General features: G+C 61.8%; 44 protein-coding genes and 1 pseudogene (2 of these 45 running past the window's edge). 26 read left to right on the top strand and 19 right to left on the bottom strand.

Features of this window, described 5'->3' with window-relative positions; genetic code table 11:
• Positions 1–1,619: the 5' portion of a long-chain-fatty-acid--CoA ligase gene (locus tag M8997_RS07775; RefSeq protein WP_256473213.1), read on the bottom strand. Its footprint begins 454 nt before the window's first position; the window shows 1,619 of its 2,073 coding nt (coding positions 1–1,619); its start codon is at positions 1,617–1,619; the stop codon falls past the left edge of the window.
• Positions 1,620–1,816: 197 nt separating this feature from the next.
• Between M8997_RS07775 and M8997_RS07765 the strand changes: the two genes are divergently transcribed.
• A complete protein-coding gene (locus M8997_RS07765; protein WP_250019433.1) occupies positions 1,817–3,451 on the top strand; it encodes a Na+/H+ antiporter in 1,635 nt (544 codons plus the stop codon).
• A gap of 14 nt (positions 3,452–3,465) precedes the next feature.
• Here M8997_RS07765 and M8997_RS07760 read toward each other — a convergent pair whose 3' ends face one another.
• Positions 3,466–5,079: a GMC family oxidoreductase gene (locus M8997_RS07760; RefSeq protein WP_250019432.1), complete on the bottom strand. Its 1,614-nt coding sequence runs from the start codon at positions 5,077–5,079 to the stop codon at positions 3,466–3,468.
• Between the two features lie 87 nt (positions 5,080–5,166).
• Positions 5,167–5,637: a CoxG family protein gene (locus tag M8997_RS07755; protein WP_250019431.1), complete on the bottom strand. Its 471-nt coding sequence runs from the start codon at positions 5,635–5,637 to the stop codon at positions 5,167–5,169.
• A gap of 138 nt (positions 5,638–5,775) precedes the next feature.
• Here M8997_RS07755 and pgi point away from each other — a divergent pair, with 138 nt between their 5' ends.
• From pgi to M8997_RS07730, 5 genes are all read left to right on the top strand, one after another.
• On the top strand, positions 5,776–7,428 hold the full coding sequence (pgi, locus tag M8997_RS07750; protein ID WP_256473212.1) for a glucose-6-phosphate isomerase: 1,653 nt from the start codon (positions 5,776–5,778) through the stop codon (positions 7,426–7,428).
• A gap of 39 nt (positions 7,429–7,467) precedes the next feature.
• Entirely contained in the window at positions 7,468–8,523 is a 1,056-nt protein-coding gene (locus M8997_RS07745) for a succinylglutamate desuccinylase/aspartoacylase family protein (RefSeq protein ID WP_250019483.1), read from the top strand.
• Positions 8,523–9,254: an HAD family hydrolase gene (locus M8997_RS07740; RefSeq protein ID WP_250019430.1), complete on the top strand. Its 732-nt coding sequence runs from the start codon at positions 8,523–8,525 to the stop codon at positions 9,252–9,254. Before M8997_RS07745 ends, M8997_RS07740 begins: the two co-directional genes overlap by 1 nt.
• A gap of 89 nt (positions 9,255–9,343) precedes the next feature.
• Positions 9,344–10,327, top strand: coding sequence for a threonine/serine dehydratase (locus M8997_RS07735; RefSeq protein ID WP_250019429.1), 984 nt, complete (start codon positions 9,344–9,346; stop codon positions 10,325–10,327).
• A 157-nt stretch (positions 10,328–10,484) separates the two neighbouring features.
• On the top strand, positions 10,485–12,467 hold the full coding sequence (locus M8997_RS07730; protein WP_250019428.1) for a PhoX family phosphatase: 1,983 nt from the start codon (positions 10,485–10,487) through the stop codon (positions 12,465–12,467).
• A gap of 86 nt (positions 12,468–12,553) precedes the next feature.
• On the opposite strand, the gene M8997_RS07725 is transcribed toward M8997_RS07730, so the two are convergent.
• Entirely contained in the window at positions 12,554–14,893 is a 2,340-nt protein-coding gene (locus tag M8997_RS07725) for a hypothetical protein (protein WP_250019427.1), read from the bottom strand.
• Positions 14,894–15,075: 182 nt separating this feature from the next.
• A complete protein-coding gene (locus tag M8997_RS07720; protein ID WP_250019426.1) occupies positions 15,076–15,624 on the bottom strand; it encodes a DUF2239 family protein in 549 nt (182 codons plus the stop codon).
• A gap of 142 nt (positions 15,625–15,766) precedes the next feature.
• On the opposite strand from M8997_RS07720, the gene lepA reads away from it, so the two are divergent.
• The 13 genes and pseudogenes from lepA to M8997_RS07655 all read left to right on the top strand — a co-directional run bounded on the left by lepA (position 15,767) and on the right by M8997_RS07655 (position 27,991).
• Positions 15,767–17,575 carry a translation elongation factor 4 gene (lepA, locus tag M8997_RS07715; RefSeq protein WP_250019425.1) on the top strand — a complete coding sequence of 603 codons (1,809 nt, stop codon included), beginning with the start codon at positions 15,767–15,769 and terminating at the stop codon, positions 17,573–17,575.
• Between the two features lie 49 nt (positions 17,576–17,624).
• Entirely contained in the window at positions 17,625–17,828 is a 204-nt protein-coding gene (locus M8997_RS07710; protein ID WP_250019424.1) for a hypothetical protein, read from the top strand.
• 157 nt (positions 17,829–17,985) lie between these two features.
• Positions 17,986–18,150: a hypothetical protein gene (locus M8997_RS07705; protein WP_250019423.1), complete on the top strand. Its 165-nt coding sequence runs from the start codon at positions 17,986–17,988 to the stop codon at positions 18,148–18,150.
• A 277-nt stretch (positions 18,151–18,427) separates the two neighbouring features.
• Positions 18,428–18,778 (top strand): SelT/SelW/SelH family protein, encoded by a 351-nt coding sequence (locus M8997_RS07700; protein WP_250019422.1) that lies wholly within the window; start codon positions 18,428–18,430, stop codon positions 18,776–18,778.
• Positions 18,771–19,724, top strand: a complete 954-nt coding sequence (locus tag M8997_RS07695; RefSeq protein ID WP_250019421.1) for a sugar-binding transcriptional regulator — start codon at positions 18,771–18,773, stop codon at positions 19,722–19,724. Before M8997_RS07700 ends, M8997_RS07695 begins: the two co-directional genes overlap by 8 nt.
• Before the next feature lie 112 nt (positions 19,725–19,836).
• Positions 19,837–21,147, top strand: a complete 1,311-nt coding sequence (locus M8997_RS07690; RefSeq protein ID WP_250019420.1) for a sugar ABC transporter substrate-binding protein — start codon at positions 19,837–19,839, stop codon at positions 21,145–21,147.
• A gap of 104 nt (positions 21,148–21,251) precedes the next feature.
• A complete protein-coding gene (locus M8997_RS07685) occupies positions 21,252–22,124 on the top strand; it encodes a carbohydrate ABC transporter permease (protein WP_250019419.1) in 873 nt (290 codons plus the stop codon).
• 1 nt (position 22,125) lies between these two features.
• Positions 22,126–22,956, top strand: a complete 831-nt coding sequence (locus tag M8997_RS07680; RefSeq protein WP_250019418.1) for a carbohydrate ABC transporter permease — start codon at positions 22,126–22,128, stop codon at positions 22,954–22,956.
• A 41-nt stretch (positions 22,957–22,997) separates the two neighbouring features.
• On the top strand, positions 22,998–24,005 hold the full coding sequence (locus tag M8997_RS07675) for an ABC transporter ATP-binding protein (protein WP_250019417.1): 1,008 nt from the start codon (positions 22,998–23,000) through the stop codon (positions 24,003–24,005).
• 36 nt (positions 24,006–24,041) lie between these two features.
• Positions 24,042–24,134: pseudogene (locus M8997_RS07670) on the top strand (L-iditol 2-dehydrogenase); the annotation flags it as partial.
• Between the two features lie 56 nt (positions 24,135–24,190).
• Positions 24,191–25,669, top strand: a complete 1,479-nt coding sequence (locus M8997_RS07665; protein WP_250019416.1) for a mannitol dehydrogenase family protein — start codon at positions 24,191–24,193, stop codon at positions 25,667–25,669.
• 55 nt (positions 25,670–25,724) lie between these two features.
• A complete protein-coding gene (locus M8997_RS07660; protein ID WP_250019415.1) occupies positions 25,725–26,411 on the top strand; it encodes an HAD family phosphatase in 687 nt (228 codons plus the stop codon).
• Positions 26,411–27,991 (top strand): FGGY-family carbohydrate kinase, encoded by a 1,581-nt coding sequence (locus tag M8997_RS07655; protein ID WP_250019414.1) that lies wholly within the window; start codon positions 26,411–26,413, stop codon positions 27,989–27,991. The genes M8997_RS07660 and M8997_RS07655 overlap by 1 nt, the downstream gene beginning before the upstream one ends.
• Positions 27,992–28,037: 46 nt before the next feature.
• On the opposite strand, the gene polA is transcribed toward M8997_RS07655, so the two are convergent.
• Positions 28,038–30,968: a DNA polymerase I gene (gene polA, locus M8997_RS07650; RefSeq protein ID WP_250019413.1), complete on the bottom strand. Its 2,931-nt coding sequence runs from the start codon at positions 30,966–30,968 to the stop codon at positions 28,038–28,040.
• A gap of 433 nt (positions 30,969–31,401) precedes the next feature.
• On the opposite strand from polA, the gene M8997_RS07645 reads away from it, so the two are divergent.
• The gene (locus M8997_RS07645; RefSeq protein ID WP_250019412.1) at positions 31,402–32,790 is read left to right on the top strand and encodes a dipeptidase; all 1,389 of its coding nucleotides are present in this window, start codon (positions 31,402–31,404) and stop codon (positions 32,788–32,790) included.
• Between the two features lie 12 nt (positions 32,791–32,802).
• Complete coding sequence (locus M8997_RS07640) at positions 32,803–33,420, top strand: ribonuclease D (protein ID WP_250019411.1); 618 nt, start codon at positions 32,803–32,805, stop codon at positions 33,418–33,420.
• A gap of 18 nt (positions 33,421–33,438) precedes the next feature.
• Here the strand turns inward: M8997_RS07640 and M8997_RS07635 are convergent, their stop codons facing one another.
• Together M8997_RS07635 and M8997_RS07630 are read right to left on the bottom strand one after the other, a co-directional pair.
• Entirely contained in the window at positions 33,439–34,575 is a 1,137-nt protein-coding gene (locus M8997_RS07635; protein ID WP_250019410.1) for an acyltransferase family protein, read from the bottom strand.
• A gap of 255 nt (positions 34,576–34,830) precedes the next feature.
• A complete protein-coding gene (locus M8997_RS07630; RefSeq protein WP_250019409.1) occupies positions 34,831–35,016 on the bottom strand; it encodes a hypothetical protein in 186 nt (61 codons plus the stop codon).
• A gap of 224 nt (positions 35,017–35,240) precedes the next feature.
• Between M8997_RS07630 and M8997_RS07625 the strand changes: the two genes are divergently transcribed.
• Positions 35,241–37,421 carry a transglycosylase domain-containing protein gene (locus M8997_RS07625; protein WP_250019408.1) on the top strand — a complete coding sequence of 727 codons (2,181 nt, stop codon included), beginning with the start codon at positions 35,241–35,243 and terminating at the stop codon, positions 37,419–37,421.
• A 24-nt stretch (positions 37,422–37,445) separates the two neighbouring features.
• On the opposite strand, the gene glpK is transcribed toward M8997_RS07625, so the two are convergent.
• The gene (gene glpK, locus M8997_RS07620) at positions 37,446–38,936 is read right to left on the bottom strand and encodes a glycerol kinase GlpK (RefSeq protein ID WP_250019407.1); all 1,491 of its coding nucleotides are present in this window, start codon (positions 38,934–38,936) and stop codon (positions 37,446–37,448) included.
• 124 nt (positions 38,937–39,060) lie between these two features.
• Here glpK and M8997_RS07615 point away from each other — a divergent pair, with 124 nt between their 5' ends.
• Positions 39,061–39,810 (top strand): SDR family NAD(P)-dependent oxidoreductase, encoded by a 750-nt coding sequence (locus M8997_RS07615; protein ID WP_250019406.1) that lies wholly within the window; start codon positions 39,061–39,063, stop codon positions 39,808–39,810.
• Positions 39,811–39,942: 132 nt separating this feature from the next.
• Here the strand turns inward: M8997_RS07615 and xylA are convergent, their stop codons facing one another.
• Genes xylA through M8997_RS07600 form a run of 3 tightly spaced genes read right to left on the bottom strand, consistent with a single transcriptional unit; the run spans position 39,943 to position 43,961 of the window.
• Positions 39,943–41,253 (bottom strand): xylose isomerase, encoded by a 1,311-nt coding sequence (gene xylA / locus M8997_RS07610; RefSeq protein WP_250019405.1) that lies wholly within the window; start codon positions 41,251–41,253, stop codon positions 39,943–39,945.
• Entirely contained in the window at positions 41,250–42,704 is a 1,455-nt protein-coding gene (gene xylB, locus M8997_RS07605; RefSeq protein ID WP_250019404.1) for a xylulokinase, read from the bottom strand. The genes xylA and xylB overlap by 4 nt, the downstream gene beginning before the upstream one ends.
• 15 nt (positions 42,705–42,719) lie before the next feature.
• Positions 42,720–43,961 (bottom strand): ROK family transcriptional regulator, encoded by a 1,242-nt coding sequence (locus M8997_RS07600; protein ID WP_250019403.1) that lies wholly within the window; start codon positions 43,959–43,961, stop codon positions 42,720–42,722.
• A 209-nt stretch (positions 43,962–44,170) separates the two neighbouring features.
• Between M8997_RS07600 and xylF the strand changes: the two genes are divergently transcribed.
• From xylF to M8997_RS07585, 3 genes are all read left to right on the top strand, one after another.
• Positions 44,171–45,214: a D-xylose ABC transporter substrate-binding protein gene (xylF, locus tag M8997_RS07595; protein WP_250019402.1), complete on the top strand. Its 1,044-nt coding sequence runs from the start codon at positions 44,171–44,173 to the stop codon at positions 45,212–45,214.
• Positions 45,215–45,293: 79 nt separating this feature from the next.
• Positions 45,294–46,601 carry a sugar ABC transporter permease gene (locus M8997_RS07590; protein WP_250019401.1) on the top strand — a complete coding sequence of 436 codons (1,308 nt, stop codon included), beginning with the start codon at positions 45,294–45,296 and terminating at the stop codon, positions 46,599–46,601.
• Between the two features lie 13 nt (positions 46,602–46,614).
• Positions 46,615–47,394 (top strand): ATP-binding cassette domain-containing protein, encoded by a 780-nt coding sequence (locus M8997_RS07585; RefSeq protein ID WP_250019400.1) that lies wholly within the window; start codon positions 46,615–46,617, stop codon positions 47,392–47,394.
• Positions 47,395–47,444: 50 nt separating this feature from the next.
• On the opposite strand, the gene M8997_RS07580 is transcribed toward M8997_RS07585, so the two are convergent.
• The 7 genes from M8997_RS07580 to M8997_RS07550 form a co-directional block, all read right to left on the bottom strand.
• Entirely contained in the window at positions 47,445–48,023 is a 579-nt protein-coding gene (locus tag M8997_RS07580; RefSeq protein WP_250019399.1) for a NifU family protein, read from the bottom strand.
• 90 nt (positions 48,024–48,113) lie between these two features.
• Positions 48,114–48,602: a universal stress protein gene (locus tag M8997_RS07575; protein ID WP_250019398.1), complete on the bottom strand. Its 489-nt coding sequence runs from the start codon at positions 48,600–48,602 to the stop codon at positions 48,114–48,116.
• A 32-nt stretch (positions 48,603–48,634) separates the two neighbouring features.
• Positions 48,635–49,714: a tryptophan--tRNA ligase gene (gene trpS / locus M8997_RS07570; RefSeq protein ID WP_250019397.1), complete on the bottom strand. Its 1,080-nt coding sequence runs from the start codon at positions 49,712–49,714 to the stop codon at positions 48,635–48,637.
• 171 nt (positions 49,715–49,885) lie between these two features.
• Positions 49,886–51,478, bottom strand: coding sequence for a murein biosynthesis integral membrane protein MurJ (murJ, locus tag M8997_RS07565; protein ID WP_250019396.1), 1,593 nt, complete (start codon positions 51,476–51,478; stop codon positions 49,886–49,888).
• 1 nt (position 51,479) lies between these two features.
• The gene (locus tag M8997_RS07560) at positions 51,480–54,293 is read right to left on the bottom strand and encodes a [protein-PII] uridylyltransferase (RefSeq protein ID WP_250019395.1); all 2,814 of its coding nucleotides are present in this window, start codon (positions 54,291–54,293) and stop codon (positions 51,480–51,482) included.
• Positions 54,294–54,405: 112 nt separating this feature from the next.
• Positions 54,406–57,066, bottom strand: a complete 2,661-nt coding sequence (mutS, locus tag M8997_RS07555; RefSeq protein ID WP_250019482.1) for a DNA mismatch repair protein MutS — start codon at positions 57,064–57,066, stop codon at positions 54,406–54,408.
• Between the two features lie 198 nt (positions 57,067–57,264).
• Positions 57,265–57,671, bottom strand: the 3' portion of a protein-coding gene (locus M8997_RS07550) for a GNAT family N-acetyltransferase (RefSeq protein WP_256473246.1). Its footprint extends 433 nt past the window's final position; 407 of the gene's 840 nt are visible here — the last part of the coding sequence; its start codon lies off the right edge, out of view; it ends in the stop codon at positions 57,265–57,267.

Raw genomic sequence — 57,671 nt, 5'->3', positions numbered from 1 at the left:
AGCGGCAATTCCCTGCCATCATCGTCGCGGATGGAAATATCGGTCGAGGGGAGCGGCAGGCCGATCGTGCCGGAGAACTCCTTGGCGTCGAGACGATTGGCCGAAGCCACCGGCGACGTTTCCGAAAGACCATAGCCCTCGGTGATGAGGCAGCCCGTGACGTCCTTCCAACGGTCGGCGACGGGCTTCTGCACCGCCATGCCGCCGCCAAGCGAAAGAATGAGGCCGGTGAAATCCAGCCTGCGGAAATCCTCATTGTTGAGCAGGCCGTTGAACAGCGTGTTGAGGCCCGGGAAGATATGGAACCTCTGCTTCTGCAAAACCTTGACGAAGCCGGGTATGTCGCGCGGATTGGGAATGAGGACGTTGTGCGCGCCGAGGTTCATGCCCATCATGGCATTCACGGTCAGCGCGAAGATATGATAGAGCGGCAGCGCGCAGATGAATGTCAGGTCGCTCGGCCGGCCCTTGAGACGGAAACCAACGTCACACCATAGGCGCATCTGCTCGACATTGGCGATGATATTGCCATGGGTGAGGATCGCGCCCTTCGATATGCCGGTCGTTCCGCCGGTATATTGCAGGAAGGCAATATCGGAGAGCCCGGTTTCGACCGGGCGCAGGCTCAGCGCCGCTCCCTTCGCCAGCACGGTCTTGAACGAGGTATGGCCGGGCAGCGACCAGGCCGGGACCATCTTCTTGACGCGGCGGACGACGAGATTGACCAGATGGCCCTTCACTCCCAGCATGTCGCCCATGGCGGTGACGATCACATGCTGCACCGGGGTCCTGGTGATTACCTTTTCCAGGGTGGAGGCAAAGTTTTCGAGGATGATGATAGCCTTGGCGCCACTGTCCTTGAGCTGGTGCTCGAGCTCGCGCGGCGTATAGAGCGGATTTATATTGACGACGGTCAGGCCGGCCTTGAGGATCGCGCCGATCGTGATCGGGTATTGCAGCACATTGGGCATCATCACCGCGACGCGGTCGCCCTTCACCAGACCACGGGACTGGAACCACGCGGCCATGTCGTTGATCCGGCGACCGAGCTCGCGGTAACTCATCTTCTTCGACATGCAGCTGAAGGCGGTCGCATCGCCATGTTCGACGGCACGGTCAAACAGTTGCCCGAGCGACTGGAGCCTGGGCTCTTCGATGGTGACCGGCACATCGTCCGGGTAGGATTTGAGCCATATCCTGGCATCGGCTCTGGCGGCTGTGCTCTTTTTTGCCGCCGTGGCAGCCTTGGAAGTTTGGGTCTTCGCAGGCGGAGCCTTTGCAGCGGGAGCCTTGGCGGGCTTCTTCGTGACTGGTTTCGCGGCCTTTGCCGGCGCTTCTGGCGATGCGGAAACGGTCTCGGCTTTCACGGGCTTCGCCGCGGCCTTTGCAGTGGTGCTCGCCTTTTTCGCCGGGGCCCTGGCGGGTTTCTTCGTGGCTGGTTTCGCCGCCTTTGCCGGCGCCTCTGACAAGGCTGGCGCGGCCTCCGCTTTTACCGGCTTCCTCTCCGTTGCAGCTGTTGCCTTGCGTGCTGGTGCCTTTGCCCGAGCTGTTTCTTTCGCCACGTTTACCTCCCAGTTAAGCCTATTATGGGCAACAGCCTCTCCAAACTGCCGCTCCATGCTACCCAACAATATGTACTATTGCGAGAGGCCGTGACCTTGCAAGCATTTACATTAACGTAAGCGTAAAAATTACTTTCGCCGTGGGGCGTTTATTTCACGCATTCGGCATCATCCGGGCGCAAAGTTGCCAAGGTTCGCCTCGACAAAGCGGGTCGATTCCCTTCATCCTGCCGTCCGGCTCAAACGGGTTCACCATGGAAACTATCACCGTTGTCCTGCTGATGTTGCTGGCCGTCGTCGTCAGCGACTCGATCGTGCGCATGCTGCCGCTGCCGGTGCCGCTGCCGCTGGTGCAGATCGGTCTCGGCGCGGCTATCGCGTCCGTGACCAGCGTTCGCGTGGAGCTTGATCCGGATATCTTCTTCCTGCTTTTCCTGCCGCCATTGCTGTTCCTGGACGGCTGGCGCATCCCCAAGGAGGGCCTGTTCCGCGACAAGGGCATCATCCTGGAAATGGCGCTCGGCCTGGTGATATTCACCGTTGTCGGCGTCGGCTTCCTGGTTCACTGGATGATCCCTTCGGTGCCGCTGCCGGTTGCCTTCGCGCTTGCCGCCATCGTTTCACCGACCGATCCGATCGCCGTGTCGGCCATCGCCGCCCGCGTGCCGATCCCCTCGCGCATGATGCACATACTGGAAGGCGAATCGCTGCTCAACGATGCGTCCGGCCTCGTCTGCATGCGCTTCGCCGTCGCGGCGATGCTCACCGGGACTTTTTCATTTTCCGCCGCTTTCCTGACCTTCCTGTGGCTGGCATTCGCGGGCGTCGCCATTGGCATCGGCGTCACTCTCGGCATCATGAGGGCCAAGACGTTCCTCAACCGCAGGCTTGGCGAAGAGAGCGGCTCGCAGATACTGACCAGCCTGTTGATCCCTTTTGGCGCCTATCTGCTGGCCGAGCATGTGCATGCCTCCGGCATCCTGGCCGCCGTCGCAGCCGGTATCACCATGAGCTATGCGGAGAACTCGGCGGTTTCGCTGGCGCTCACCCGCGTACGGCGCACGGCGGTATGGGATACGGCGCAATTTGCCGCCAATGGCGCGATCTTCGTGCTTCTCGGCGAACAATTGCCGGGCATCTTCTCCGGCGCGGTGGCCAATGTTCGGGTCGAAGGCGGCGCCGGCGAGTGGTGGCTCCCGGTCTATGTCGTCATCATCTATGCGGCTCTCGTCGGCCTGCGCTTCCTCTGGGTATGGGCGTCCTGGCGCATCGCGCTGGCAAGGCCGTCAAGCCGCCGGCAGGCGAGCGTGCGCCCGAGTTGGCAGCTCATAGCCACCATGTCCTTCGCCGGCGTGCGCGGCGCGATCACGCTGGCCGGTATTCTCACGCTGCCGCTGTTCCTCGCCGATGGCAGCCTGTTTCCGGCGCGTGACCTTGTCATATTCCTGGCGGCGGGGATCATCATCCTGTCGCTGGTCATGGCCAGTATCTGCCTGCCGCGCCTGTTGCGCAATATCGACGTGCCGGTCGAGGATACGTACCAGCGGGAGGAGGATTACGCCCGTATAGCCGCCGCGGAGGCAGCGATCATGGCCGTCGAGAAGGCGCAGCACGATCTGGCGGCGGGCAGGGCGGACGCGGACGTCTTTTCCGATGTGGCGACCCGTATCATGGAGCTCTACCGCAAGCGCATCGACGGCCGCATGCAGCTCGGTGAAGAGCGCGAACAGGTGAAGCTCAGCGAGGAGATCGAGCGACGCTTGCGCATTACCGCGCTCAATGCCGAGCGGCAGGAGATTCTCCGGCTGGTCCGGGCAAGACGGCTGGAAAGCACGGTGGCGAGCCGCATGGTCCGCGACATCGACCTGCTGGAGGCCCGCTACAGCTGATTGCGGGATCAGGATCAGTTGTGGTCCGCGAGGATCAGCTCCGCCGCCTTGGCACCGACCATCATCGCGGCGGCATTGGTATTGCCTGAAATCATGTTCGGGAAGATGGAGCAATCCGCTACGCGCAGGCCGCCGATCCCGTGGACGCGCAGGCGCGGATCAACCACCGATTGCAGCGGATCGGGGCCCATGCGGCAGGTTGAGACGGGGTGATAGACCGTTCCGCTCCGCTTGCGGAAATCCGCGATCAATTCCTGGTCGCTGCGGCAGGCGGCGCCCGGCAGCAGCTCCTCGACGATCAGCTTGCTCATGGTCGGTGTCGCCGCGATCCTGCGCAGGAACTTGACCGCATCCAGCATCTCCGCCACGTCATGATCGGTGGAAAAGGCATTCGGCACGATGCGGGGCTGCTCCGATGGTTCGGAGGAGCGGATGTGGATGCTGCCGGTGCTGGTCGGGCGGCAATTGGAGAGCCCGATCGAGAAGCCGGGCCAGGGATCGGGCGTGAGAATGGGCCGCTCGCCATTCTTCGGCACGAGTGTCGAGAATGCCTGGAAGTACAGCTGCATGTTCGGCCGGTTGCGCGATGGGTCCGTGCGAAAGAACCCGCCGCCCTGGTTCATGCTGATCGAGAGCGGGCCCGAGCGCAGCAGGAGATAATGCAGGCCTGCCCGCATCTTGCCCCACCACGGCCTCAGAAGCTCGTTGAGCGAGGGAGTGTTCGCCCGGTAGGTATAATTGATGCCGAGATGGTCCTGCAGGTGCTCGCCGACATTGTTGTTGGCGTGAACAACCGGAACGCCGCAGCGCCCGAGGACCGCCGGATCGCCAATGCCCGAGAGCTCCAGGAGTTGCGGCGTGTTGACCGAGCCGCCGCAAAGGATGATCTCCTTGGCAGCGCGCACCTGCTGCCGGCTGCCGCGGCGGGTAAACTCGACGGCGCTGGCTCTTTTTCCGTCGAATACGATGCGCGTCACCAGAGCATTGGCGAGCACCGTCACATTCGGCCGCTTCATCGCGGGACGCAGGAAGGCCCGCGCCGCGGACATGCGGCGACCATTGCCGGTCGTCAATTGAAACGGTCCGACACCCTCCTGCGACGCACCGTTGAAATCGCCATTATAGGCGAGCCCCGCCTCCTGCGCCGCCTCGATCATGCGGTTGGCAAGCGGATGGAACAGCCGTGAACTGTCGGTAATGGTCAGCGGGCCGCCGCGCCCGAGGCTGGTCGCCGGCCCTTCGTGATTCTCGATGGAGCGGAAGACCGGCTCGACATCAGCATAGCCCCAGCCGGGATTGCCCCGGTCGCGCCATTCGTCGAAATCCTGCGCCGCGCCCCGGACATAGACCATGGCATTGATGGAACTCGAGCCGCCGAGGACCTTGCCGCGTGGCCAGTAGTCGGCATTGCCGGCCAGCCCGGGGTCCGGTTCCGCCCGGTACATCCAGTTGATCGACCGGTCATAGAACGTCTTGCCGTAGCCGAGCGGCATCGTCACGTAGAAGCGGCGGTCGCTGCCCCCGGCTTCGAGGACGAGCACGCTGTGACGGCCATTGGCGGAAAGCCGGTCGGCCATGACCGATCCGGCGGACCCGGCCCCTATGATGATGAAATCGAAATCCTGCATTGCCCGACCTGGCCGCCTGTCTGTGTGCGCCCAGCATATCCGCTATGCCTGCCGGTTTCCCAAACGGCTTTCCGCCACCGCCTGTGACTATTGCGACAAGCCTTCCGTGCCGGGGGTCGCGGCGGATACGGTCTCGTTGAACCGTTCGAAGAAGCGGGTCGAGATGCGTCGTGCGGTCGAGGATATCAGTGAACTGCCATATTTGGCGATCTTGCCGCCGACATCCGCATGCACCTCGTAGACGAGCCGTGTCCGCGCGCCTTCGTCCAGCAGCGTCACATCGGCGCCGCCGCGGGCAATGCCGGCGATGCTGCCCTTGCCCTCGCAGCTGATCGTATAGGAGAATGGCGGGTTCAGATTGCTGAGATATATCGCGCCGCTGAACCGGGGCTTGATAAGTCCGAGCTTAACCGCCAGTGTCGCTTCGAGTTCCGTATCGCTGACCCAATCGAGCTGCTCGCAGCCGGGAATGCAGGCTTTCAGCACATCGGCATCGTTGAGCGCATCCCATACCTCGTGGCGCGGCGCGGCTATCCATTCTTCTCCGGTCAGATTCATGTTCAGCCTTCCTGCCTTCGCTCCAGCATCGTCTATCGCGGAATTTCAATATATTCTACCTTTGTCAGATTGAACTGAAACGGTTCTGGTGGCAGGTTCCCCCATATTCGGACATCCCCCATCCTCAGGAGATTAATCATGGCGTCGGAGCAAGCGAGCGATATCAAGCGTGCGGTCCAGGCATTGAAAGCCCACCGGAAGAGCGGTGCACCGAAAAACATGCGCGAAGTCTTTGCCTCGGACAAGAAGCGGTTCTCGCGCTATTCACTCGCGCTCGACGATCTTCTGCTCGACTGGTCGAAATGCCTGGTCAACGACGAGACGCTGGCGCTGCTGCTGCAACTGGCAAAGGCTGCTGGTGTGGAGAAGCGGCGCGACGCCATGTTCGCCGGCGAGGCCATCAATATGACCGAGGGCCGCGCCGTGCTGCACATCGCTCTTCGCAATCGTTCGGGCCGCGCTATCAAGGTCGACGGCAAGGATGTGATGCCGGACGTCGGCGATGTCCTGTCGCGCATGGCAGCTTTTGCCGATGGGCTGCGCTCCGGCGAAACGAAGGGAGCGAAAGGCAAGCCGATCACCGATGTCGTCAATATCGGCATTGGCGGCTCGGATCTTGGCCCCGCCATGGCCACCAAGGCCCTGTCGCCCTATCATGACGGGCCGAAGCTTCATTTCGTGTCAAATATCGACGGCGCCGATATCGCCGATACGATAGCCGGCCTCAACCCGGCGACGACGCTCTTCATCATCGCATCCAAGACCTTCACGACCATCGAGACGATCACCAATGCCAAGGCGGCGCGCAAATGGATCGCCGACGCACTTGGCGAGAAGGCCGTCGCAATACACTTCGCCGCGGTCTCCACTGCGCTCGACAAGGTCGATGCCTTTGGTATTCCCTCCGATCGCATCTTCGGGTTCTGGGACTGGGTCGGCGGCCGCTATTCGGTCTGGTCGGCCATCGGCCTGCCGGTGATGATCGCCATCGGTCCAGAGAATTTCGGCCGCTTCCTCGACGGCGCCCACGCCATGGACGAACATTTCCGCAAGGCTGCGCCGGCCGAGAATCTTCCGTTCATGCTCGGCCTGGTCGGCTATTGGCACCGCGCCATTTCCGGCTATACCAGCCGCGCCGTCATTCCCTATGACCAGCGCCTTGGGCGCTTGCCTGCCTATCTGCAGCAGCTCGACATGGAATCGAACGGCAAGAGCGTCACCCTTGCCGGCAAGCCGGCTTCCGGCCCCACCGGTCCCGTCGTCTGGGGAGAACCCGGCACCAACGGCCAGCATGCCTTTTTCCAGCTGCTCCACCAGGGGACGGATGTCATACCGGTAGAGTTCATCGTAGCCGCCAACGGGCACGAACCGGATCTCGACAATCAGCATCAGATGCTGCTCGCCAATTGCCTCGCCCAGTCGGAAGCCCTGATGAAGGGCCGTACGCTCGAAGAGGCAAAGGCCCAGCTGGCGGCGAAGGACATGCCGCGCGCCGAGGTCAACCGCATTGCGCCGCACCGCGTCTTCTCCGGCAACCGGCCGTCGATAACCATCGTCCATGACAAGCTCGACCCGTTTGCGCTGGGCCGCCTGATCGCGCTCTATGAGCACCGTGTTTTTATCGAGGCCCAGCTTTACGGCATCAACGCCTTCGATCAATGGGGAGTCGAACTCGGCAAGGAACTGGCGACGGAATTGTTGCCGGTCGTCGCCGGCGATGCGAGTGCCGGGGACAAGGACGCTTCCACGCAAGGACTTGTCGCGCATCTTCGCAAGCGGCGCGGCATTTAAGCCTATTTAGGGCCTGGCAGGAATTATGGAAAGAGCATGATGAAAACCGAGATGATCAAGCTGGCGGGCGATGTGCCCGGCAATGAGATAGAGCTGCGCGTTCTGCGCTTCGAAGGCAAGGCGGGGAGCGCGGCGCCATCGGCCTACCTCCAGTCGTCCCTGCACGGCGCGGAACTGCCTGGCCAGGCGGCGCTGCATTTCCTCCTGCCCATGCTCCAGCAGGCCGAAGCGGATGGCCGGGTGGAGGGCAGCATCACCATTGTACCGCAAGCCAATCCGATCGGCTCGGCGCAATGGCTGGCGCATCAGCATCTCGGCCGCTTCGAATTCTTCTCAAGCACGAATTTCAACCGCTCGTTCCCGCTTCTCGACAGTCTCGACACGTCCTCGCTCATCGCGCCCGACGCGCCGAAGCCGCTTGCGGAGCGGTTGAAGGCGCAATTGCTTCGCCTTGCCCTGCCACACGAGATCGTGCTCGATCTCCACTGTGACGATGAAAGCGAGAACTATCTCTATATCCACCAGGCCTTCCTTCCGGAAATGTATGATCTTGCCTCCGCGCTCGGCTCCACGGCGATACTTTCGTGGGACAGCACGGCTGATGCCGCCTTCGAGGAGGCCTGTGCCCATCCCGTGCTGCACCTGCCCGACGAGGAACGCAGGAAGCGCGCGGTGACGACGGTTGAGTTCCGCGGCCTCGCCGACGTCGATATCGATACGGGAAAGGCGGATGCTGCCGGCCTTTACAAATATCTCGTGCATCGCGGTGTCGTGCGCGACGACAATACCAGGCTCGAAAGGAATTTTGCCGGCCCGGTCGTCCCGCTTGAAAATGTCGAGATGATCCGCGCGCCCCGCGGCGGCATGATCCTCTTCCATGTCGATATCGGCGCCGAGGTACAGGAGGGCGACAAGCTCGTCACCGTGGTCACCATCCCCGGCGATCCATCCGGGGACATCACCCTTGCGGCGCCGCAGGCAGGGCGCATCCTGACGCGGCGCAGCAGTCGCTATATCCGGCGCGGCGACGACCTGATGAAGCTTCTCGGCAGCCGCCGGTCCGACGGTGCCCGTCCGGGTTCGCTGGAATCCTGATGGGCAAGGTCGAACCACGCGAGATAGGCGGCATTCTCTTCGACAAGGATGGCACGCTCATCGATTTCAACCGCACCTGGTTCGGCATCACCATGGAACTGGCGGGCCTTGCCGCCGGTGGCGACGATGCGCGCGCCCGCCAGCTTATCGAAGCCGGCGGCTATGATTGGGAGATGAAGAAGTTTCGCGGCGGATCGGTGGTGGCGGCAGGCACGATCAACGATATCGTCGATCTTTGGCACCCGGAGCTTTCGCTTGAGGAAAAGCGCCGGCTGATCCGCGAATATGATGATTATACGGTCAAGGAAGGATCGTCGCGCGCTGTGGGCATCGACGGGCTTCAGGCGACGCTGGAGGCTCTCGCCGCGCAGGGCTATGTGCTCGGCATCGCCACCAATGATTCCGAGGCCGGAGCCCGCGCCACTGCGACGGCGCTCGGCCTGTCGCATCTGTTTTCCGTGATCATCGGCTATGACTCGGTGCTGCGGGCGAAGCCCTATGCGGACCAGCTGCATCTTTTCGCCGAAAAGACCGGACTGCCGCCGCGGAAGATCGCCATGGTCGGCGACAATGCGCATGATCTTGAAATGGCCCATGCCGCCGGTGCGGGCCTCGCGATCGGCGTCCTGTCCGGCAATAGCACGCTGGACGATCTGGCGCATCTGAGCGACGTCATCCTCGGCTCCATCGCCGAACTCCCGGCCTTCTTCGCAAAACGCTCCGACGGCTGATTGCCGGCAATTGCCATGATGACAAGGTTTGGCGTGTCTCCCTCGCGCCGCGGTGCTATCAAGCTTGCGACGCGACAGGAGACAACAGCATGGATGCTCAAGCGACGACGGTCGACATGGCGGATATCGAGGCGGCAGCCGAAAGGCTCCACGGCCAGATCAGGCGGACTTCCTTCATCGAATCGCCCGTTCTGAACCAGCAATTCGGTGGTCGCATCCTGTTCAAGCCCGAATGCCTGCAGCGTACCGGCTCCTTCAAGTTCCGCGGCGCCTATAATCGCATCAGCCAGTTCACCGCCGAAGAACGACAGCGCGGCATCGTCGCCTTTTCTTCTGGCAACCATGCCCAGGGCGTGGCGAGTTCAGCCGCCCTGTTCGGGATAAAGGCGGTGATCGTCATGCCCAAGGATGCGCCGGAGGCGAAGATCGCCAGCACACGCGCCTATGGCGCCGAGGTGGTCTTCTTCGATCGCTATACCGAGAAGCGCGAGACGGTAGCCGCGCCTTTCGTGGAACGCGGCATGGTTCTTGTCCCGCCCTTCGACGATCCGCATATCATCGCCGGCCAGGGAACGATCGGCCTCGAGATCGTCCGCGAAGCGGCGGCGGAAGGCCTCGTCATCGACGATCTCTTCGCACCCGCTGGCGGTGGCGGGCTGATCAGCGGCGTCTCCGTCGCGGTCAAGGCGCATTCGCCGGCGACGCGGATCTGGGGCGCCGAGCCGGAGCATTTCGACGATCTGCGCCGTTCGCTGATCGCGGGCCGCATCGTCGCCAATGATGCGGGTCGTCGCTCGATCTGCGATGCGATCCTCACGCCGCAGCCGGGAAACCTGACATTCCCCATCAATGCGCGCAATCTTTCCGGGGCGATCGCAGTATCGGACGACGCCGTGCGCGAGGCGATGCGTCTTGCCGCGAGACATCTGAAGCTTGTCGTGGAGCCGGGCGGTTCGGTCGGCCTTGCGGCGCTGGCTTCCGGCGAGGTGGACATCAAGGGGCGCACCGCCGTCGTCGTCCTGTCCGGTGGCAATGTCGATCTTGCCGAATATGGCGCGCTGCTCGCCGCCTGACGGACAACTCGGCAAGGACTCTGGTTCGGTTCCATCGTGCCGGCATTCACTTTTGCCGGATTTCGCCTGATTGTCATATGCCCGTCATGCACAGCTTTTAGCGATCATCTGGAATGGTTCTAATCCATAGCCCAGCCACATAGCCAGAGGTCGCACCATGAACGAGCACAGCCAGATTTTCCGTACGAGCCTCCTTGAGGAGAATGACGGCCCGGGCCAGAACCCGACCGAGAATCCGACGATGGGCGAGTTGATCGCCACGCGTTTCTCGCGCCGCGGCTTCCTGAAGGGCTCGCTCGCAGTGTCGGCGATCGCCGCCACGGTCAGCCCGATGGCGCTGATGATGGCCGATGAAGCCCGCGCCGAAGGCAAGTCTGCCTTCAACTTCGAAGAGGTCGAGGCGGGCATCGATACCGGTCACCATGTGGCCGCCGGTTATGATGCGGACGTGCTCCTGCGTTGGGGCGACGCGCTATTCGCCGATTCGCCGGAATTCGATCCCGCCAACCAGACGCCCGAGGCGCAGGCCAGGCAGTTCGGCTACAATAACGACTATGTCGGCTTTATTCCGCTCGAAGGCTCGTCCGAGCACGGCCTGCTCGTCGTCAATCACGAATATACGAATGAACATCTGATGTTCCCCGGCATCGTCAAGGTCGTCGAAGGCAAGATCGAAGTCGCGCCGGCCGACAAGAAGCGCGTGGACATCGAAATGGCGGCGCATGGCGGCACCGTGGTTGAAATCCGCAAGGAAGGCGGCAAGTGGCAGGTCGTGCGCGACGGAAAGCTCAATCGCCGGATCACCGCGAATACGGAAATGCAGCTTTCGGGCCCGGTCGCCGGCCATGATCGGGTCAAGACCAATGCCGACCCATCGGGCCGAAAGGTCTTTGGCACGATCAACAATTGCGCTGGCGGCGTCACGCCATGGGGCACCTATGTCATGGCCGAGGAAAACATCCACGGCTACTTCATGGGCACGCTGCCCGAGGGCAGCAAGGAGGCCGCCAATTACAAGCGTCTCGGTGTTCCGGAAGGCGTCTATGAATGGGGCAAGTTCCACGACCGTTTCGATCTTTCCAAAGATCCGAATGAAGCCAACCGCTTCGGCTGGGTGGTCGAGGTGGATGTGAACGATCCGAACTCCATACCGAAGAAGCGCACGGCGCTTGGCCGTTTCAAGCATGAGGGCGCGGCCTCCATCGTGGCCAAGGACGGGCGCGTCGTCTTCTACCTCGGCGATGACGAGCGCTTCGACTATGTCTATAAGTTCGTCACCAGCGGCAAGTTCAATCCGGATGATCGCAGCGCCAATCTCGATCTGCTCGATGACGGCACGCTTTATGTGGCCAGGTTCGCCGCCGATGGCACGATCGAATGGCTGCCGCTCGTTCATGGCAACGGCCCGCTCACCGGCGAAAATGGCTTTGAATCGCAGGCCGACGTGCTGATCGAGACGCGCCGCGCCGGAGATCTGCTCGGCGCGACCAAGATGGACCGGCCCGAGGACATCGAGCCGAACGCCGTCAATGGCAAGGTCTATGTGATGCTGACCAACAATACCAAGCGCAAGGACGACCAGGTCGACGCTGCCAATCCGCGCGCCAAGAATGCCTTTGGCCACATCATCGAGATCGCCGAGGCCGATGGCGATTTTTCCGCTACCTCGGGCAAATGGGAAGTCCTGCTGAAATGCGGTGATCCGGCCGTCGCCGAAGTCGGCGCATCCTTTTCCACCGAAACCAGCAAGAATGGCTGGTTCGGCATGCCGGACAATTGCTCCGTCGATGCCGATGGCCGCCTGTGGGTTTCGACCGACGGCAACTCGCCGAAGGATACGGGCCGTACCGATGGCCTTTGGGCAGTGGATACGGAGGGCGAAGCCCGCGCAACGTCGAAGCTGTTCTTCCGCGTGCCGATCGGCGCTGAAATGTGCGGACCGCTGATGCTGCCGGATATGGCGACGATGATGGTTGCCGTGCAGCACCCGGGCGATGGCGGCGAAGACTGGGAAGGCTTCGGCCGTCCCTCCTACTACGAGGACCTTTCCACCCGCTGGCCCGATTTCAAGGACGACATGCCGGTGCGCCCCTCGGTGATTGCGATCACCAAGCAGGGCGGCGGCAAGATCGGCGTTTGAGAAGGATAAACTGCATCAATCAGTAAACCCGGCCCTGAAATGTTCAGGACCGGGTTTTTGCCAGGTGGTTTTACGCTTTGCTGTTCTTAATTTTTGACAGCAACCAATCGAGGCCCGAACTGATCCCGCCCAAACGTCTGAAACTGAATATCCGCGAGGGCAACTTTGCCGCTCTCCTTAGGGAAGGTCAGTTTGAGTTCTTTCAGATTGTTCAAGTCAATTCCAGTGAACGCTTTCAGCGGTATCGCCACCATGTTGAGCAGGATTTTAACCTGACCACCCGAGTAAGGTTCGTCGATTGGGTCGTCGATCATCGGGCGGCCTTCGGCCTTGGTTCTTGGCGCGTTGTAGAGCGCGTCACTAAAATCACTCGCTTCGATGGTTGCCGATTTCCCGGCACCATCAGTCAGCGTTACCAACACCTCCTGGCCCATGGGCCGAACTACCGCGATGCGGAAGCTTAAAGTATCGTGTGGGGCAGCAGAGATGCCGAGCAGATCATTTGTAAGCGTTGCGCCAGCTTTGGTCCACGAAAGTTCGACATGCTCCGCGATTGAGCGCAGACCGGAAACCCCCCACTCCTCAAATTCAAAACCAGAAAGCCGTTTGGGTGAACATTCGCCCGCATTGCTCGATCCGCTTGGCATGTCGCATCGGGCATTATCGTCAAAGCCGGTATAGGCGACAGCACCGCCGAGAGAATTGATCTTGTCGCTATCTGCGGAGGCGAAATGTTGTATCAGTTTGCTTTGGTCTTGATTCTTCTGGATGGTCAATGCAACGCGTTCGTCGCACGGGCCTCTTCCAAACGGGCAGGCTGCGTCCGGCAATTTTGCTATGCCGTTCCACCAGCTTGCAAACTTCTCTTCTCCACCAACATGGTAGCGCATGAATGAGTTGATCATGAACATGCCGCCACGGCGTTGATCAACAGCGCTCACCCTGATCGAATCCGCACTGTCTGCTAAACAGTGATTCGGACCGAGACTATCAGCGGGTTTCTTAGCGCGCACGAAGTCATCCTGCGTCCAGATTGTATTATAGTAATTGTGATTGGCACTATGAACTAGTATCTGATAACGCGGGGCTTTGTCGCCTTTCTGGCCGAACCGGTTATGGTCGAATGAAACGGCTCCCTGCAGGTTAGCCATGTCCCCGTCACACGTGGGCAGCAATACGCCAAGTGGAACGTTATTTAACTCTTCGTTGCCGCCGAAGTCTGTAGGTGCCAGAAGAAAGGCAGCCTTAAAATCATAAGTTGAAGCTGTAGTATCGCTCTGGGCGTAGAAAATATTGTACTTGTTAATGGCGGCTGCGAATTTTGCTTCACTAAGGCTGATTCCTGCCATGTTACTTGCCGGCGTAAAGCTGGCGATCAGATCAGGATACTGAGTCTTGAAGCGCTTTGACTCATATATCAAAGCTGCAACTAAGCCGGCGTGACTTGCACCACGTCGATTTTTGTTGAACTTGATTGTATTGGCGATCCCCTGCCCACCGCGTGAGTGGCCCATAATGCCGATGTGACCAAAATCGATTTTGCCGCGAAGCGGGTTCAAGGCACCCGGATTGCCGTTCTTGTCGATTTGCCCATGTTCGTTAATTTGCCTCAAGCGATCCAGCGTTCCCAGGACCAACTGCGCGCGGGACTCACTTGATTGATCCCCGCCACCGTTCAAGCCGTCTTCGCTTGTTACTTTCTCGCTGTTTACTGCGTTTGCATCAATCGAAACGACAATATAACCGTGTGACGAAAGATTCTCAGCGAGGTAGTCATATCCGTGGAAATTGGCGACGTCCCAATCATGCTGTCCGTGTAAGAATACAACAAGCGGATACTGGCTGGGGGGAGTCGGAGAGGTTGATTGAAGGGGATAACGTATCCAACCTCTAATGGGCGTAATGATAACGTTACTCTTGGCAAAACTGCTGGAATTAAGGCCGACACTGGCGATTAGATTGCCGAGATCGTACTCATAAACGGGCGAGGACCAGGATGTCGGGTTCTCCATGGTATCAGGCGAAGTTGTGACAAAGCGCGTAACCTTTTCAGGTTCTTTCACGGCTACAGCCGTTGCTTCCGGTTGTTTTGTGGCCGACAAGCCGCCATCAATTATGAGGAGGGGATCAGCGGCAGCAGTGTTCTCTGCGGGCGGAGCAATTGATTCCGGAGCAGCTCCGCCGACAGGAGGGCCGGCGGCAGGCTCTGTCGGCGGCACCGGTATGGCTGTTACCGTTCCAATCACGGGCTCTTCTGCACTGCCGGTTGATATGGGCGGAGTGACGGCGTTCTGTGCCATGACAGTTGGGAATGTTGAGACAGCTTCGCTCGTTATATCCTTATGGTCATTGCAGCCCGCCAAAGAAATAGTCAGAATTGCTATCATGCACAAATTTCGCGCAGTTGGTTTCATCCATTTCGTCATTCAAATACTCCTGGCGAGGCAAATGAGCGCCGACAAGGGCGGGTTTGCCTTGAAAACACATATATTTTCCATGCTCCCCGCAAGGCATCCCTTTAAAAAATCGAGGGCTCTCACGGAGTAACAAAACAAGCAAAGCAATGTCCGTGCCAGAATGCCGAATACTAGACGAAGGTATGAGCCGCCTAACGATCCGGCCAGTCAAATGCCGGCTCGGCAAGCTTGCGCACATGGTCGCGCACATCGCCGGGCCAGGCCTCGCTCAATTCGGTGAAGCGGGCATAATCGCCGGCATAGAGCGCGCGCGATGCTTCCTCGTAGTTCGGCGCATCGCCGGCAAGCACCCGCATCACATTGTCGGCAGCCTCCTGCGCACGGCACCGGGCCTCGCGGGCACCATTGGCATTGCGCGCCGCATCCACGAGCTTGCGCAGCGTCACCGAGGCGCCGCCCGGCTGCGCATTCAGCCATTCCCATTGGCGCGGCAGCAGCGTGACCTCGCGCGAGACGACGCCGAGCTTCGGCCGCCCGGCCTTGCGCGGTGGTTCCGGGGCCTCGCCGCCCTCGCGCAGTTCGAGTTCGACCTGCCGCCCCGTCCAATCGTCAAAAACGAGGATCGTGCCCGCTCCATGCCGGGTTTCGGCCTCGCGCACCACCGGCGCCACTTCGGCGCGACCGCCTTGCGCCAGCCGGACCACCCCGTGAAAGGCCGTCACTGTCAGTTCCTGTTGCATGTTCTGCTCCTTCGTCTATGCGCTCTTTTTACCCGGGTACAATATGGATGTAAATATACCCGGGTAAAATAATTTGAAGCCTGAAGCGCAAGCCTTTTCCGGCGCCCTTCCAAAACGGCCGGAAATGCTCTATGTGGCGCGCATGAGCACGCCATTAGATCACATCCGCAATTTCTCCATCGTCGCCCATATCGACCATGGCAAATCCACCCTGGCCGACCGCCTGATCCAGCTGACGGGCGGGCTGGAGCAACGCGACATGAAGGAGCAGGTTCTCGACTCGATGGATATCGAGCGTGAGCGCGGCATCACCATCAAGGCGCAGACCGTCCGGCTGAACTACCGGGCCAAGAATGGCGAGGACTATGTCCTCAATCTCATCGATACGCCCGGCCATGTGGATTTCGCCTATGAGGTCTCGCGTTCGCTGTCCGCCTGCGAAGGCTCGCTCCTCGTCGTCGATGCCAGCCAGGGCGTCGAGGCGCAGACGCTCGCCAATGTCTACCAGGCGATCGACAACAATCACGAGATCGTCGTGGTGCTGAACAAGGTCGATCTCCCCGCCGCCGAGCCGGAGCGCATCCGCGAGCAGGTCGAAGAGGTGATCGGCATCGATGCCAGCCAGGCGGTGCTGATCTCCGCCAAGACCGGCCTCGGCATTCCCGATGTATTGGAAGCCATCGTCAACCAGTTGCCGCCGCCAAAGATAGGCGACCGTTCGAAGCCGCTGAAGGCGATGCTGGTCGATAGCTGGTATGATGCCTATCTCGGCGTCATCGTGCTGGTCCGCATCATCGATGGCGTTCTGAAAAAGGGCCAGACCATCCGCATGATGGGCACGGGTGCCAAATATCCGGTGGAACGCACCGGCGTGTTCACGCCCAAGATGGTTGCCGTCGAAGAGCTCGGCCCGGGTGAATTCGGCTTCATCACCGCTTCGATCAAGGAAGTGGCCGATACGCGCGTCGGCGATACGATCACCGAGGACAGGCGCCAGACGGACAAGGCGCTGCCGGGCTTCAAGCCGGCGCAACCGGTGGTGTTCTGCGGCCTATTCCCCGTCGATGCGGCGGATTTCGAGGATTTGCGGGCAGCCATGGGCAAGCTCCGGCTCAACGATGCCTCGTTCTCCTTCGAAATGGAAACGTCCGCCGCGCTCGGCTTCGGCTTCCGCTGCGGCTTCCTCGGCCTGCTTCATCTCGAGATCATCCAGGAACGGCTGGAACGCGAGTTCAATCTCGATCTCATCGCCACCGCGCCGAGCGTCGTTTACCGGATGGTCATGACCGATGGCGAGGTGAAGGAGCTGCATAATCCCGCCGACATGCCGGATGTGGTCAAGATCACCCATATCGAGGAACCGTGGATCCGCGCGACGATCCTTACCCCCGACGAATATCTCGGTGGCATCCTGAAACTCTGCCAGGACCGGCGTGGCATCCAGGCCGATCTTTCCTATGTCGGCAAGCGCGCCATGCTGGTCTATGACCTGCCGCTCAACGAGGTGGTGTTCGACTTCTACGATCGGCTGAAATCGATCTCCAAGGGCTATGCGTCCTTCGACTATCACATCACCGATTACCGCGAGGGCGACCTCGTGAAGATGTCGATCCTCGTCAATGACGAGCCGGTGGATGCGCTCTCGATGCTGGTGCACCGCACCGCCGCCGAAAAGCGCGGTCGGGTGATGTGCGAAAAGCTGAAGGAGCTCATCCCGCAGCACATGTTCAAGATCCCGATCCAGGCGGCGATCGGCGGGCGCATTGTCGCGCGCGAAACGATCTCGGCGCTGCGCAAGGACGTGACGGCCAAGTGCTATGGCGGCGACGTGACGCGCAAGCGCAAGCTTCTGGAAAAGCAGAAGGAAGGCAAGAAGCGCATGCGCCAGTTCGGCAAGGTCGAGATCCCGCAGGAAGCCTTCATCCAGGCGCTGAAAATGGGCGATAGCTGAGGGAGCCGTCCTGTTGCTCTTCCATAGCACCGGGCAAGGCCGGGGATCGATGCCGTCTCTCAGCACCATTCTCGCAGGCTGCAAGCCTGTCGTGGCACTTCTGCTTTGCGGGCTGCTGGTCCTGCCTGCGGCCTGCACCACGACACGCCCGGGCGCCGACCCGGCCGCAAGCGAGATTGAGCGTCCCGAACCTCTCGACCCCAGGATCAAGCCCCTGACGGTCGAGCAGGAAGAGGCCGTGGCCGGGCTCTAGCCCACCACAAGTCGGATAGAGGTCGGATGCGTTCTACTGGCGCTCGTCGGCAGTAGCGGCGTGCCGCCGCATAGCTCCCATTCCGCAATTGCACTGCATGTTTGGCAGGTCCGGCCGTATAATCCAACCAACAAAACGTGGTGCCGGAGACGTGTAAATGAGCTTTATTTTCGATTTCGCGACGCGCGGGCGTCGCCGCAAGGACCAGGAATTTCGCAATGCCATGGCTCTGCTGAATGCGATGAGTCCGGCCGACCGTGCCGATATCGGCATAAAACAGGCCGATTTCAGCCGTATTGCCCGCGAGATGACCCGCCGCTGATAAACCTGTCCTGTCCCTCTTGGCATGCTGCATTTTGCACTCCGTCCTTTCCACGGGAGCTGCTTCCGGAGCCGTTCGAAAGTGGGGAAGGGCGGCAGGAGTAAAAGCGTCAACGGGCGGTTTTCGAACCAATACACGACAGACGACAAAAGGGCGTTTCGACGACTGCCCGTCCCCACCGCAATGACCAGACGCGACAGCGGATGTAGCAGCGGATAATGCTGCCGTTGGCCGCTGAACCTGCTTACATCGCGGGCGGGAAATGATAGAACGGGTCATGACGACAAAACCGAACATCACCATCACCTATTGCACGCAATGCAGCTGGCTCCTGCGCTCGGCCTGGATGGCCCAGGAACTGCTTTCCACCTTTGGCGCCGATCTTGGCAGCGTTACGCTGGTGCCTGGCACCGGCGGCATCTTCCAGATCGAGGTCGATGGCGCGCTTGTCTGGGAGCGCAAGCGCGACGGTGGCTTTCCCGAAGCCAAGGTGCTGAAACAGAAAGTACGCGACATCGTCTGGCCCGAGCGAGACCTCGGCCACTCGGATGGCCACAAGGCCAACGCCGCAGGCGACCATGGGACCAAAGCAGCAGGCGACCATAAGGATACAGCCGAGCATGGCTAAGCCGGACGTCACCTCGACCCGGCTCGATGATGCGGCGCGGGCTGGCTGGCTCTATTATGTCGCTGGCAATACCCAGGACGAGATCGCCGTGAAGCTCGGCATATCGCGGCAATCGGCGCAGCGTATGGTTTCGCTCGCCGTATCGGAGGGCCTGGTCAAGGTGCGGCTCGATCACCCGATCGCCCATTGCCTCGATCTTGCCGAACAGCTCAAGCAGCGCTTCGACCTGAAGATGGCGGAAGTGGTGCCGACTGATCCCGCCTCCACCTCGACGACGCTGGGCGTGGCCGATGCGGCGGCGGCGGAAATGACGCGCTGGCTGAAATCTGAAGCGCCGATCGTGCTCGGTATCGGCACAGGGCGGACGTTGAAGGCTGCGATCGAGCAGCTTTCGCCGATCGAATGTCCGCAGCACAAGGTCGTGTCGCTGACAGGCAATATCTCGCCCGACGGGTCTGCCGCCTATTACAACGTCATCTTCAACATTGCCGACAAGATCAAGGCGCGCAGCTTTCCCATGCCGCTGCCGGTCATCGCGTCTTCGCCGGAGGAGCGCGAACTGCTGCACAGCCAGGCGATGATCCGCTCCGTGCTGGAACTCGCGGCGCAGGCCAATGTCGCCTTCGTCGGCATCGGCGACCTCGACGACGATGCGCCGCTGTACATTGACGGTTTCATCTCGCGCGATGAATTGCTGGCGCTGCGCCGCGCCGGTGCGGTGTGCGAGATCACCGGCCGTGCCTATGATCGCGACGGTGTGCCCATTGCCGGGCTGACCAATGACCGCGTCGCCAGCGCCCCGATGCCGTTTCACGAGTCGGCATTCGTCATTGCCATCGCCAAGGGGGAGCGCAAGATGCCGGGCATCGCGGCCGCCATCAAGGGCAGGCTGATCAATGGCTTGATTACCGACGAGCAAACGGCAGAACGCCTGCTGGCACCCTGACATCCCGATTTATGCTGCGCTGCAACAACGAATCCCCCTTGACTCATTGTGGCCATATGTGAGTATTTGCCCATAACACTAGCAATTGCTCATAACATTCGGGAGGAATGAAATGTCATTTAGAACGCTGCTGCTCGGCGCCGTTTCGACGCTCGCCTTGGCAGGTCTTGCCCATGCGGAAACGCTGACCATCGCCACGGTCAACAATGGCGACATGGTGCGTATGCAGAAATTGGCCGAAGATTTCACCAAGAAGAATCCCGACATTCAGCTCGAATGGGTGACCTTGGAAGAAAATGTGCTGCGCCAGCGCGTAACGACCGATATCGCCACCAAGGGCGGCCAGTATGACGTGATGACGATCGGCACCTATGAAGTGCCGATCTGGGCCAAGCAGGGCTGGCTGCTGCCGCTCGACGGGCTCGCTTCGGATTATGACGCCGACGATTTGCTGCCCGCCATCAAGGATGCCGTGTCCTATGAGGGCAAGCTCTACGCCTCGCCATTCTACGGCGAAAGCGCCATGGTGATGTATCGCAAGGACCTCGCTGAAAAGGCCGGCGTGACAATCCCCGAAAAGCCGACCTGGGACCAGATCGCCGAAGCGGCGAAGAAGATGACCGACAAGTCCACCGAGACCTATGGCATCTGCCTGCGCGGCAAGGCCGGCTGGGGCGAGAACATGGCGCTGCTAACCGCCATGGCCAATTCGTTTGGCGCGCGCTGGTTCGACGAGAAATGGACGCCGCAGTTCGACCAGCCGGAATGGAAGAAGGCGCTGACCTTCTATACCGACCTGATGAAGGAAGCGGGCCCGGCCGGCGCTTCGTCCAACGGCTTCAACGAAAACCTCGCTCTGTTCCAGACCGGCAAATGCGGTATCTGGATCGATGCCACGGTGGCCGCATCCTTCGTGACCAACCCGAAGGAATCGAAGGTCGCCGACCAGGTAGGCTTTGCGCTGTTCCCGACGGGCGGCGTCGAGAACCATGGCAACTGGCTCTGGGCGTGGAACCTCGGCATCCCGGCCGGCACGCAAAAGGCTGAGGCAGCGCAGAAATTCGTGTCCTGGGCAACCGACAAGGCCTATACGGAACTTGTCGCCAGCAAGGAAGGCTGGGCGAATGTCCCGCCCGGAACGCGCAAGTCGCTCTACGCCAATCCGGAATATGAGAAGGCCGCGCCTTTCGCCAAGATCACGCTCCAGGCGATGAATGCGGCCGACACCAGCAAGCCGACGGTCAAGCCGGTCCCCTATACGGGCGGCCAGTTCGTCGCCGTGCCGGAGTTCCAGGGCATCGGCACCGCGGTCGGCCAGCAGTTCTCGGCGGCACTGGCCGGGTCGATCAAGGTGGATCAGGCCCTGCAAAGCGCGCAGCAGCTGACCACCCGCGAAATGACCAAGGGCGGCTACATCAAGTGAGATCCTCCTGGCCCGGGCGGTGCTCCGACGCGAATGTCGGCGCCGCCCGGTCCTCCCCGAGGTGACACCCGGCTTCAAACGATCGCAACTTCGGAAACCCGACCATGGCAACGCTTCAGACACGCGCAACCGCCCGGCTCATGATGTCGCCAGCCGTCATCCTGCTGTTCCTGTGGATGATCGTGCCGCTCGCCATGACGCTGTATTTCTCGTTCCTGCGCTACAATCTGCTGATGCCGGGGACGGAAGAATATATCGGCGTCGTCAACTACCAGTATTTTCTCACCGATCCCGCCTTCTTCACCGCCTTGGGCAACACGCTGATGCTGGTCGGCGGCACATTGCTGATCACCGTCATCGGTGGCATATTGCTGGCGCTGGTGCTCGACCAGCCGTTCTTCGGCCAGGGCATCGTGCGACTGCTGGTCATCGCCCCATTCTTCGTCATGCCGACCGTTTCGGCGCTGGTGTGGAAGAACATGCTGATGCATCCGGTGAACGGGCTATTCGCCTGGATCGCGCGGACGTTCGGCTTCCAGCCGATCGACTGGTTCGCGCAATTGCCGCTGTTTTCCATCATTCTCATCGTCGCCTGGCAGTGGCTGCCCTTCGCCACGCTCATCCTGCTCACCGCATTGCAGTCGCTTGACGGCGAGCAGATCGAGGCAGCCGAAATGGACGGCGCCGGGGTGTTTTCGCGCTTCTATTACCTGGTTCTGCCGCATCTTTCCCGCGCCATCACCGTGGTGATCCTGATCCAGACGATCTTCCTGCTCAGCGTCTTCGCCGAAATACTGGTGACGACCAATGGTGGTCCGGGCATCCAGACGACCAACATCACCTACCTCATCTACATGCAGGCATTGCTGCAATTCGACGTCGGCGGCGCCTCGGCCGGCGGTATCGTCGCGGTCGTCCTTGCCAATATCGTCGCCTTTTTCCTCATCCGCCTCATCGGCAAGAACCTGGAGCGCTGATATGGCCCGGGCAGTCAAGACGCGTACGAAACTCACCTTCACCATCATCGGCTGGACGATCGGCTTCCTGATCTTCTTTCCGATCCTCTGGACCTTCCTGACCAGCTTCAAGAGCGAGGGCACGGCGATAGCGACGCCGCCGCAATTCCTCTTCTTCGACTGGACGCTCGAAAATTATCACGAGGTGCAGAGCCGGTCCGACTATGGCAAGCATGTGATGAACTCCATCGTCATTTCAGTCGGCTCCACGTTGCTCGGTCTGCTGCTGGCCATCCCTGCTGCCTGGGCCATGGCCTTTTCGCCGACGAAACGCACCAAGGACATATTGATGTGGATGCTGTCGACGAAGATGATGCCCGCCGTCGGCGTTCTCGTGCCGCTCTACCTGATCTTCCGCGACTGGGGCCTGCTCGACACCCGTATCGGCCTCGTCGCCGTGCTGACCATGATCAACCTGCCGATCATCGTCTGGATGCTCTACACATATTTCAAGGAGATACCCGGCGAGATCCTTGAGGCGGCCCGCATGGATGGCGCATCGCTTGCCAAGGAGATCGTCTATGTGCTGACGCCGATGGCCGTGCCGGGAATAGCCTCCACCATGTTGCTCAACATCATCCTGGCCTGGAACGAAGCCTTCTGGACGCTCAATCTGACGGCTGCCAATGCGGCGCCGCTGACTGCCTTCATCGCCTCCTATTCGAGCCCCGAGGGCCTGTTCTGGGCCAAGCTTTCGGCCGCATCGACGATGGCGATCGCGCCGATCCTGGTCATGGGCTGGTTTTCGCAAAAGCAGCTTGTCCGCGGCCTGACCTTCGGCGCCGTCAAATAAACAGGCCCCGTGGCGCGGCCAATGAAGATGGGAAACGTATCATGGGTAGCATAACGCTAGAAAAAGTGTCCAAGTCGTTCGGTACGACGACGGTCATTCCCGAAATCGACCTCGAGATCGACAATGGCGAGTTCGTCGTCTTCGTCGGGCCTTCCGGCTGCGGAAAATCGACGCTCCTGCGCATGATCGCCGGCCTCGAAGACCTGTCGGCGGGGCGCATCGTCATCGACGGCAAGGATATGTCGAACGAAGCGCCGGCGCATCGCGGCCTTTCCATGGTATTCCAGTCCTATGCGCTCTATCCGCATATGAGCGTCTACCAGAATATCGCCTTTCCGCTGAAAATGGACGGCCAGGACAAGGCCACCATCGACAAGAAGGTGCGGGACGCCGCGAATATCCTCAATCTTGCAAATTATCTCGACCGCCGCCCCGGCCAGCTCTCCGGCGGCCAGCGCCAGCGCGTTGCCATCGGTCGCGCGATCGTCCGCCAGCCGAAGGCCTTCCTCTTCGACGAGCCGCTGTCGAACCTCGATGCGGCCCTGCGCGGCAATATGCGGCTGGAAATCAGCGACCTGCACCATCAACTGCAAACCACCATGATCTACGTCACCCACGATCAGGTCGAGGCCATGACGATGGCCGACAAGATCGTCGTGCTCAATGCCGGAAGGATAGAGCAGGTGGGCTCGCCGCTCGATCTCTATCGCAGCCCGCGCAATGTCTTCGTCGCCGGTTTCATCGGCTCCCCGCGCATGAACCTGATCGAGGGGCCGGAAGCCGCCCGCCACGACGCGGCGACGCTCGGCGTGCGGCCGGAGCATGTGAAGATATCCACCACCGAAGGGGCGTGGAAAGGCACCGTCGGCGTCAGCGAGCATCTCGGCTCCGATACGTTCATCCACGTCCAGACGGAAAGCGCCGGCAAGATCACCGTGCGGACCGATGGCGACTTCACCGCCGAACACGGGCAGCCGGTCTATCTGACGCCCGACGCCCCGCGCATGCACAGGTTCGGCGCCGATGGCCAGGCCATCCAGAGGACGTAAGGCAATATGGACAGACTGGCAGGAAAGACGGCCCTCATCACCGGATCGGCGGTCTTTCTCGCCAGCAGCGAGAGCGATTACGTCGTGGCGCAGACATACAATGTCGACGGCGGCAACTGGATGAGCTGACCGCCCGCCCGAAAGGCGGACGGATAAGCGGTATGAAGCATGAGAGGTCGAATCCGATGACTGTCAAACTTTCCCAGGCTGGGCTGGACCGGCTCCCGGCAAATGTCGGCGTTCCCGCCTATGGCAGGTCCGACCTTTCCGCCGGCATCGTCCATTTCGGCATCGGCAATTTCCACCGGGCCCACCAGGCGGTCTATCTCGACGCCCTGTTCAATGCGGGCGTCGACCGCGACTGGGGGATCATCGGGGCCGGCGTCCTGCCCTCCGACGAGACCATGCGCCAGAAGCTCAAGGAACAGGACTGGCTGACCACGGTGGTGGAGCAGGATAGCGGGCACAGGGTGGCGCATGTCACGGGCGCGATGATCGACTATCTCGAACCCGGCAATGAAGAGAACACCATTGCCCGCCTCGCCGATCCCGCCATCCGCATCGTGTCGATGACGATTACCGAAGGCGGCTACTTCATCGATCCGGCATCCGGCCACTTCAATCCGCAGCACCCGGCCATCGTGGCTGATGCGCAGGCGATCGACCGCCCGAAGACAGTGTTCGGCCTGATCCTCGCCGGCCTCATCCGCCGGCGCAACGACAACACGCCGCCTTTCACGGTGATGTCCTGCGACAATATCCCCGGCAATGGCCATGTGACCTGCGACGCGGTCAGCGGGCTCGCCGAGCTCATCGACGGCAATCTGGCGGAATGGGTTCGGGAACATGTCGCTTTCCCGAACAGCATGGTCGATCGCATCACGCCTGCGACCTCCGACCGCGAGCGCCAGTTGCTGCAGAGCGAATTCGGCATCGAGGATAATTGGCCGGTATTCTGCGAACCCTTCAAGCAATGGGTGCTGGAGGATCATTTCCCCATCGGGCGCCCCTCGCTCGACCGGGTGGGCGTGACCTTCGTCAAGGATGTCGCTCCGTACGAACTGATGAAGATCCGCATTCTCAATGGCGGCCATGCGGCGATCGCCTATCCGGCGGCGCTGATGGACATCCATTTCGTGCATGAGGCGATGGAAGAGCCACTGATCCGCGATTTCCTCACCAAGCTCGAGACCGAAGAGATCATCCCGGTCCTGCCGCCCGTGCCGGATATGCCTTTCGACGAATATTTCGATCTCATAGTGCGTCGATTCTCCAACCCCAAGATCGGCGACACGATCCAGAGACTGTGCCAGGACGGATCGAACCGTCAACCGAAGTTCATATTGCCGACGACGGCGGATCGGCTGAAGGCCGGAAGCAGCATAACCGGCCTGTCGCTGGTTTCGGCCCTGTGGTGCCGCTTCTGCGCCGGCACGACCGATAGCGGCCAGCCCACGAATTATCTTGACGCCAGCGCCGAGCGCCTCAAGGTGGAAGCACTCAAGGCCAAGGACGACCCCAAGGCATTCCTTGCCATGACCGATATTTTCGGCGAAGTAGGAACGACGCCGGTTTTTGTCGAATCGTTCTCGCGCATACTCCGCACGCTGTGGCAGGAAGGCGCGCGGGAAACGCTGAAGCTCTATCTGGACGATAGGCTCTGACCGGCAGGTCAGGGGGCGTTGCAGGACAATGAACGGCAATTCGGACAGTGCAAAAATGACAATACCCTCCCTGGTCATCTTCGATTGTGACGGTGTGCTCGTCGACAGCGAGCCGATCTCCATCGCCGTCCTGCTCGAAATGATCGGCAAGAGCGGTGTCAGCATGACCGAGGACGAGGCCTATGACCGCTTCCTTGGGCGCAGCATGGCCACGATCAGCAAGGTTCTGCACGAGGATTACGGCTTTGCCGCCAGCGAGGCGGACCTCGAGGAAATGCGCAAGAACCTCTATGGCCGGTTCGAGCTGGACCTGAAGCCTATCCCCGGCATTGCCGACGCGCTGCGCCGCATCGATGTGCCGCGCTGCGTGGCGTCGTCGAGCCAGCCCGAGCGCATCAGGCTGTCGCTCACCTTGACCGGCCTCATCGATCTGCTCGATCCGCATATCTTCAGCGCCACGATGGTCAAGAACGGCAAGCCCGCGCCGGACCTCTTCCTTTTCGCGGCCAAGACGATGAATGTCGATCCGCGCGAATGCGTCGTCATCGAGGATAGCCCGGCAGGAATCGCTGCCGCCAAGAGCGCCGGAATGCGGGTATTCGCATTCACCGGAGGCACCCATTCCCGTGGCGGACGGCTGGAGGAGACGCTTGCGTCTCTCGGACCAGACTGTATATTCGCCGACATGTTGGAATTGCCTGATTTGCTCACGCAGCAGAAGGCCAAGCTGAAAGTTCCTTGATGCCTGAATATGTCTGCGCCGTCGATGTCGGTACAGGAAGCGCCCGCGCGGGCATAGTTCATAAGAGCGGCAGGCTGGCCGGCAGGGTCGAACATCCGATCGTGATGAACAAGCCTGCCACCGATCACGCCGAGCAGGACTCCGAAGACATATGGAAAGCCGTGTGCATCGCGGTCCGTGGCGCGCTCAAGGCCGCCGGCATCGCCGCCTCGGAAGTGGCCGGCATCAGCTTCGATGCCACCTGTTCGCTGGTCGTCAGGGATCGGCAGGGTGATCCTCTCACGGTCTCAACCACGGGCGACAATCGCTGGGACACGGTCGTCTGGCTCGATCATCGCGCGCTCGAGGAGGCTGATGAATGTTCGGCCACGGGGCACAAGGTGCTTGAATATCTCGGCGGCGCCATGTCGCCCGAGATGCAGACACCGAAGCTTATGTGGCTGAAGCGGCATCTGCCCGAGACGTGGGACAAGGCTGGCTATTTCTTCGATCTGGCGGATTATCTCAGCTGGCGTGCATCCGGCTCGCTTGAGCGCTCGCAATGCACGCTGACGTGCAAATGGACTTATCTCGCCCATGAGGAACGTGGCTGGCAGCCGGATTATCTGCAGGAAATCGGGCTCGACGACATGGTGGCAAAGGGCAATCTGCCGGAAAAGGCGAGCCCCGTCGGTACCGATGTCGGACGGCTCACTCCCGACGCGGCTGCCGCGCTCGGCCTCACCACCGATTGCCATGTCGGCGCCGGCCTGATCGATGCCTATGCGGGAGCGCTCGGCGTCCTCGGCGGGTTTGCCTGCGACCTCTCGCAGATCGACCGGCACCTGGCGCTGATCGCCGGCACGTCGAGCTGCCTGATGGCGCTTTCGCCCGATCCCATTCTTATCAGTGGCGGCTGGGGGCCCTATTACGGCGTGGCCCTGCCGGATATCTGGCTCAGCGAAGGCGGTCAGTCGGTGACGGGCGCGCTTCTCGATCATATCATCCGCCTGCATGGTTCGGTCGGCGAGCCGGATGGCGAGTTGCATGGCAAGATCGCCCAGCGCATCAATGAATTGCGCAGCCAGGAGCCCGATCTTGCCAACCGGCTGCATGTCCTGCCCGACTTCCACGGCAACCGTTCGCCGTTGGCCGATCCCCACGCCGTCGGTGTCATAAGCGGGCTCAATCTCGATGCGTCCTTCGACAGCCTGTGCCGCCTCTACTGGCGCACTTCAGTGGCCATTGCGCTCGGCGTGCGTCACGTTCTCGATGCCTTCAATGAGAAGGGCTATGCGATCGACACGATGCATGTGACCGGCGGCCATACCAAGAGCCCATTGCTGATGGAGCTCTATGCCGATGCCACCGGCTGCACCGTCATCACCTCCGCCGCCGAGGATGCGGTCCTCCTCGGAACGGCCATGGTTGCGGCGACGGCGGCGGGCTTCTATCCCGATCTGCCATCGGCCTGCGTTGCGATGAAGCAGGGCGGGCGCGAAAGGCTGCCCAATCCCGACGCCCGCAAGCGGCTCGACCGGGATTATCGCATTTTCCTTGAGATGCACGCCCAGCGGCGGCGGCTCGACGCGATCCAATAGACCGGGCCAAATGCCCTTTGGCCAATGGCCCTGAAGACCGCTGCCGTCAGTGCGCCTCGTCCCAATTATGGGCGGCGCGGGCATCGACTTGCAACGGCACCGACAGGGAGACGGCCGGCATCGCGGCATTCTCCATCACCTGCCGGATGATCGGCAGCGTCGCCTCGACCTCGTCTTCCGCCGTCTCGAACACCAGTTCGTCATGGACCTGCAGCAGCATGCGGGCTGAAAGCCGCGCATCCGCCAGTGCCGCATCCATCCGCACCATGGCGCGGCGGATGATATCGGCGGCCGACCCCTGTATCGGCGCATTGATGGCAGCTCGCTCGTTGAAAGCGCGCAATTGCGGGTTCGAGGAGCGGATCTCCGGATAATGCGCCCGCCGACCGAAGATGGTTTCCACATAGTCGTGCTGGCGGGCGAAAGCCTTCGTCGCCTCCATGTAGTCGCGGATGCCGGGGAAGCGCTCGAAATAGGTGCGGATATAGAGGCTGGCCTCTTCGCGCCCGATCGACAGCTGATTGGCGAGGCCGAAAGCCGAAATGCCGTAGATGATGCCGAAATTGATCGCCTTGGCCCGCCGCCGCACTTCCGACGGCATGCCTTCCACCGGCACTCCGAACATTTCCGAGGCGGTCATGGCGTGAATGTCGATGCCATCGGCAAAGGCCTGCGTCAGCTGCGGGATTTCCGCCACATGCGCCAGCACGCGAAGCTCGATCTGGCTGTAATCGGCCGAAATCAGCTTGTTGCCGGGACTGGCGATGAACGCAGTCCGGATCTTGCGACCCTCGCTGGTGCGGATGGGAATATTCTGCAAGTTCGGTTCCGAGGAGGAGAGCCGCCCGGTCGAAGTGGCGGCCATGGCATAGGAAGTGTGGACGCGCTGCGTGCGTGGGTTGATATAGCCGGGCAGGGCATCCGTATAGGTTGATTTGAGCTTGGTCAGCTGGCGCCAGTCGACGATCTTGCGCGGCAGTTCATGCCCCTCTGCGGCGAGATCCTCGAGCAGTTGCGCCGAAGTCGACCACTGGCCGGTCTTGGTCTTGCTGCCGCCCGGCAATCCCATCTTACCGAAGAGTATGTCGCCCATCTGCTTCGGCGAGCCGATATTGATCCGCTCGCCGGCCAGCTTGTAGATATCCTCTTCGATGGCGGCGGCCGATTGGGCGAGATCGCCCGAAAGCCGCGACAGAATCTGCCGATCGACCGAAATTCCCCGCTCTTCCATACGCGCCAGAACGGGAATGAGCGGCCGCTCCAGCCTCTCATAGACAGAGACGAGCCCATCGGCGACGAGTCGCGGCTTCAGTAGGCGCCACAGCCGCAGCGTGACGTCGGCATCTTCCGCCGCATATTCGGCAGCACGCTCGATCTCGACCTTGTCGAAGGTGAGCGTCGACTTGCCGGAACCGACGATCTCCTTGAAGGATAGCGGCTTGTGGCCAAGCCAGCGATCGCACAGGCTGTCCATGCTGTGACTGCCTTCGCCCGCATCGAGCACATAGGAAATCAGCATCGTGTCGTCGACCGGATGAAGATCGATGCCGTGGCGATGCATGATCAGCCATTCGAATTTCATGCCATGGGCGACCTTGAGCACCGACGGGTCTTCCAGCAGCGGCTTCAACCGGCTGAAGACGTCCTTCTCCGGTATCTGGTGCTCGAGCAGGCCGCCGCCGAGGAGATCGCCGTCGCGGCTCTTGTGCCCGATGGGGATATAGGCGGCGCGTCCCGGCCGCGTTGCCAGCGATATGCCGACGACATCCGCCTGCATGGGGTCCGAGGAACTCGTTTCGGTGTCGAAGGCCAGCAGCCCGGAAGCCATCGCCTCGTCGATCCAGATTTCAAGGCTCGCGACATCGCGGATGGTCGTATAGGTGCTGCGGTCGATCCGCGCGCCTAGCGACTCGTCCGTGCGCGCCTTGACGAGTTCGGCCGGAGTAAAGACCGCGTTGAGGTTGGACGGCTTCGCCGCCTCTTCGGCGCCGGTGCTCTCGGCTGCCTCGATCGCATCGAGGTCCGGCCCGCGTGCTTCGGCAACGGCGACGACCTTGACGTCGGCCGGATCGACGGCGCCGGCATCGACGCCCGTGGCTTCTGCTGCCCGCCGGGTCAGCGAATTGAATTCCATCGCTTTCAGGAAGGCGATCAGCTTGGGGCCGTTCTGCGGCTCGAGCCGAAACTCATCGAGCCCGACATCGATGGGCGTATCCGTCTTCAAGGTCACGAGCTGGCGCGATATCCGCGCCTGTTCGGCATATTGAATTATGTTTTCGCGCCGCTTCTGCTGCTTGATCTCGGATGCGCGCGCCAGCAATGTGTCGAGATCGCCGAATTCCTCCAGCAATTGCGCCGCGGTCTTCGGCCCGATGCCGGGAATGCCGGGCACATTGTCGGTGGAATCGCCGGTCAATGCCTGCAGGTCGATCATCTTTTCCGGCGGCACGCCCCATTTTTCGACGACGTCCGGAATACCGATCTGCTTGTCCTTCATGCTGTCATACATCGACACCAGCGGCGTCACGAGCTGCATGAGGTCCTTGTCGGAGGAAATGATGGTCACTTCCGCCCCGGCTTGCTCGGCCATGCGGGCATAGGTGGCGATGAGATCGTCCGCCTCATAGCCTTCCTTCTCGATGCAGGGGAGGTTGAAGGCCTTCGTCGCCTGCCGGATCAGACCGAATTGCGGAACGAGATCTTCCGGCGGGGCAGAACGGTTCGCCTTGTAATCCGCATAGATCTCCTTGCGGAATGTGGTGGAGGAATAGTCGAAGATGACGGCGAAATGCGTCGGCGTATCACGCACGGAGGTATCGCGCGCCTCACGCAGCAGCTTCCACAACATGTTGCAGAAACCCGAGACGGCGCCGACCGGCAGGCCATCGGATTTACGGGTGAGCGGGGGGAGTGCGTGATAGGCCCGGAAAATATATCCGGAGCCATCGACTAGAAACAGATGATCGCCTTTGTTCATGAGCGATAGGATTAAAGGATGACCTGCAAAAAGGAAATGCCATGCCGCGTTGTTTCACAGGCTGCTGACATTCGCGCCAGGCCATTGGCCAGCGCATCGGTGCGGCGCCATATGGTCACGGCTTTGTTACAAAGATGTAATCTTTTTCGCCCTTGAATTGCCACGGTTGCTCCCCCAAATCCAGGCTGTCGACGTTAGATCGATGTCCGGTCTGCAAGGCTCGTCCCCCGCCTTGTTTCCGGTCTGCAACCACCCCCATCCCCCCTCTCCAGGGCTGGTTGTAATGAGTGTAGTGATCTGGTCGCCTGTGGTCCCCCCGCCACGGCGGCCATTTCTTTTGTGGCGACGGGTCGTCCCATTTTTTTGTGCCACTGCCGGCAAAATGGGCTAAGAAGAGCTCCCTCATAGTCTCGCCCAACATTCAGGAAATCCCATGTCTGAACTCGCCCCCGTCCTCGATGCGCTCGACTCCAATCTCGACAAGAGCCTTGAGCGGCTATTCGATCTCCTGAGGATCAAGTCGATTTCTACCGATCCCGCCTTCAAGCCGGATTGCCGGAAGGCAGCCGAATGGCTGGTGGCAGACCTCAAGACCATCGGTTTCGATGCGAGCCTGCGCGACACGCCGGGCCATCCCATGGTCGTCGCGCATCATGACGGTCCGGATGCTTCCGCGCCGCATGTGCTGTTCTACGGTCATTATGACGTCCAGCCGGTCGATCCGCTCGAACTCTGGGAGAACGATCCGTTCGCGCCCGCCGTCAAGGACCTCGGCAATGGCCGCAAGGTTCTGACCGGCCGCGGCACCTCCGACGACAAGGGACAGTTGATGACTTTCGTCGAAGCCTGCCGCGCCTACAAGGCGGTGCATGGCAAGCTGCCGGTGCGGGTGACGCTGCTTTTCGAGGGCGAGGAAGAATCCGGCTCACCATCGCTGAAGCCCTTTCTCGAAGCACACAAGGATGAATTGAAGGCGGATTTCGCCCTCGTTTGCGATACCGGCATGTGGGACCCGCAGACGCCGGCGATCTCGGTCGGCCTGCGCGGGCTGGTCGGCGAGGAGATCGTCGTCAAGGCCGCCGATCGCGACCTGCATTCCGGCTTCTTCGGCGGCGCAGCCGCCAATCCGATCCGTATCCTGGCCAGGGTGCTCGCCGACATCCATGACGAGAACGGCCGCGTCACCATTCCGGGCTTCTATGAGGGCGTGGAGGAAACGCCGACGCAGATCCTGCAGATGTGGGAAGGGCTTGGCAGGACCGCCGAGAGCTTCCTCGGCCCCATCGGCCTGTCGGAACCTTCGGGCGAGAAGGGCCGCTCCGTCCTCGAACTGACATGGGCAAGGCCGACGGCCGAGTTCAACGGCATCACCGGCGGCTATACGGGCGAGGGCTTCAAGACGGTGATCGCCGCGCAAGCCTCGGCCAAGGTCTCGTTCCGCCTCGTCCACAAACAGGACCCGGCAAAGATCCGCGAAGCGTTCCGCGCCTTCGTGCGTGAGCGCATCCCTGCCGATTGCTCGGTGGAATTCCACGAACATGGCGGTTCGCCAGCGATCCAGCTCTCCTATGACTCGCCGCTACTCGCCAAGGCCAAGGATGCCCTCAGCGACGAATGGCCGAAGCCCGCTGTCCTGATCGCCATGGGCGGGTCGATCCCGATCGTCGGCGATTTCCAGAACATGCTCGGCATGGAATCCCTGCTGGTCGGCTTCGGCCTGGAGGACGATCGCATTCATTCGCCCAACGAGAAATATGAGCTGAACTCCTTCCACAAGGGGCAACGCTCCTGGGCACGCATCCTCGATGCGCTCGCCAAATAATCGGAACCGACCATGACAATTCGCTTTCACCGCAATGATCTGCCCAATCTCGACAATTACCAGGTCGATGCCGTCGCCATCGACACGGAGACGCTGGGGCTCAATCCGCATCGCGACCGGCTCTGCGTGGTGCAGATTTCGCCCGGCGATGGGACGGCCGATGTCATCCAGATCGACAAGGGCCAGATCGCCGCGCCGAACCTCGTCAGGCTGCTCGGCAATGACGGCATCACCAAGATTTTCCACTTCGGCAGGTTCGATCTTGCGGTGCTGTTCCACACGTTCGGCGTGATGCCGCGGCCGGTGTTCTGCACCAAGATCGCGTCGCGGCTGGTCAGAACCTATACGGACCGGCATGGCCTGAAGGAATTGTGCAGCGAACTGCTCGAGATCAACCTGTCCAAGCAGCAGCAATCCTCGGACTGGGCGGCGCCGCATCTGTCGCAGGCTCAGCTCGAATATGCCGCTTCGGACGTGCTCTATCTCCACCGGCTGCGCACGATCCTGCAGGAGCGGCTGGAACGCGACGGGCGGGCGCAGGAAGCTGCCGCCTGTTTCGAATTTCTCCCGACGCGCTCGCGGCTCGACCTCATGGGCTGGGACGAACAGGATATATTCGCCCATAGCTGATCTAGGGCGCGGTGGTGCCTAAGGCGCGGTGGCGGAAAGCTCTCCACTGCCGCGCGGACGCTCGATCTTCGCCCATTCCGGCCGGCTGAAAAGAAACTGCCCGTAGCCTGTGAGCTGGATCAGCCCGAACAGCACGACCGGGCCGAGCACGCCGCAGATGAGCGTCAGCAGCGAGATCGTGCCGATATCGGCGATGATGCCGGTCTTGAGCAGGATGGTGCGCGCCACAGCCATCGGCAGGAAGAAGGCAAGGTAGATCACGATCGAATGCGCCCCGAGCCATTCCAGCGCCCGGACGATGCCGCTGCGCCTGGCCGAGGCCAGCAGCGAGGATATCGAGACGATCGCGAGCGCACCGGCGCCTCCGGCGGCGAGCGAGATCACCGGAACGGTCGCCCAGCCGCCGAGCCCGCCTGAAACATAACTTTCCGGCGGGATGAAAGCGGCCAGGGATGGCGGCGCGTGGGTGAAGACCAGCCAGGCATTGATCAGGGCCCATGCAAGCAGAATGGCGAGCGCAACGAGACGATGTGCGCTCAACCGTTCCGCCAGCCGGAAGATGAGGGGGGCAAGGGCATAGCCCGCATAGAAATAGACGAAGCGGCTGCAGAACTCATCGATGACGAGCCAGCCGGTATGAACCGGCAGCGTTTCGAGAATGGCGGCTGCGACGAGCACGAGCCAGGGGTTCATATTCTTCAGCATGCGGGTGACGAGGAAGAACACCGGCAGCAGATAGATGAACCATAATGTGCCGAATGGCTGGATGAAGGCCAAGGCATAGGCGCCGATCACGCCCGCAATGCCGGTTTCGGCGGCAATGGCGGGCGCCTTGAACACGAACTGGATGGTGAGCCACAGCACGTAGAAATAGGCGAAATGCACGACCTTGCGATCAATATAGCGGATCCACGGCCGGTCGATGACAATGCCGAGGAAGAGTCCCGAGATCAGGAAAAAGTCCGGCATGCGGAAGGGTTGGGCGAATGCGACGACCGCGTGCATCCATCCGGTCGCGCCCGCTTCCGCCTCGACACCGAGTACGGAATGCATCATCACCACGAAGATGATGCACAGCCCCTTGGCGATATCCACCCAGCCGACCCTGGACTTTTCCACGCTGCTCATGACTTCCCCCGACCCCATTGCCCTCATCCCATGCAATTCTATTCCTGGAAAGTAAAAAACGGGTGATGGTCCGCGGGATGGCTCCCCGGCTGACAGGGAACATCGCGGCTTGGTGCTGGCCACAAAAAAGCCGGGCAATATGCCCGGCGAATTGTGAACGCAATAGCGTCCAGAGGGGAACACGCAACGAACGAAAAATGGGAGGAGAACCGTTCGTTACGCAAGAGTAAAAGTAGACCTCGGAGGACCAATTATCAAGGGCTTGCCAAGAATATTCTTTTGCTATTGCGCAGGCGTGGCCGGACCCTCGAATTCCTGCATGTCCTTGCACACGCCGTGCCCCCGCAGCTGACAGCCGCCAAGGCGGTATTGCGCCTCGTTCGGATGGTTCGGATTGAGTCGCTGGAAGGCGCCGCCGCCGCAGCCGGTCACCAGCAAGGCCAGGGATGCAAGAACGATGAGTCGCATATGCCGCTCCACGGGTTCAGCTTGACGAGAAGCCCCTATCGTAGAGCCTTTCGCCCCCGGTTTGAAGGGCCCATGGCAGATGCGGGCGCCGCCGGCAGGCACGCTGGCGCGTTGATGATGAAGACCTGCGCGAAATTTAACGGCCCCTTAAATTGCCGCAATTACTCTGCAACGCGTGGGCAGTGTCTCATCACGCCCTTTGATTGATTGAGGTTACGGCCCTAATGGCACCACGCGACAGAGGCAGGCAGCGCATCGAACCGTCCTTCGGCTCCGGGCGTCGGTCCGGCGATGATCTGCGTGCCGATCCGGAGGACAGACCGCTGGCAAAACGCAAGACGGCAGCACGCAAATCGCCCAAGACCAGGCGGAGCCGCGCAACGCGCCGCAAGAGCGGCGGCGGGCTCGTCTCGGCGCTGCGCCGTGCGGTATACTGGTCGCTGGTTCTCTGCCTCTGGGGCGGCATCGCGATGGCGGGGACCGTCATCTACTTCGCCGCCAAGATGCCGCAAACGACGAGCTGGAGCATTCCCGACCGCCCGCCCAATGTGAAGATCGTATCGGTGGAGGGCGATCTCATCGCGAATCGGGGGGCTTCCGGCGGCGAGGCGATCGATTTGACCGAAATGTCGCCCTACATTCCTGAAGCCGTGGTGGCCATCGAGGACCGCCGGTTCTTCTCGCATTTCGGCGTCGATCCCATCGGCTTTGCCCGCGCCATGGTGACAAATGTCATGTCCGGGCGTCTCGTCCAGGGCGGCTCCACCATCACGCAGCAGCTCGCCAAGAACCTGTTCCTGACGCCGGACCGCACCATCGAGCGCAAGGTGCAGGAAGTGCTCCTCGCGCTCTGGCTTGAGCAGAAATATACGAAGAAGCAGATACTCGAAATGTATCTGAACCGGGTCTATCTCGGTTCCGGATCATACGGTGTCGCCGCAGCCTCGCGGCGTTATTTCAACAAGTCGGCCAAGGAAGTCACCCTGCCCGAGGCAGCGCTGCTTGCCGGACTTCTCAAGGCGCCGTCGCGTCTCTCTCCGGCACGCGATCCGAAGGCGGCCCGCGAGCGGTCGCAGCTTGTGCTTGCCGCCATGCGCGAGCAGGGCGTGATCGGCGACAAGGAGCTGACCTTCGCGATGAAGCAGCCCGCCTCGCGCGTCTCGTCCTACTGGACCGGATCGGAGCAATATGTGGCGGATCGCGTCATGGAGGAATTGCCCGAGCTCATCGGCGAGGTTCGGTCCGACGTCGTGGTGGATACGACGGTCGATCTCGGGCTGCAGAAGCTCGGCGAAGCCTCGATCCGCGATCTGATCAGCGAGAATGGCGACAAGCTGAAGGTGTCGCAGGGCGCGCTGGTCTCCATCGACGGCACCGGCGCCGTCCGCGCGCTCGTCGGCGGCTATGATTATGCCAACAGCCAGTTCGACCGTGCCAGCGAGGCGCGCCGCCAACCAGGCTCGACCTTCAAGCCCTTCGTCTATCTCTCGGCGCTCGAAGCGGGCTTCACACCGGATTCCGTGCGCAATGACGCTCCGATCCGCATCGGCAAGTGGACGCCGGGAAACTATAACGGCAAATATTACGGCAAGGTCACGCTTGCCGAGGCGCTGGCGCGGTCGCTCAACTCGGTCTCGGCGCAGCTGGTGATGGAGGTCGGCCCGGCAACGGTAGTTTCCACCGCCCACCGGCTGGGCATCGAATCGGACCTCACCTCCAACGCCTCGCTCGCCCTCGGCACTTCGGAGGTGACCTTGCTGGAACTGACGGATTCCTTCGTTCCCTTCGCCAATGGCGGCTACAAGGCGCCGATCCATATCATCCGGCGGGTCAGGACGACGGGCGGCAAGCTGCTCTATGAGTACAAGGCGCCAGCGCCGAGCCGCGTCATCGAGGCGCGCAATGTCGGCATGATGAATGCGATGCTCAGCCAGACGATCGAGCGCGGCACGGCGACCAGGGCCAGGTTCGGCTGGCCGGCGGCCGGCAAGACCGGCACCAGCCAGAATTTCCGCGACGCCTGGTTCGTGGGCTATACGTCGAACCTGACGACCGGCGTCTGGTTCGGCAATGACAATGGCAAGCCGACCAAGCTGACCGGCGGTTCCCTGCCGGCGATCGCCTGGAAGGATTTCATGGTCGCGGCCCATAAGGGCGTGCCCGTTGCCGCATTGCCCGGCAATTATCGGCTCAACGAGCAGGTCGAGGATGGCAACGACATCTTGCCGGCCTCCGGCGCGGATGGCGGCGCGCCTTCGGCCCAGCTCGACGGCGGTGCGCCGATGCCGCCGGTCGATATCACCGGCCAGACGGGGTCGACCCGTCCGGTGCCGCCTGGCGACGTAGGCGGTTCCGGGCAGAAGCGCGGGAAGACCACGCTGTTCGACCTGATCATGGGCAATTGAAGCCGCCCGGCAACTGCCGTTGCCTCAACTCGTCAATGTGCGGCGAACGGCTGCCTTCCAGCCGGCGATCTTCCTCTTGCGGGTCTTCTCGTCCATCTTCGGCGTGAAGCGCGTGTCGCGCTCCCAGGTCTTGGCGAATTCCCGCCGATTCGGCCAGATGCCTGCCTTTGATCCGGCCAGCCAGGCCGCGCCGAGTGCCGTCGTCTCCAATATTGTGGGGCGATCGACCGGCGCGTCGAGTATGTCGGCCAGCCGCTGCATGGTCCAGTCGGATGCCACCATGCCGCCATCGACGCGCAGCACGGTCTTGGCATCCGCCGATTTCCAGTCCTTGCGCATTGCGTCCAGGAGGTCGCGGGTCTGGTAGGAGACCGCTTCGAGCGCCGCGCGGGCAAATTCCGCCGGACCGGAATTGCGGGTCAGCCCGTAGATGGCGCCGCGCGCTTCGGCGTCCCAATGGGGCGCTCCGAGGCCGACGAAGGCGGGTACGAGATAGACTTCCTGGCTCGGGTCGGCCTGGTCGGCAAGCTTGCCGGTCTCAGGCGCCGAGCCGATGATCTTCAGGCCGTCGCGCAGCCATTGCACGGCAGCGCCGGCGATGAAGATCGAGCCTTCCAGGGCGTAGGTGGTCTTGCCGTTCAGGCGGTAGGCAATGGTCGTCAGCAGCCGGTTCTTCGACAGGACCATGTCGCTCCCGGTGTTCAGGACGGCGAAGCAGCCGGTTCCATAGGTGGATTTGAACATGCCCGGCTCGAAACAGGCCTGGCCGATGGTTGCCGCATGCTGGTCGCCGGCGACGCCGAGAATGGGTATGGCGGCGCCGAATAGCGAGGCGGCGGCCGAACCGTAATTGGCGGCGCAATCCTTGACCTCGGGGAGCATGGCGCGCGGTATCCGCAGGATATCCAGGAGTTCGTCGTCCCACTCGTTCCTGGCGATGTTGAACAGCAGCGTGCGCGAGGCATTTGTGGCGTCGGTGGCATGCACCTTTCCCTCGGTCAGCCGCCAGATGAGGAAGCTGTCGATTGTTCCGAACAGCAGTTCGCCATTTGCCGCGCGCTTGCGTGCACCCGGAACCTTGTCGAGGATCCAGGCAAGCTTGGTTCCGGAGAAATACGGGTCGAGCAACAGGCCGGTCTTCCGGGTAAAGCGTTTTTCCAGTCCCTGCTTCTTCAGTTTCTGGCATGTGGCCGCCGTGCGCCGATCCTGCCAGACGATGGCATTGTGCACGGGGCGGCCCGTGGCCTTGTCCCAGACGACGACGGTTTCGCGCTGATTGGTGATGCCGATGGCGGCCACTTCGCCGGCCTCGATCCTGGCGTTGTCGATGGCGATCTGGCACGTGCCCACCACGGATTGCCAGATTTCTTCCGGATCATGTTCCACCCAGCCCGACTGCGGATAGATCTGCTGGAACTCGCGCTGGCTCGTGCCCACGACCTTGCGATTCTTGTCGAAAATGATCGCTCGGGTCGAAGTCGTTCCCTGATCGATGGCCAGGACATAACCGTTCATGCTTGCTCCCCCTCTTCTGCGGCGGTCAACTTATTGCCTTCGCCTTCCTTGATCAATGAGCGCGAAAACTTATGCCTCGATATTCCCGATGCTTTCGTCTATGGCTGGGACGGAGACCTAAATCATGACCGCTGATCAACCTCGCAAAGTCCTCGTTCTGACCGGCGCAAGCCGTGGCATCGGCCATGCCACAGTCAAACGTTTTTCCCAGGCCGGATGGCGCGTCATTACCTGTTCGCGCCAGGGTTTCGCCGATAATTGCCCATGGCCGGCAGGGCCGGAAGATCACATCAAGGTCGATCTTGCCGATCCCGTCGATGTCGAACATGCGGTGGCGGAGATAAGGCAGCGGCTGGCGAGCGAGGGCGGGCGCCTGAATGCGCTGGTCAACAATGCCGGTATCTCCCCGAAGAATGGCAAGGGCGAGCGTCTCGATTCGATCGCGACGCCGATGGACACGTGGATGGACGTCTTCCGCGTCAATTTCTTCGCACCCATCATGCTGGCTCGCGGGCTTTTCGCGGAGCTCGAAGCAGCCAAGGGATCGGTGGTGAACGTGACGTCGATCGCCGGCAGCCGGGTGCATCCCTTCGCCGGTACGGCCTATGCGACGTCCAAGGCAGCGCTGGCCTCGCTGACGCGCGAGATGGCATCGGATTTCGGACCGCACGGCATTCGCGTCAATGCGATTGCACCGGGCGAGATCGACACCGCCATTCTGTCGCCGGGTACGGACAAGCTGGTGGAGCATCTGCCGCTGCGCCGCCTAGGCAAGACGGCGGAAGTGGCGGAGACGATCTATTTCCTCTGCAGCGAAGCCTCGTCCTATGTCACGGGCTCCGAAATCCACATCAATGGCGGCCAGCACGTCTGAGCCCTGCGGGCATCGCTGGCACGGAAAATGCGACATCGTGCCTGATAAAGAAGCGGGCGACAGAAGCACCGGAAACATGTCCCGGCCCTTCTTGCCGCCCGCTTTGGATTCACGTCAATCCGAACGCCGGCGTCAGACGTAGCGGTTGGCGATATTCTCCAGATATTCCTGGCGGCCGGATTTTGGCTTCGGCTGGAGATTGCTGCTTTCCACCTTGGCGGCGATTTCCTCGAGCGACAATTTGCCGGAAAGCATCGCCTGTGCCTCGGGCTTGGACCAGCCGGCATAGCGGTCTTCGACGAAGCCGGAAAGAACCTTGTCCTCGAACATCGCCGCCGCTGCCTTCAGGCCGCGCGCGCAAGTATCCATGCCGCCAATATGGGCGATCAGCAGGTCCTGCGGGTCGAGCGACTGCCGGCGAAGCTTGGAGTCGAAATTGGTGCCGCCCGTGGTAAAGCCGCCCGCCTTCAATATCTCGTAATAGGCGAGGGCGACTTCCGGAACATTGTTCGGGAATTGGTCCGTGTCCCAGCCGGACTGGTAGTCGTTGCGGTTCATGTCGATCGAACCGAAGACGCCCAATGCAGCCGCCGTGGCAAGCTCATGCTCGAAGGAGTGGCCGGCAAGGATGGCGTGGCCCTGTTCGAGGTTGAGCTTCACCTCGTTTTCGAGGCCGAACCGCTTGAGGAAGCCGTAGACGGTGGCTGCATCATAATCATATTGATGCTTGGTCGGCTCCTGCGGCTTCGGCTCGATCAGGATGGTGCCCTTGAAACCGATCTTGTGCTTGTAATCGACCACGAGGCTGAGGAAGCGGCCCATCTGGTCGAGCTCGCGCTTCATGTCGGTGTTGAGCAGGGTCTCGTAGCCCTCGCGCCCGCCCCACAGCACATAGTTCTCGCCGTTCAGCTTCTGCGTGACGTCCATGCAGGTTTTGACCGTCGCTGCGGAGTAGGCGAAGACATCCGGATCGGGATTCGTCGCTGCACCCGCCATGTAGCGCCGGTTGGAGAACAGGTTCGCTGTTCCCCAGAGCAGTTTCGTGCCGGTCTTTTCCATCTTGGCCGCGAAATAATCGGCGATTTCATGCAGGCGCTTATTGCTTTCGGCAATCGTCTCGCCCTCGGGGCGAACATCGGCATCGTGAAAGCAGAAATAGGGCGCGCCGAGAAGGCTGAACATCTCGAAGGCCACATCGGCCTTGAGCTTCGCGCCATCCATGGTCTCGTTGAACCATGGCCGCTCGAACGTCTGCCCGCCGAAGGGATCGCCGCCCGGCCAGACGAAGGAATGCCAATAGGCAACCGCAAAGCGGAGATGGTCTTCAAGGCGCTTGCCGAGAACGATCTCGTCCGGATTGTAGAAACGGTAGGCTAGTGGATTGGTGCTGTCCGGTCCCTCGTATTTAACCGGGGTGACATCACCGAAAAATCCGCTGCTCATGATTGAACTCCTTTTAGTGCTGGATATAGGGCGTGATAATGTTGATAGGCGGCATCGAAGGCCGGTTTCAGTGCAAGATCCGGCTCGATCGTCGCTTCGATGGCGGGTGCGCTGCAGATTTCCATGGGCTCGGCATTCTCCGCGGCGATCAGGCCGAGGCGGGCTGCGCCGAAGGCTGCGCCGAAATCCCCGTCCGCCGGCACGTCGACCGGCAGGCCGAGGGCCGTCGCTATGGTCTTGAGCCAGTATTGCGACCGCGAGCCGCCGCCGACGGCAGTGACGCGATCGAGCTTCGTGCCGGCAGCGGCGAGCGCCTGAAGGCAGTCGCGGAAGGCGAAGGCGACGCCTTCGAGCACCGCCTGGGTCAGCGCCGCGCGGTCGCTGGCATGTTCGAGGCCATGGAACGAGCCCCTGATGCTGGAATCGTTCAGCGGCGTGCGCTCGCCGGAGAGATAGGGGAGAAACCTCACGCGCGACGGCTCGCGCAAGGCCGCGCCAAGCTCTTCCGTCAGCTCCGCCGGCTTGCAGGAGGTGATCCCCGCATACCAGTTGAGGGCATCGGTGGCCGAAAGGATGACGCCCATCTGGTGCCATGTGGCCGGCAGCGCGTGACAGAAGGCATGGACGGCACTTTCGGGATTGGGAAGATAGGCGCGATTGGCCGCAAAGAGGACGCCGGACGTGCCGAGCGAAACGAAGGCGTGGCCCTCGCCGACGGTACCCATGCCGCAGGCCGAGGCCGCATTGTCGCCGGCGCCGCCGGCAACCACGACATTCCTGCCCATGCCCCAGCGCGCCGCAAGTTCTGGCTTGAGCGTCCCCGAAACCTCGGTGCCCTCGACGAGGGATGGCATGGCATCGAGTCCGAGTTCCGTGGCTTCGAGCAGCTCAGCCGACCATGCCCGTTCGCGCACGTTCAGCCATGAGGTGCCGGAAGCATCGGACATGTCGGACGCATATTCCCCGGTCAGCCACAGCCGCAGATAATCTTTCGGCAGGAGCACGCGACGCAGCCTGGCGAACAGCTCCGCCTCGTGCCGCCGCACCCAGGCAACCTTCGGCGCCGTGAAGCCCGGAAAGACGATGTTGCCGGTCAGCTCGCGGAAGCGCGGATCGCCGTCGAGTTCCGCCGCTTCGACATGGCTGCGCGTATCGTTCCACAACATGCAGGGACGAAGCACGTTGTCGCTCTCGTCCAGAAGCGTCGCGCCGTGCATCTGACCCGAAAGGCCGATGCCCTTCACGGCGGCCAGCTCGCGCGGATGGTCGCGCTTCAGCGCATCCAGCGCGTCCTCGACAGCCCGGATCCATTCGGCCGGATCCTGTTCCGACCAGCCGGAATGGGGGCGGGAGACGTCCAGCGAGCCATTGCCGGAACCGATGATTGCCTGGTTGGCGTCGATGAGCAGCGCCTTGACGCCCGACGTGCCCAGATCAAGCCCGAGATACATGAAATCCTCCTGATATTACGCTGGAATGTCCCGCCTGACGGGCGCTTCTCCCGGCGCGAAATGATGGGTATCGAGATGTAGCAGGGATGTCATCATGCAGCCCTGCAGGATGAGCGGATGTTCATCCGGATAGCAGCGGATGGTGAGATCGTGCCCGGCACCCCACCCGGACGTGTCGGAAACGACCGCACGAAGTTCCTCTTCGATCAGGTCGAAGACGCCCGCGCCCGGACCGACGAGGGCGACGGGCACTGGATCGATGAGGGAAAACAGGCTGCGCAGGCCCGAGCCGATGGCCTGTCCTGCCTTGCGGAAGGCCTCCCGCTCGCTGCCCTCGGCAAGCCTTGCCCGTTCGGCCACCATGTAGAAGGCGGCAGGCTCGACATCGGGCGCGGGCAGGGCATCTTCGCCTTGCCCCGAAACGCGCCGCAATATGGCGTAGTCGCTGGCATAGGCCTCGATGCAGCCACGCCGGCCACAACGGCACAGGGCACCTTTCGGTGCGTGCAGCATGTGGCCGAATTCCGCCGCGGAGGAATAGGCGCCGAGAAACGGCTTGCCCTTGAGATAGAGTCCCATGCCGATGCCGTGGGAAAGCAGGATCGCGGCGAAATCTTCCGTATAATGCCCCGGATCGGTCCAGCGCAGCGCCTCGGCGATCATGCTGCAATCATTGGCGACGGAGACCGCCACGCCATACCGTTTGCTGAGCGCGTCGCCAAAGCCGATATTGCCGTCCGGCGTGATCGGCGACCACAGCATGGAAGAGCTCCCCGCATCGGTGACGCCCTGTACCCCCATGGAAATGTGCAGCAGCGGTCCCGCACCGGCCGGCCTCGCCTCCAGCAGCCGGTCCAGCATGGCGCACATCATGCGCGTCAGGTCCAGCGTCGTCGCATCGAGCGTCGGTGTACGCCGGTGCTCCTCGCCGATCACGTCGCCGCGATAGTCGAAGAGCACGACATGGACGAGGTTGAGCGCGAGTTCGATCGTCGCCACGGTCGCCGCGCCTGAGTTCAACGAAAGCGCGATCTGTGGCCGGCCACGCCGGTTGGCGGCCGGATCGCCATCGGGATTGTGCCCGATGATGCCTTCCGAAATCAGCGCCGTCGTGATGGCCGAAACCGTCGAAGGGCTGAGCCCGGTACGCGCGGCGATGTCTGTCCGCGATGCCGAACCATGTTGCCGCAAAGAGCTCAGCACGAGGCGCCTGTTCTGGCGCCTTACATCGTCCGGCCGTGCGATCTCCTCCAGCAACAAATCGACCTCCTCCCGAAATCTTTTTTGTGCATCGCAAAAATTATTGTTGCATTGCAATAGGTTACGTTTCCAAAATGCAAGTTGACACGGAATTCGTTTTAAGTCACTATTTTTTTCGAGCCTCGAAATAAAGAGGTTTGATGCGGAAGCCGGAGGCAAAAGGCGCCGCGCAGGGTCAACGTGCCACGTGCACCTGGGAGGGTTACATGAAGAAATTTGCAACCGCAGTGGCGGGAGCGGCGATACTCGCTGCCTCGTTTTCAGCGCCTGTGTTGGCCAAGGACAAGGTGATCGGCGTATCCTGGTCGAATTTCCAGGAAGAGCGTTGGAAGACCGACGAAGCAGCCATCAAGAAGGCGCTCGAGGCCAATGGCGACAAGTACATCTCCGCTGATGCGCAATCTTCCGCATCCAAGCAATTGACCGATGTGGAAAGCCTGATCTCGCAGGGCGCCAATGCCCTCATCATCCTCGCGCAGGATTCGAGCGCCATCGGGCCGGCAGTCGAGAAAGCTGTCGCCGAAGGCATTCCGGTCGTCGGCTATGATCGCCTGATCGAGAACAAGGACGCGTTCTACATCACCTTCGACAACAAGGAAGTCGGCCGCATGCAGGCCCGCGCCGTATTCGCCGTGAAGCCCGAGGGTAATTATGCCTTCATCAAGGGCAGCTCGGCCGATCCGAACGCGGATTTCCTGTTTTCGGGCGCGCAGGAGGTCCTGAAGGAGGCAATCGACTCCGGCAAGATCAAGAATGCCGGCGAGGCCTATACGGATGGCTGGCTTCCTGCCAATGCCCAGAAGAACATGGAGCAGTTCCTGACCGCCAATGACAACAAGATCGATGCTGTCGTTGCGGCCAATGACGGTACTGCCGGCGGCGCCATCGCCGCGCTGCAGGCCCAGGGCCTGGCCGGTTCCGTACCGGTTTCCGGACAGGATGCCGATTTCGCGGCGCTGAACCGCGTTGCGCTCGGTACGCAGACGGTCACGATCTGGAAGGACTCGCGTGAACTCGGTACGCAGGCCGCGGGCATCGCTTCCGCCCTTGCCGATGGCAAGAAGATGGAAGAGATTCCGAACGTCCAGAAGTTCGCCGGCGGCGCCAACAAGGTCGAGGTCAATGCCGTATTCCTCACGCCCGTACCGGTCACCAAGGACAATCTCAATGTCGTCATCGATGCCGGCTGGGTCGGCAAGGATGTGGTGTGCCAGGGCGTGAAGCCGGATACCGTCGCCGCTTGCAAATAAGACAAGATCGCCGAACATCATGCGCCGCTGGTCCCTTGGGCCAGCGGCGTTTAACGAACAAGACCCCGGGGAGAACCCAATGACCGATTCGTCTCTTGGCGTGGACCGTGCGCGCGCTTCCGAACTCGGCGCTGTTGCCCGCTTCTTCAAGGCGACCGAGCTCGACACACGCCTTCTCGGCATGATCGGTGCGCTGGTCATCATCTGGCTGGCCTTCCAGTTCCTGTCGGGCGGGCAGTTCCTGACGCCCCGCAACCTGTGGAACCTGTCGGTGCAGACTTCCTCCGTGGCCATCATGGCGACCGGCATGGTGCTCATCATCGTCACCCGCAATATAGATCTGTCGGTCGGCTCGATCCTCGGTTTCGTCGGCATGATCATGGGTGTCGCGCAGGTGGAAATCCTGCCGAAGCTCATCGGTTTCGAACATCCTGCCACCTGGCTCATCGCGCTGGGCGTCGGCATCGTCGCCGGTGGCCTCATCGGCGCGTTCCAGGGCTTCGTTATTGCCTTTCTCGGCGTTCCCGCTTTCATCGTGACGCTCGGCGGCCTCCTTGTCTGGCGCGGCGCCGCATGGTGGGTCACGTCCGGCCGGACGGTCGCGCCGATGGATTCCACCTTCCGCCTCATGGGCGGCGGGCCGGATGGTTCGATCGGGTCCACATGGAGCTGGGTGGTTGCGGTCATCGCCTGCGTTGCGATCGTCGTCATGGTCCTCAACAGCCGCCGCCAGCGCAAGCGCTTCAACTTCCCGCGCCGCCCCATCTGGGCCGAGACGCTGATGACCGCCATCGGCTGTGGCCTCGTTCTCGGCGCGGTGGCGCTCGCCAATGCCTATTACTGGCCGATCGGCATCGTCCGCCGCTATGCGGAGGCCAACAATATCACCATCCCCGAAGGGGGAATCTTCATCTCGCACGGTATCGCCGTGCCGGTCCTGATAGCGGTGGCGACCGGCCTGGTGATGACGTTCGTCACGACCCGCACACGCTTCGGCCGCTATGTCTTCGCGATGGGCGGCAATCCGGAGGCGGCCGACCTCGCAGGCATCAATACCCGCTGGGTCACGATGAAGATATTCATCATCATGGGCGTGCTCTGCGCCATCGCCAGCGCCGTTTCGACGGCCCGGCTCAATGCGGCCACCAATGCGCAGGGAACACTCGACGAGTTGCTGACGATCGCCGCTGCCGTCATCGGCGGAACATCGCTGGCCGGTGGTGTCGGCACGATCGCCGGGGCCATGATCGGTGCGCTGCTCATGCAGTCGCTGAGCTCCGGCATGGTGCTTCTCGGCCTCGATACGCCGCTGCAGAACATTGTCGTCGGCGTGGTGCTCGTCATCGCCGTCTGGCTCGACACGATCTATCGGCGCCGCACGGCTTGAGGGAGAAATAGACATGGCAGATACGCAAACAGCTCTCATCGAGATGGAAAACATCTCCATCGCGTTTGGCGGCATCCGGGCCGTGGACGGCGCTTCGGTGGATCTCTATCCCGGCGAGGTCGTTGCCCTTCTCGGCCATAACGGCGCGGGAAAATCGACCCTCATCAAGATATTGTCGGGTGCATACAAGCGCGACAGCGGCACAATACGCGTCAATGGCGAGGAAGCGTCGATCAGCAATCCGCGCGATGCGAAGGCCTATGGCATCGAGACGATCTACCAGACGCTGGCGCTGGCAGACAATGTCGATACCGCGGCCAATCTCTATCTCGGCCGCGAGCTGATGACCCCCTGGGGCACGCTCGACGACGTCGCCATGGAGCACAGCGCGCGTGAGGTGATGGGCCGGCTCAACCCGCGGTTCCAGCGTTTCAAGGATCCGGTGAAGGCGCTCTCCGGCGGCCAGAGGCAATCGGTGGCCATTGCGCGGGCGATCCTGTTCAATGCGCGCATCCTGATCATGGATGAGCCGACGGCCGCCCTCGGGCCGCAGGAGACGGCGCAGGTAGGCGAATTGATCAAGCAGCTGAAGAGCGAGGGGCTCGGCATCTTCCTCATCAGCCACGACATCCACGATGTCTTCCACCTCGCGGATCGGGTGGCTGTCATGAAGAATGGCCAGGTCGTCGGCACCGCCAAGGTCGGCGACGTCAATGAGGACGAGGTGCTGGGGATGATCATCCTCGGCAAATGCCCGCCCGGCGCCATACCCGGCCCGGGGGCGGTGAACTGACAAGAAAAAGGCCGCACAAGCGGCCTTTTTTCATTCAAGGATCGGCGCGATCAGATCGCTTCGACCTGCTGCACTTCCGGGACGAAATGCTTCAGCAGGTTCTGGATGCCGTGCTTGAGCGTCGCGGTGGAAGACGGGCAGCCGGAGCACGCGCCGCGCATGTGCAGGAAAACGGTGCCGTTCTCATAGCCGCGGAAGGTGATGTCGCCGCCATCCTGCGCAACCGCAGGGCGGACGCGGGTCTCGAGCAGTTCCTTGATCGTATCGACGATTTCCGTATCCGCCGTGTCGAAGAACTCGCCATCCTCGCCCTCATGGGCGCTGGCAGCGGCTGCCGCGGCATTGGCCATGACCGGCGCGCCGGACATGAAATGCTCCATGATGGCGCCGAGGATCGCCGGCTTCAGGTGCTGCCATTCCGGTCCTTCCGTCTTGGTGACGGTGACAAAATCATATCCGAAGAACACGCCCGTCACGCCCGGGACGGCGAAGATCTTGGCGGCGAGCGGCGAAGTCTCGCTAGCGCTGGCCGCGTCACGGAAATCGGCGGTGCCTTCTTCCAGAACCACTTTGCCTGGCAGGAATTTCAGGGTCGCAGGATTGGGCGTCGCTTCGGTCTGGATAAACATGGCGCGTCTCGCATCTAGTTTAGAATAATTCAAAGACGGATATAGGCCTTTAAACCATCCTCTTCAAGTCAAGATTAGCATGAAACGCGATCAGGTGATCGCGTCTATGTCCTCGTCGGACAGATTGTAGGGAACGACGGTGACGGGAATGGAAAAACCGTCCTTTCCGGCCAGCGATTGCACCAGCGGTCCCGGGCCTTCCTTGCCGGAGCCCGCCGCCAGCACGAGGATGGCGATGTCCTGGTCTTCCTCGATCTGTTTCTGGATTTCCTCGGAGGTGACGCCCTCGCGCACGACGAGCTCGGATTCGATGCCGATTTCCTCGCGCACCTTCGCCGCGAACTTGCTGAGCGTCGAATGCGCCGTTTCCTGTGCCTCGGCGCGCATGATCTGCTCGACACCGAGAAAGGCCTGGAAATCAGCCGTATCGATGACGAACAGCAGCAATAGCGTGCCGCCCGTCGTCTTGGCTCTGCGCGCGGCATAGGCGACCGCCCGCTCGCATTCGGGCGTTTCGTCAATGATGGCCAGGAATTTGCGCCTGTGGCCCTCTTCGCGACTGAGACGTCTGGATACCATGGTTTCGACCTGTCCTTGGCTTTATCCCGGGCTTAGTCCTGCAGGAAGCCGACAATATCGCGAACATCGCGCATTGTCGCCTCCGCCAGCACGCTTGCACGTTCGCCGCCCTGCTTCAAGACCGCGTCGACATAGCCGGGATCGGCGGAAATACGGCGCATTTCGCTGGCGATCGGGCCGAGTTTGGCCACGGCGAGATCGGCGAGGGCGGGCTTGAACACGGAAAATTGTTGGCCGCCGAAATCGCGCAGGACGCTTTCCTTGTCCGTATCGGTCAGGGCTGCATAGATGCCGACGAGATTGTCTGCCTCGGGGCGGGTGGCGAGGCCCTCTAGATCGGATGGCAGTGGTTCGGAATCGGTCTTGGCCTTGCGGATCTTCTTGGAGATCGTGTCGGGATCGTCGATGAGGTTGATGCGCGACAGATCGGATGGATCGGACTTCGACATCTTCTTGGTGCCGTCGCGCAGGCTCATCAGCCGCGCCGCCGGCCCGCCGATCACCGGCTCCGTAAGCGGGAAATAGCTGGAGATGGTCTCGTCACCGGATTTCGTCTCCATGCCAAGGCCGAGTTCGGCGATGCGATCGGAGAAATCGACGTTGAATTTCTGCGCGATGTCGCGGGTCAGCTCCAGGTGCTGCTTCTGGTCTTCGCCCACCGGCACATGGGTGGCGCGGTAGACCAGGATGTCGGCGGCCATGAGGTTCGGATAGGTGAAAAGCCCAACGGAGGCATTCTCGCGATCCTTGCCCGCCTTGTCCTTGAACTGGGTCATCCGGCTCAGCCAGCCCATGCGGGCAACGCAGTTGAACACCCAGGCAAGCTCCGCATGCTGCCGCACACGGCTCTGGTTGAAGACGATGTGCTTCTGCGGATCGACGCCGGCGGCGAGGAAGGCCGCGGCCACCTCGCGCGTATTGCGCATGAGTTCCGCTGGCCCGCCCCACACCGACATTGCCTGCGTGATCGCATGCTGGTCGACCACGCAATAGATGCAATTATGGTTTTCCTGCAGGGCGACCCAGCGCTTGATGGCGCCGAGATAATTGCCGAGATGCAGATTTCCGGTGGGCTGTACGCCGGAGAAAACGAGCGGTTCGAACATGCTCATGGATCGTCCCTTGGATAGATATGGCCAGCCATCATGGCCGGTATTGTCGCGGTTTCTGGCAGAGCAGGACACAAGGTTCAAGCCCCTGCACCCTTAGAGCGTTTCCGGATCAGATGGAAGCGGTCCGCGTGAGCAAATCGCACGGCACGCGCAAGAGGCCGGTCCGCGCCCTCATTCCGGACCGTCCTTCGGTGTCGCGGCCTTGCCGCCGCGCCTGATATTGCGCCGGATCATCCCGAGGCTTGCCCCGCCGGTGCCGAAGGCAAGGGCGAAATAGAGGATCATGGCAATGACGATGAGCCCCAGCACGCCCGCCGCCTGCATGTGCAGCGGCGCGGTGGATGCGATATAGGGCGCGGCATAATCGATGGCGTAGGACAATGCGACTGCCATGATCGCCGCTGCAATGATGAGGCGGGGTATGCGCGACACCAGCGCGATATCGCGACCCCAGTGGCCGCGCCAGAGCAGGGTGGCGAAAAGCAGGATGGCGTTGACCCAGCCGGCAGTCACCTCCGCCGTGGCAATGCCGGATTCGGCCATATAGGGGAACAGCGTGATTGCCATCGCCACATTGATCACGACCGACACGGCCGCATAGATCATCGGCGTCTTCGTGTCCTCGCGGGCGAAGAAACCGGGAATGAATGCCTTGATGAGGACGAAGGCGGGCAGGCCAAGTCCGTAGACGGCAAGGATATTGGCCACGCGGTGCGTCGATTCGGCGGTGAACTCGCCGCGCTCGAGCAGCAGGCGGATGATCGGCTCGGACATGACGAGGAGTGCGGCGGCGGCGGGCAGCGTCAGGAACAGGATGAATTCGACCGAACGGTTCTGGAGATTTCCGGCTTCCGTCAGATTGCCCGAGCGCAGCGCCCGCGCAAGTTCCGGCAGAAGCACGGTCGCGACGGCAATGCCGACGACGCCGAGCGGCAGCTGGTAGACCCGGTCCGCATTGGCGAGCGCAGTCACTGCGCCGCTGCTTCCCGAGGCGATAGCGGTATTCACGAGAAGATTGATCTGGGTGATGCCGCCGGTGATCGCCGCGGGCAGCGCCAGCACCAGCAGCCGCTTGACATTGGCAGTCAGGCGCGGGCGCCGGAAGCCGATGGAAATGCCCGCATGGCGCACGGCGAACCACACGATGGCGAGTTGCACCAGCCCCGCAGCCATCACGCCCCAGGAAAGCCCATAGCCGATCGCGATTGGATCATGACCCGCATACCAGGCATAGGCCAGTACGGCGATCAGGATGATGTTGAGAAAGACCGGGGCGACGGCGGCGGCGAAATAGCGGTGCAGCGAATTCAGCATGCCGCCCATCATGGCCGCCAGCGACATGCAGGCGAGATAGGGGAACATGATGATCGCCATCGACACCGTATTGTCGAATTTCGACGGGTCGTCGGCAAAGCCCGGCGCGATTACCAGTCGCACGAGCAGGGGCATTGCGAGTTCCATGAGGATCGTCAGCGCCATCAACACGCTGAACAGGACCCCGAACACCTCCTCGGAGAAGCGTTTTGCCCCGTCAAGGCCATTGGCCTCGATCTCCTTGGCGAAAAGCGGGACGAAGGCGGCGTTGAAAGCGCCCTCGGCGAAGAGCCGCCGGAACGTGTTGGGGAAGCGGAACGCGGCGTTGAAGGCATCGGCCACGGGGCCGGTTCCGAGCGCCGCCGCCATCATCATTTCCCGGGTGAGCCCGAAGATCCGGCTCATCAGGGTGCCGGACGCCACCGTCGCGAATTTCTTGACAAGGCTCATGCTAATCTGCCGACACGAGGATATTGCCGCGCTGCGGCTGCGCGGTGATGATGTCGCCCTCGCCGAAGAGGGCGAGCAGCTTCTTGCGGATGCGGCCCTGACGCGCGGTATTGGTCACCTGATGGCCGACCAGATCGGTGACGTAGAACACATCGATCACTTTCTCGCCGAAGGTGGTCACGTGGGCGGAGGCGATGTCGAGCGAAAGATCGGAGATCGTACCGGTGATCTCGGAAAGAAGCCCGGGCCGATCCAGCCCCTCCACTTCGATGACGGTGAATTTATGCGACAGCGAATTGTGGATTTCGACGCGCGGTGTGATGGTGAAGGCCTTGGCGGCGCGCTTGGGCTTGGTGCGTGCCGCAAGCATTTCCGGCAGGTAGGATTTGCCCGAAAGCACGTCCTCGATGAGGCGGCCAACGCGCGTCGCCCGCCGTCTCTCATCGTCGTCGGTCGGGAACTCGCGGCTGATCAGGATCGTGTCGAGCGCCCGCCCGTCGCTGGTGGTGAATATCTGCGCATCGACGATATTGGCCCCGGCCGCGGCGCAGGCGCCGGCTATGATGGAGAGCAGCCGTGGATGATCGGGCGACAATACGGTGATTTCCGTCACGCCCTCGAAATCATGCGTCTTGACCATGGTAGCGAGCGTCTTTCCGGCCGCATCGGAATCGCGGACGAAACCGGCATGGCGCAGCTGGTCGTCGACGCTCACGGTCAGGAGATAGTTCTGGTAATGCAGGGCGAGATAGGCCTGCTTCTCCGCCTGCGGCCAGGATGACAAAGCATGTTCGAGCCGCGCCCGCGCATGGTCGGTGCGCTCCTTGCGCGAAACTTCCGAGAAGCCGCCGGTCAGCAGCAGTTCGGTCTCGTAGAACAGGTTGCGCAGCAGCTGCCCTTTCCAGCCGTTCCACACGCCCGGGCCCACCGCCTTGATATCGCAGATGGTGAGGATCAGCAGCAGCTTCATGCGGTCGAGCGTCTGGACGATCTCGGCGAAATCCTCGATCGTCTTGCGGTCGTTGAGGTCGCGCGACTGGGCGACCATGCTCATGGTGAGATGATGTTCGACCAGCCAGGAAACGGTCTGCGTATCGGCTTTCGACAGGCCGAGCCGCGGGCACAGCCGCTTGGCGATGCGCGCGCCGGCAATGGAATGGTCCTCAGGCCTGCCCTTGGCGATATCGTGCAGGAGGAGGGCGACGTAGATCAGCCTGCGGTCCTTCTTGAGGCCGGGCATGATCTGGTTGGCAAGCGGATGTTCCTGTTCGAGATCGCCATGCTCGATCTCGGAGAGAACCGCGATGCAGCGCAGCAGATGCTCGTCCACCGTATAATGGTGATACATGTTGAACTGCATCATGGCGACGATCTTGCCGAAGTCCGGGATGAACTTGCCGAGCACGCCGGATTCGTTCATCCGCCGCAGGATAAGCTCCGGATTGCGCTCCGAAGTCAGGACTTCGAGGAAGAGTTCGTTCGCCTCGGGATTGTCGCGCAGGTCCGACTTTATCAGTGACAGGGAGCGGGTGACGAGCTGCATCGCATCCGGGTGAAACTCCAGGCCGTGCTTGTCCGCAAGGTGGAACAGGCGGATGATGTTCACTGGGTCCTTCTGGAACACTCCGTCGTTGGCGATCGTAATGCGGTGATTGTCGACGACGAAATCGCTCGTCCCGGCGAGCTTGCGCTTGCGTCGCGAGAATGTGAGGAAAATCCGGTTGAAACCTGGAACATGTTTCGCCTGTTCCTCCTCCAGCGCCGCGCAGATGATGCGGGTGAGGTCGCCGACATTCTTGGCGACGAGGAAGTAGTGCTTCATGAAGCGCTCGACGTCGCGCTGGCCGGGATGCGCCGTATAGCCGAGACGGCGCGCGATCTCGCTCTGTATGTCGAATGACAGGCGTTCCTCGGCCTTGCCGGTCAGGAAGTGCATGTGGCACCGCACCGCCCACAGGAGATCCTCGGCCTTGCGGAAGATATTGTGCTCGGCGCGCGAAAGGACCCCGAGCTTGACCAGTTCGTCGCTGGTCTTCACGCGGTAATAATATTTGGCGATCCAGAACAGCGTGTGCAGATCGCGCTGGCCGCCCTTGCCCTCTTTCACATTGGGCTCGACGAGATAGCGCGTCGCGCCGGACTTGCGGTGGCGGGCATCCCTTTCGGCGAGCTTTGCCTCGATGAAGGCAGGCCCGGTGCCCTCCACCACTTCTTCGTCGAAGCGCTTCACCAGCGTGTCGAAGAGTTCGCGATTGCCACAGACATAGCGCGCTTCGAGAATGCTGGTCCGGATCGTCATGTCCGAATGGGAGAGGCGGATGCACTCATCGAGATTGCGCGTGGCGTGGCCGATCTTCAGGCCGGTATCCCAGAGCAGATAGAGGATATATTCGACCACCTGCTCGCCCCACGGCGTCTGCTTGTAGGGCAGCAGGAAGAGCAGGTCGATGTCCGATCCGGGCGCGAGACCGCCGCGGCCATAGCCGCCGACGGCCACCACCGTCATCCGCTCCGCCGTCGAAGGATTTATCGCGGGATAGACGTGGGCGATGGCGAAATCGTAGAGCGCGGTGATCAGCTGGTCCATGAGGAAGGAAAGCCGGACGGAGCAGCTTGTGCCATGCGCATCCTGCATCAGCATGGTTTCGGCCGATTTCCTGCCGGCTTCCAGCGTCTGCTTGATGAGCTGCAGCACGTCGTTGCGATCCACCGCCGCCTTGCCCTGCGCGGCTGCGGATTTTACCAGTTCCTCAAACTGCCGGCGCAATTTGGCCGGATTGACGATCTGTTCCAGTTTAAGGTCTGAGGCGCTCATGAACACGTTCTTATGAATGATGGCGCACGCTATAGCGCGAATTGGCGACAAACGAAACGATTACATTCGCGGGCGCCGCCCCGGTGCGTCAGGTCGCGCTTCAGGTCGTGCCTCAGGATGTCGGTGCGCCGGCGAGGCCTTTCAAGCGATAGAGCACTTCCAGCGCCTCGCGCGGGGTAAGTTCGTCCGGATTGACGGCGGAAAGCTCCGTCAGCACCGGCGCTTCGCGATTGGCCGGCTTCGGTAGCGGCTTCTGTTTCACCTCGACCGAGAAAAGCGGAAGGTCGTCGATGAGCTTGTCGGCCTTGCCCGAGTTGCCACCTTGTTCCAGCTGGTGCAGGACGTCCCTCGCCCGGTCCACCACGGCTTCCGGCAGGCCCGCAAGCCGCGCCACCTGCACGCCATAGGAGCGGTCGGCCGCGCCCTTGGCCACTTCATGCAGGAAGACGACATCGCCATCCCATTCCTTGACCCGCATCGTCACATTGCTGAGCCGCTCCAGCTTCTCCGACAGCGCGGTCATTTCGTGGAAATGCGTGGCGAAAATCGCCCGGCAGCCGTTTTTCTCGTGCAGGTATTCAACCGTGGCCCAGGCAATGGACAGTCCGTCGAAGGTCGCAGTGCCTCGGCCGATCTCGTCGAGTATCACCAGCGAACGCTCGCTCGCCTGGTTGAGGATCGCCGCCGTTTCCACCATTTCGACCATGAAGGTCGAACGCCCGCGCGCGAGATCGTCGGAAGCGCCGACGCGCGAGAACAGCCTGTCGACGATGCCGATATGAGCCGAGCCCGCCGGAACGAAGGAGCCCATCTGCGCGAGGATCGCGATCAGCGCATTCTGGCGCAGGAATGTCGATTTACCGCCCATATTCGGGCCGGTCAGCAGCCAGATCGCGCCGTTTCCGCTGTCTTTCGGCGAAAGATCGCAATCATTTGCCACGAATGGATTGGCCGCCTGCCTGCGAAGCGACTGCTCGACGACCGGGTGACGCCCGGCGACGATCTCGAAGGCGAGGCTGTCATCGACGCGCGGCCGGCAATAGCCCTGTTCCTCTGCAAGTTCGGCCAGCGCCGCAGCAACGTCAAGCGCCGCGAGCGCACTGGCGCCGGCGCGAATGGCGTCCGCATGGGCGATGGTTTCCTGAACCAGCACGTCGAAAATGCCGAGCTCGATGGAAAGCGCCCGGTCGGCGGCGTTTGCGATCTTCGATTCGAGCTCCGCAAGCTCGGTCGTGGTGAAGCGCATGGCATTGGCGATCGTCTGCCGATGGATGAACTTGGCCTTGGCGTCCGCCGTATCGGTCATCACCGAGGCGTTGTTGGCCGTCACTTCGATGAAGTAGCCAAGCACATTATTGTGCTTGATCTTCAGGGTGCGAATGCCGGTCAGCTCCATATAGTCGGCCTGAAGACCGGCAATGACCCGGCGCGAATGATCGCGCAAGGCGCGCATCTCGTCGAGTTCCGCCTGGTAGGCAGGGCGAACGAAGCCGCCGTCGCGCTTGAGCAGCGGAAGCTCGTCCGCCAGGGCGCGGTCCAGATGCCCGGCGAAATCCACCGGCAGGCTGGCGAGGCAGTCACGCACGGCATTCAATTCCGTCGGCAGGTCCTGGCCCGCAAGAAGGCTGGCGATTTCAGCGGCTGCCTGCAGCCCGCGGGCGAGCGCTCCGAGATCGCGCGGCCCGCCGCGGCCGACGGCCAGCCGGGATAGCGCCCGCGGCGTATCCGGCACGCCCTTCAGCGCCTCGCGGACAAGCTCCGCCAACTGCTGCTGCGACAGGAAAAACGATATGGAATCAAGCCTTGCGGCAATGGCCTGCACATCGGTCAGCGGCGACGTCAGCCGCTCGGCGAGTAGCCGTGCTCCGCCGCCGGTCGTGGTGCGGTCGATAGCCTTGAGCAGGCTGCCGTCGCGCTTGCCGGACAGGGTGCGCAGCAGCTCCAGGTTTGCCCGTGTCGCCGGGTCGATGAAAAGCGTCGAGCCCTCGGATTCCCGCTCGGGTCGCATCAGCGGCGGCCGCTCGGCGAACTGGGTCTTTTCCACATAGGCGATGGCGCCGGAAATGGCGGCCAGTTCGGCGCGGGAAAACTGGCCGAAGCCATCGAGCGTGCTGACATTGAAATAGCGCTGGACCCGGTTTTCCGCCGTGGCGCTATCGAACAGGCTTGGCGGCTGCGGCGTGACGACACGGCCGAGAACATCGAAGACGCCGCGCAGTTCGGGATCGTGGAATACCGTATCGGCGACGATGAGTTCGCGGGGATCGATGCGCAATATGTCCGCCAGCAATCGCGACGGCTCGGTTTCGCCGACGCGGAACATGCCGGTCGAAATATCGATCCAGGCCAGGGCGAACTGGCCCTGTTCGGCGCCCTTCACCCGGCCGAGTGTCATCAGGTAATTGGCTTGCGATGGATCGAGCAGCTTCTCCTCGGTGATCGTACCGGGGGTCACCAGGCGGATGACATCGCGCTTGACGACGGATTTGGCGCCGCGTTTCCTTGCCTCCGCCGGGTCTTCTACCTGCTCGCAGACGGCGACGCGGAAGCCAAGCCCGATCAGCTTCTGCAGGTAGTCGTCGGCCGCATGCACCGGTACGCCGCACATCGGGATGTCCTGGCCGAGATGCTTGCCGCGCTTGGTCAGGGTGATGCCGAGCGCCCGCGATGCCTCCACGGCGTCGTCGAAGAACAATTCGTAGAAGTCGCCCATGCGGTAGAAGAGCAGACTGTCGGAATTGGTCGCCTTGATCTCGATATATTGCTCCATCATCGGCGTCGGGCGTGCCGACGGCTCGGAATCATACGTTGCTTGCGGCTCGATGATGGGTGTCAAGTCGTCCAAAACCTTCTCCTGAACCCTGAGGCGTTCAGGCGCAATTTAGCGCTCTTTGCCCAAGAGCACACCTCTGCAGGCTTCGAACCCCGCCTTCTCCACAGCTGATAATGGGCCGCAGGGTCTGGATCGCCGTCAGGCGAAGCGCTTCGCCTCGGCAGCGTAATGATTGATGTAGCGCTCGGAAATGCGGCTGACCGGAAGGATGATCAGCACGTCCGTAGTGCCGAAATCGCCATCCACCACCGCTCCGTCGCCGATCATCGCGCCAAGCCGCAGATAGCCCTTGATGAGCGGCGGCATCGCAAACAGCGCGACTTTCGGATTGATGGCCTCATTGGGCACGAGATCCATCGGCCGGTAAAGCGCCGGAAGCGCGCGCACGTCCCAGTCCGGCGTAGCGCGGCAATTGTGATGCAGGAAGGAAAGCGGCAGGGCATGCGCGGCCGGCACGGTGCCCTGGAATGAGGCACAGCCGAACATGACGCCGATGGAATGGTGGCGGCAATAGGTCCATATGCCTTGCCAAAGCAGCTCGACGG

It is taken from the genome of Phyllobacterium sp. 21LDTY02-6 (genome assembly GCF_023554255.2).
Lineage (GTDB): Bacteria > Pseudomonadota > Alphaproteobacteria > Rhizobiales > Rhizobiaceae > Phyllobacterium.
This window is presented reverse-complemented; position numbering and strand designations above follow the sequence as displayed.

Excerpts from the sequence above, each read along its gene's own strand:
- M8997_RS07765 (WP_250019433.1), top strand. The coding sequence starts at position 1,817 with ATGGAAACTATCACCGTTGTCCTGCTGATGTTGCTGGCCGTCGTCGTC.
- M8997_RS07760 (WP_250019432.1), bottom strand. The coding sequence starts at position 5,079 with ATGCAGGATTTCGATTTCATCATCATAGGGGCCGGGTCCGCCGGATCG.
- M8997_RS07755 (WP_250019431.1), bottom strand. The coding sequence starts at position 5,637 with ATGAATCTGACCGGAGAAGAATGGATAGCCGCGCCGCGCCACGAGGTA.
- pgi (WP_256473212.1), top strand. The coding sequence starts at position 5,776 with ATGGCGTCGGAGCAAGCGAGCGATATCAAGCGTGCGGTCCAGGCATTG.
- M8997_RS07745 (WP_250019483.1), top strand. The coding sequence starts at position 7,468 with ATGAAAACCGAGATGATCAAGCTGGCGGGCGATGTGCCCGGCAATGAG.
- M8997_RS07740 (WP_250019430.1), top strand. The coding sequence starts at position 8,523 with ATGGGCAAGGTCGAACCACGCGAGATAGGCGGCATTCTCTTCGACAAG.
- M8997_RS07735 (WP_250019429.1), top strand. The coding sequence starts at position 9,344 with ATGGATGCTCAAGCGACGACGGTCGACATGGCGGATATCGAGGCGGCA.
- M8997_RS07730 (WP_250019428.1), top strand. The coding sequence starts at position 10,485 with ATGAACGAGCACAGCCAGATTTTCCGTACGAGCCTCCTTGAGGAGAAT.
- M8997_RS07725 (WP_250019427.1), bottom strand. The coding sequence starts at position 14,893 with ATGACGAAATGGATGAAACCAACTGCGCGAAATTTGTGCATGATAGCA.
- M8997_RS07720 (WP_250019426.1), bottom strand. The coding sequence starts at position 15,624 with ATGCAACAGGAACTGACAGTGACGGCCTTTCACGGGGTGGTCCGGCTG.
- lepA (WP_250019425.1), top strand. The coding sequence starts at position 15,767 with ATGAGCACGCCATTAGATCACATCCGCAATTTCTCCATCGTCGCCCAT.
- M8997_RS07710 (WP_250019424.1), top strand. The coding sequence starts at position 17,625 with ATGCCGTCTCTCAGCACCATTCTCGCAGGCTGCAAGCCTGTCGTGGCA.
- M8997_RS07705 (WP_250019423.1), top strand. The coding sequence starts at position 17,986 with ATGAGCTTTATTTTCGATTTCGCGACGCGCGGGCGTCGCCGCAAGGAC.
- M8997_RS07700 (WP_250019422.1), top strand. The coding sequence starts at position 18,428 with ATGACGACAAAACCGAACATCACCATCACCTATTGCACGCAATGCAGC.
- M8997_RS07695 (WP_250019421.1), top strand. The coding sequence starts at position 18,771 with ATGGCTAAGCCGGACGTCACCTCGACCCGGCTCGATGATGCGGCGCGG.
- M8997_RS07690 (WP_250019420.1), top strand. The coding sequence starts at position 19,837 with ATGTCATTTAGAACGCTGCTGCTCGGCGCCGTTTCGACGCTCGCCTTG.
- M8997_RS07685 (WP_250019419.1), top strand. The coding sequence starts at position 21,252 with ATGGCAACGCTTCAGACACGCGCAACCGCCCGGCTCATGATGTCGCCA.
- M8997_RS07680 (WP_250019418.1), top strand. The coding sequence starts at position 22,126 with ATGGCCCGGGCAGTCAAGACGCGTACGAAACTCACCTTCACCATCATC.
- M8997_RS07675 (WP_250019417.1), top strand. The coding sequence starts at position 22,998 with ATGGGTAGCATAACGCTAGAAAAAGTGTCCAAGTCGTTCGGTACGACG.
- M8997_RS07665 (WP_250019416.1), top strand. The coding sequence starts at position 24,191 with ATGACTGTCAAACTTTCCCAGGCTGGGCTGGACCGGCTCCCGGCAAAT.
- M8997_RS07660 (WP_250019415.1), top strand. The coding sequence starts at position 25,725 with ATGACAATACCCTCCCTGGTCATCTTCGATTGTGACGGTGTGCTCGTC.
- M8997_RS07655 (WP_250019414.1), top strand. The coding sequence starts at position 26,411 with ATGCCTGAATATGTCTGCGCCGTCGATGTCGGTACAGGAAGCGCCCGC.
- polA (WP_250019413.1), bottom strand. The coding sequence starts at position 30,968 with ATGAACAAAGGCGATCATCTGTTTCTAGTCGATGGCTCCGGATATATT.
- M8997_RS07645 (WP_250019412.1), top strand. The coding sequence starts at position 31,402 with ATGTCTGAACTCGCCCCCGTCCTCGATGCGCTCGACTCCAATCTCGAC.
- M8997_RS07640 (WP_250019411.1), top strand. The coding sequence starts at position 32,803 with ATGACAATTCGCTTTCACCGCAATGATCTGCCCAATCTCGACAATTAC.
- M8997_RS07635 (WP_250019410.1), bottom strand. The coding sequence starts at position 34,575 with ATGAGGGCAATGGGGTCGGGGGAAGTCATGAGCAGCGTGGAAAAGTCC.
- M8997_RS07630 (WP_250019409.1), bottom strand. The coding sequence starts at position 35,016 with ATGCGACTCATCGTTCTTGCATCCCTGGCCTTGCTGGTGACCGGCTGC.
- M8997_RS07625 (WP_250019408.1), top strand. The coding sequence starts at position 35,241 with ATGGCACCACGCGACAGAGGCAGGCAGCGCATCGAACCGTCCTTCGGC.
- glpK (WP_250019407.1), bottom strand. The coding sequence starts at position 38,936 with ATGAACGGTTATGTCCTGGCCATCGATCAGGGAACGACTTCGACCCGA.
- M8997_RS07615 (WP_250019406.1), top strand. The coding sequence starts at position 39,061 with ATGACCGCTGATCAACCTCGCAAAGTCCTCGTTCTGACCGGCGCAAGC.
- xylA (WP_250019405.1), bottom strand. The coding sequence starts at position 41,253 with ATGAGCAGCGGATTTTTCGGTGATGTCACCCCGGTTAAATACGAGGGA.
- xylB (WP_250019404.1), bottom strand. The coding sequence starts at position 42,704 with ATGTATCTCGGGCTTGATCTGGGCACGTCGGGCGTCAAGGCGCTGCTC.
- xylF (WP_250019402.1), top strand. The coding sequence starts at position 44,171 with ATGAAGAAATTTGCAACCGCAGTGGCGGGAGCGGCGATACTCGCTGCC.
- M8997_RS07590 (WP_250019401.1), top strand. The coding sequence starts at position 45,294 with ATGACCGATTCGTCTCTTGGCGTGGACCGTGCGCGCGCTTCCGAACTC.
- M8997_RS07585 (WP_250019400.1), top strand. The coding sequence starts at position 46,615 with ATGGCAGATACGCAAACAGCTCTCATCGAGATGGAAAACATCTCCATC.
- M8997_RS07580 (WP_250019399.1), bottom strand. The coding sequence starts at position 48,023 with ATGTTTATCCAGACCGAAGCGACGCCCAATCCTGCGACCCTGAAATTC.
- M8997_RS07575 (WP_250019398.1), bottom strand. The coding sequence starts at position 48,602 with ATGGTATCCAGACGTCTCAGTCGCGAAGAGGGCCACAGGCGCAAATTC.
- trpS (WP_250019397.1), bottom strand. The coding sequence starts at position 49,714 with ATGAGCATGTTCGAACCGCTCGTTTTCTCCGGCGTACAGCCCACCGGA.
- murJ (WP_250019396.1), bottom strand. The coding sequence starts at position 51,478 with ATGAGCCTTGTCAAGAAATTCGCGACGGTGGCGTCCGGCACCCTGATG.
- M8997_RS07560 (WP_250019395.1), bottom strand. The coding sequence starts at position 54,293 with ATGAGCGCCTCAGACCTTAAACTGGAACAGATCGTCAATCCGGCCAAA.
- mutS (WP_250019482.1), bottom strand. The coding sequence starts at position 57,066 with ATGATGGAGCAATATATCGAGATCAAGGCGACCAATTCCGACAGTCTG.